Consider the following 54231-nt stretch of genomic DNA (forward strand, 5'->3'; position numbering starts at 1 on the left):
GGCGAGGGCTGGCACCACGGCGCGGGCACCCCGCACGCCGAGCCCACCGCGCTGGACGATGCGGCGCGGCGCGGGAACGACGTCACCGGCGCCACGGCGTACGTCACGCTCGAGCCCTGCAACCACACCGGCCGCACCGGGCCGTGCACCGACGCGCTCACGCGCGCGGGCATCGGCGCCGTCGTGTACGCCGTCGAGGACCCCAACCCTGAGGCCGCCGGCGGGGGAGAGGTGCTGCGCTCCCGCGGCATCGACGCCCGCTTCACGCCGCTGGACGCCGCGGCCGCGGTGACCCGCCGCTGGCGCGGCGCCGTCGCGCACCAGCGCCCCTGGGTGATCGCCAAGTGGGCCCAGACCCTCGACGGCCGCACCGCCGCCGCCGACGGCACCAGCTTCTGGATCACGGGCGAGGAGGCCCGCGCCCACGCCCACGGCGTGCGCGCCGAGGTCGACGCGATCCTGGTCGGCACCGGCACGGTACGCGCCGACGACCCGGCGCTGTCGGCCCGCCCTCCCCACGTCGCGGACCCCCACCAGCCGTTACGGGCCGTGATGGGCCTCACCGACACGTTCGGCGCCAAGGTGTGGCGCGACGACCACGCGGTCGCGCTGCGCACCCGCGACCCACACGAGGCGCTCGCCGCGCTCGAGGCACGCGAGGTGCGTACGGTGGTCGTCGAGGGCGGCGGCACCATCACGACGGCGTTCCTCCGGGCCGGCCTGGTCGACGAGGTCCACGCCTACATCGCGCCGGCGATCCTCGGCTCGGGCACGAACGCCGTGGGAGACCTGGGAATCGCCACCATGGGCGGAGCGTTGAGGGGCCTGGACGTGACCGCGACCGTCCTGGGCGTCGATACGCTGGTCACCGCCTTCTTCCAGAGAGGACTGCAGTAGATGTTCACCGGCATCGTCGAGTCCCTCGGCACCGTCACCGAGGTGACCGGTTCCGAGGCGAGCGCTCGGCTCACCATCGAGGCCCCCGGCCTCACCCACCTTGTCCACGGCGAGTCCATCGCGGTCCAGGGCGTCTGCCTCACGGTCGCCTCCCACGAGGGCAGCACGTGGACCGCGGACGTCATGCGCGTCACGCTCGAGACCTCGTCGCTCGGCGGCCTCGTCGCCGGGTCCCAGGTCAACCTCGAGCGGGCCACGCCCGCCGGCGGTCGTCTGGGCGGCCACATCATGCAGGGCCACGTCGACGGCGTCGCGACGCTCGCGGCGCGCGACGCGCAGGCCGAGTGGACGGACCTCACGTTCGAGATCCCCGCCGACCTCGCCCGCTACGTGGTGCGCAAGGGGTCGATCGCGCTCAACGGCGTGTCCCTCACGGTCGCCGAGCTCGACGACAACCGCGTCACCGTGTCGCTCATCCCGACCACGCTGGCCGAGACCACCTTCGGCGCCGCCCGCGTGGGCGACCGCGCCAACGTCGAGGTCGACGTGGTCGCGAAGTACGTCGAGAAGCTCGTGGCGGCGCACGCATGAGCGTCGACGTGATCGCGCTGGTCGAGCAGGCGCTCGAGGAGCTGCGCGCGGGCAAGCCCGTGCTCGTGTCCGACTCGCGCGACCGCGAGGACGAGGCCGACTTCATCATGGCCGCGCAGACCGCGACCGCTGACTGGGTCGCCTGGGGCATCCGCCACTCGTCGGGCTACCTGTGCGCGCCCATGCCCACCGAGCGCGCCGACGCGCTGAGCCTGCCGCTCATGGTGCCCTCGAGCCAGGACCCGCGCCGTACCGCGTACACGGTGTCCGTGGACGCCGCCGTCGGCGTCACCACGGGCATCTCCGCGGCGGACCGCACCACCACCCTCAAGGTGCTGGCGAACCCCGACGCCACCGCGGAGGACCTCATCCGTCCCGGCCACGTGCTGCCGCTGCGCGCCGTGCCCGGGGGAGTGCTGCATCGTCCCGGCCACACCGAGGCGTGCGTGGATCTGTGCCGCCTGGCGGGCCTCGAGCCCGTGGGTGTGATCGGTGAGATGGTGAACGACGACGGCACGATGATGCGTCAGGGTGACACCACCGCGATCGCGGAGCGCGACGGCCTGACCTTCCTCACCATCGCCGACCTCATCGAATACCGCCGCGCCGTGGGCGACCAGCCGCCGCCGGTCGAGCCGCGCCCCGAGCGCGTGCTCCACGTGGGCTCCTCGCGCCTGCCCACCCGGCACGGCGAGGTCACCGCCCACGCGTACCGCGACGCCCGCACCGGCGACGAGCACGTCGCGCTCGTGGTCGAGCCCAAGGACGGCATCGTCCCCGTGGTCCGCGTGCACTCCGAGTGCCTCACGGGCGACGCGTTCGGCTCGCTGCGCTGCGACTGCGGCCCCCAGCTCGACGCCTCCATCGCACGGATCGTCGAGGAGGGCGGCGCGGTCGTGTACCTGCGCGGCCACGAGGGCCGCGGCATCGGCATCGCCGCGAAGATCCAGGCGTACGCGCTGCAGGACCAGGGCTACGACACCGTCGACGCGAACACCCACCTGGGACTGCCGGTCGACCGTCGCGAGTACGGCGCGGCCGCATCGATCCTGCACGACCTGGGCCTGACCCGGATCCGCCTGCTGACGAACAACCCGGCCAAGGTCGAGGGCCTGCGCGCCTCCGGCGTGGACTGCATCGAGCGCATCCCGCACCGCGTGGGCGCGCACCCCGAGAACGAGCACTACCTCCGCACCAAGGTCGAGCGGATGGGACACCTGTTGGGAGACAACGCATGAGCGGAGCCGGAGCACCGGCCGTCGAGGTCGACGCCCAGGGCATGACGGTTGAGATCGTCGCGAGCAGCTGGCACACCGAGGTCATGGACGGCCTGGTCGCGGGCGCGATCCGCGCCGCCGAGAAGGCGGGCGCGTCGTACCGCGTCACGCGTGTCCCGGGCGCGTTCGAGCTGCCCGTGGTCGCGGAGGCGCTCGCCCGCAAGGGAGCCGACGCGATCGCGTGCCTCGGCGTCGTGATCCGCGGCGGCACGCCGCACTTCGAGTACGTGTGCGACGCCGTCACCCGCGGACTCACCGACGTGGCGCGCACCCACGCGACGCCCGTGGGCTTCGGCATCCTCACCACCGACGACGACGCGCAGGCCCTCGACCGTGCCGGCCTGCCCGGATCCAGCGAGGACAAGGGCGCCGAGGCCGTCGAGGCGGCCCTCGCGACCGCCGCGGTGCTGAAGGGCCTGTAACCGCCCCTAGGCTCGGGGCATGGACACCGACGTTCTCCATCTCCGCGCCTCCGGCGTGTCCGTGCTGCTCGACCTGAGCGACGGCCGCCTGCCCCGGATCGCCCACTGGGGCGCCGACCTCGGGAGCCTGTCCGACGAGGCCGCCGCGGCGCTGGTGAGCACGGGTCGCGGCGGCTTCGCCTTCGGCGGGCTCGACTCGGCGCACGCCGTGTCGGTGCTGCCCGAGCACTCCTACGGATGGCTGGGCACGCCCGGGCTCGAGGGCTCGCGCGCGGGCCGCGACCACTCGACGCGCTTCGTCGTGACGGACGTCGCGCGCACCCCGGACGGCGTCGAGGTCACGGCGGACGATGCGGACGCCGCCCTGCGCGTGCGGGTCGACATCGAGCTGCTCGCCTCAGGCCTGCTGCGCGCTCGCGCGACGCTCACGAGCCTCGGCGGAGAGCCCTACGAGGTGAGTGCGCTCGCGCCGATGCTGCCCGTGCCGCCCGTCGCGGCGGAGCTGCTCGACTTCACGGGCCGCTGGCTGCGCGAGCGCACCCCGCAGCGCACCCCGTTCACGGTGGGCACGCGCCTGCGCGAGTCCCGCGCGGGCAAGCCCGGCCACGATTCGGCCTTCCTGGTGGCGGCCGGCACGCCCGCATTCGGGTTCGCGCGGGGGGAGGTGTGGATGGCGCACGTCGCCTGGTCCGGCAACGTCCGCACCCTCGCCGAGCGCGGCCGCGCGGGCGACTCCCTCATCGGCGGCGGGGAGCTGCTCCTGCCCGGCGAGGTGCGCCTCGCGGCGGGGGAGTCCTACGCGTCGCCGTGGGTCTACGGCGCGTACGGCGCGACCGGCCTCGACGAGGCCTCCGCCCGCGTCCACCGGTGGCTGCGCGCCAGGCCCGAGCACCCGCATCGTCCCCGGCCCGTCACCGTCAACACGTGGGAGGCCGTCTACTTCGATCACGACCACGCGCGCCTGCTCGCGCTCGCCGACGCGGCCGCGGCCGTGGGCGCCGAGCGGTTCGTGCTCGACGACGGCTGGTTCCGCCACCGCCGCGCCGACAACGCGGGCCTGGGCGACTGGCACGTCGACGAGGGCGTCTACCCCGACGGGCTGGGCTTCCTCGCGGACCACGTGCGCGGCCTGGGGCTCGAGTTCGGGCTGTGGGTCGAGCCCGAGATGATCAACCCCGACTCCGACCTCGCGCGCGCCCACCCCGAGTGGATCGCGCAGGCCGGGCACGGCCGGCTCCCGCTCGAGGAGCGCCACCAGCAGGTGCTCGACCTCACCCACGCCGACGCGTACGCGTCCATCGAGGAGCGCCTCCACGCGCTCGTCGCGGAGCTGCGTCCCGCCTACCTCAAGTGGGATCACAACCGCGTGCTGCTCGAGGCGGGGTCGTCGGCCACCGGCCGGCCCATCGTCCGCGAGCAGACCCTCGCGTTCTACCGCCTCATCGACGGGCTCAGGGAGGCGTTCCCCGGCCTCGAGATCGAGTCGTGCTCCGGCGGCGGCGCGCGCATCGACCTCGAGGTGCTCGGGCGCACCGACCGCGTGTGGGCCTCCGACTGCAACGACCCGCTCGAGCGCCAGTCCATCCAGCGGTGGACGCAGCTGCTCGTGCCGCCGGAGATGATCGGCGCCCACGTGGGCCCGCCCGCCGCGCACACCACCGGCCGCACGGCGTCGCTCGGCTTCCGCTTCGCGACGGCGTTGTTCGGTCACCTGGGGCTCGAGTGGGACGTGACGGCGGACGATGCGGTGGCGGCGCGGGACGAGATCGCCGCCTGGGTGGCGCTCCACAAGACCCTGCGGCCGGTGCTGCACGGCGGCACCGTGGTGACCACGGACCTGGCCGACGACGCGTACGCGGTCCACGGCGTCGTGGCGGAGGACCTGAGCGAGGCCGTCTACTCGATCGCGGCGCTGCGCCTGCCCCTGACCGCGGAGGCGGGCCCCGTGCGGCTCGGCGGGCTCGACGCCGACGCGTCGTACGAGGTCGGGGTGCTCGTCCCGGACGCCGGGGGCGAGGCGCCCGGGCGCGCGCTGCCCGCCTGGTGGGGGCGCACGGTGACGCTCACCGGCCGCGCGCTCGCCGTGCGCGGCGTCCAGGTGCCGGCGCTGCCCCCGGAGGACGCCGTGCTGCTGCGCGCCCGCCGGGTCGGGGACCGATGAGGGATCAGGGCCGATAGGCTGACCGGCGTGAAGACGTTCGAGAGCCTGTTCGAGGAACTGCAGCGACGCGCCGTGGAGCGCCCCGAGGGTTCGAGCACCGTGGCGATGCTCGACAAGGGCGTCCATGCCATCGGCAAGAAGCTGGTGGAGGAGGCCGCCGAGTCGTGGATGGCCTGCGAGTTCCAGACCGCCGACGAGGCGGCCGAGGAGATCTCCCAGCTCCTGTACTGGGCCCAGGTGATGATGGTCGCCAAGGGCCTCTCGCTCGACGACGTCTACAAGAACCTCTAGGAGAGAGCCGTGCTCCGCATCGCCGTGCCCAACAAGGGCTCCCTGTCCGACCCCGCCATCGAGCTGCTCAAGGAGGCCGGCTACAAGCAGCGCCGCGACCCCCGTGAGCTCGTGATGGTGGACGAGCGCAACAACGTCGAGTTCTTCTTCCTGCGTCCCCGTGACGTCGCCGTCTACGTGGGCTCCGGCACGGTCGACGCCGGCATCACCGGCCGCGACCTGCTCATCGACTCGGGCGCCGACGCGGTCGAGCACCTCGAGCTCGGGTTCGGCGGCTCGACGTTCCGCTACGCGGCCGCGCCCGGCGTCGCCACGTCCATCCAGGACATCGAGGGCCAGCGCGTCGCGACCAGCTACCCGCGCCTGGTCGAGCAGCACCTCGCCTCGCACGGCGTGACCGCGCGCGTGGTCCGCCTCGACGGCGCCGTCGAGTCCTCGGTGCGACTCGGCGTCGCCGACGTGGTCGCGGACGTCGTGTCCACGGGCACCACGCTGCGCGCCGCGGGCCTCGAGATCTTCGGGGAGCCCATCCTGTCCTCCGAGGCGATCCTCATCCGCGCGCAGGACGCGCCGGCCGAGGACATCGCGATCGTCACGGGCCGCCTGCGCGGCGTGCTCACGGCCCGCCGGTTCGTGCTCGTCGACTACGACGTCCCCTCGGACCGCCTCGACGCGGCCATCGCCGTGAGCCCCGGCTTCGAGGCGCCCACGGTCACCCCGCTGCACGGCTCCGACTGGCACGCGGTGCGCGTCATGGTGCCGCGCGCCGAGATGAACCACATCATGGACGCCCTCTACGCGGTGGGGGCGCGCGCGATCCTCACCACCGAGCTGCTCGCGGTCCGCGTCTGATGGCGCAGGTCTCCAAGCCGGAGCGCCTGCTCAACCTCATCATCGGGCTGTCGTCGACGCGGCACCGCCTCACGCGCGACCACATCCGCGACACGATCGAGGGCTACGAGCCGCTGCCCTTCGGAGCGTCCGAGGAGGACGTGCGCAAGGCCGAGCAGTCCTTCGAGCGCATGTTCGAGCGCGACAAGAAGGAGCTGCGCGAGCTGGGCGTGCCGATCGAGACCGTCGAGGACCCCGTCCACGGCGACGAGATCGGCTACCGCATCCGCCCCGCCGAGGCGGCGATGCCGGCGCTCGACCTCACCGCGGCGGAGCTCGCGGTGCTGGGCATCGCGACCGACTACTGGCGCGGCGCCGTGCTCGGCGCGGACGCCACCCAGGCGGTCATGAAGCTTGCCTCGTCGGCGGAGCACGGCCCCCGCGTCGAGCTGCCGTTCGCGGCGCTGCCCGCCGTCGCGGGCGACGCGTTCGCGACGCTCGTCGAGGCCGTCGCCGACCGTCAGACCGTGCGCTTCGAGTACTCCTCCGTGAGCTCGGGCGCGGGCACCCGCACCATCGAGCCGTGGCGCGTGGTGCTGCGCGCCGGCATCGCGTACGTGATCGGCTTCGACCGCGACCGCGAGGCGCCCCGCACGTTCCGCGTGCAGCGCATCGGCGGCGCCGTCGCCCCCGTGGGCGAGACCGGCGCCTACACGATCCCGCAGGAGATCCCGCTCGGCGCGCTCGCCGAGAGCGATGACGTCCGCACCGCCCGCGTCGCGCTGCGCCCCGAGTCGGGCCACGCGCTGCGCCGCCGCGGCACCCCCGCGGGCGTCGACGGCGGCTGGGACCTCTACGACGTCGCGTACGCGCACGCCGATGCGGTGGTCGCCGAGGTCCTCGCGCTCGCCGGCGGCGCGCGCATCGTCTCCCCGGCCGAGCTCGCTCAGGCCGTCGTCAAGGCCGCCACGGCGGCGCTGGAGGTGGAGCGTGGCTGAGCAGGCCCGCGACCGGCTCGTGCTGATGCTGGGCATCCTCACCTACGTCGAGCGCCACGGCGACACGCCGTTCTCCGACCTCGCCGAGCACTTCGGCGTGAGCGTCGACCAGGTCCGCGCGGACATCAACGCGCTGTGGCTCGCGTCCGAGCCGGGCGACTCGTGGTCGCCCATCGACTTCTCCGCCGACGCCTACGACTCCGACGTCGCCGCGCTCGTGCGCAACGACGGCGTGTCCCAGGTGCGGCTGTCGCCCCGCGAGGCGGTCGCGCTCGTGGGCGCGCTGTCGACCATGGGCGCGGCGGGCGCGCTGCCGGAGGCCGGCACGCAGGCCCTCGACAAGCTGCGCACGGCGCTGAGCGAGCCCGTCACCGTCATCGGCGACGACCACGTGGCGCCCGAGCTCCGCGAGGCGCTGCTGTCCGCCATCTCCCGGTACCGCCAGGCGCGCCTCGACTACACCGACGCGCAGGACCGGCGCACCACCCGCATCGTCGACCCGCACCGCCTGGTCGTCATCGACGGCCACGCGTACCTCGAGTGCTTCTGCCGGCGCGCCGAGGACTACCGGGTGCTGCGCCTGGAGCGCATGGCGTCGGTCGAGGTGCTCGACGGCGCCGTCGAGCACCCGCCCACGGACAGCGCGGGCTTCAGCCTCACGCCCGCGTTCTCGGCGACGGTGCGCGTCGCGCGCGCCGGCCGGTTCGCGCTCGAGGACATGCCCGGCGTGCGCATCGAGGACGCGGAGGAGGACGTGATCGCGACGTTCGACGTGGCCGACGCCGCGTGGGTCGCGGGCCGCCTGCTGTCCGTCGCGCCGCACCTGCGTGAGATCCAGCCGAACCGCCTGGTCGACGCGCTCCACCGGCAGGCACGTTCGGTGCTTGACGTCCAGCGCTAGACTGAGCGCTCTCAGACCGCTTCGAAGGAGCATCCCCGCATGGGCCGCAACGAGATCCTCATCGTCCTGCTGATCGTCCTGCTGCTGTTCGGCGCCCCGAAGCTGCCGCAGCTCGCGCGCTCGCTCGGCCAGTCGATGCGCATCCTCAAGGACGAGACCACCTCGCTCGCCGGCGACGACAAGCAGGCGGACAGCAAGGCCGCTGCCGAGGAGAAGCCCGCGGTGACGTCCGCGGACGAGCCGCGTGACGGCGACAAGTAGGTCTCGCCGGAACAACCCCGATGCTCGGATGCCGCTTGCCGAGCATCTGAGGGAGTTCCGCAAGCGGATCGTGCTGGCCGCCGTGGGCATCGCCCTCGGCATGGTGGCCGGCTGGTACCTCTACACGCCCGTCTTCGAGGCGCTGCAGAAGCCCGTGCTCGACGCGGCGCGGCAGGACGATGCGCTGGTCACCGTCAACTTCTCGGGCATCGCCACCGCGCTCGACATGCAGATCAAGATGTCGCTGGTGCTGGGCATCGTGGTGAGCGCGCCGTGGTGGCTGTACCAGCTGTGGGCGTTCGTCGCCCCCGGCCTGCACCAGCGCGAGCGGCGCTACACCTTCGCGTTCCTCGGCGCCGCGGTGCCGTTGTTCTTCTCCGGCGTCGCGTTCGGGTGGTGGGTGTTCCCGCGCGCCATCCGCGTGCTCACGGGCTTCACGCCCGACGGCGCGGCGAACTTCCTGGACGCCCAGCTGTTCATGACGTTCGCGATGCGGCTCATCCTCGCGTTCGGCCTCGCGTTCGTGTTCCCCGTGGTGATGGTCGCCCTCACGTGGACCCGCCTCGTGCGCGGGCGGACGTGGCTGCACGGCTGGCGATGGGCCGTGTTCCTCATCTTCCTCGCCGCCGCGATCCTCACGCCCACGCCGGACGCCGTGACGATGCTGTTCATGGCGGGGCCGATGGTGGTGCTGTACTTCTCCGCGGTCGGGATCTGCATGCTGCGCGACCGGTCCTTCGAGCGCCGACAGGACCGTGAGGCCGTCGAGTGAGGACCATCGGGATCATCACCAATCCGACATCGGGGTCGGGTCGGGGCCTCAGGTGGGGCGTGGAGGCCAAGTCCGCGCTCGCCGCCGGCGGCCACCGCCTGGTCGACCTGTCCCGGGGCTCCTGGGCCGCGTCGTACGAGGCCGCGATGGCGCATCGGTCCTCGCTCGACGCCCTGGTCGTGGTGGGCGGGGACGGCATGGTGCACCTGGGGCTGCAGGTGTGCGCCGAGACGGACCTGCCGCTGGGCATCGTCGCGGCCGGGTCGGGCGACGACATCGCGTCGTCGGTCGGCCTGGTGCGCCACGACATCCCGGCCGCGATCGCCCGCATCGAGGCGGGCCTGCGCGGCGAGACGATCCGCGTCGACGTGGGCAAGGTCTCCGGCGACGCCGTGGAGGAGCCGGGCCGGCCGCGCTACTTCGGCGCAGTGCTGTCGGCCGGCCTCGACGCCGAGGTCGCCTCCTACGCCCGCGGCCTCACGCATCCGCGCGGGCCGCTCAAGTACATGGTCGCGACCGCGGCCGTGCTGCCGCGCTTCCGCCCTTACGGCGTCACCATCACCGCGGACGGCCGCACCTGGACCCAGACGTGCACGCTCGTGGCGGTCGCCAACGCGTCGGTGTTCGGCGGCGGGCTCATCCTGTCGCCCGAGTCGAGCATCGTCGACGGTCGGCTCGAGCTCGCGACCGCCGACGCGATGTCGCGCCGCCACGTGATGCGGTTGTTCCCCAAGCTGCGCGACGCCTCGCACGTGGGCGACCCGCGCGTGACCATCCAGCAGGTCGACTCCGTCACCCTCACGCCGCACCCGGCGGGAGGGCCCCTGCCCGCCGCGTTCGCGGACGGGGAGCTCGTGGGAGCCGCGCCCGTCACCATCACCGTCGCCCCGTCGTCGCTGACGGTGCTCGGCGGTCGCGTGCCGGCGCCCGGAGGCACAGTAGCCTGACGGCATGACCAGCCCCGCCGAGCGCTACGCGGCGGCGCGCGAGCGCGCCCGCCATGCCGACCTCGTGGAGTTCGAGGCCGAGCTCCCCTTCCCGCTCGACCCGTTCCAGCGCGAGGCCTCCGAGGCCGTCGCGGACGGCCACAGCGTCCTGGTCGCGGCACCCACCGGGGCCGGCAAGACCCTGGTCGGCGAGTACGCGGTGCGCCACGCCTTCGGGCAGGGCGAGAAGGCGTTCTACACGACGCCCATCAAGGCGCTGTCCAACCAGAAGTTCCGCGACCTCGTGCGCGCCTACGGGCCGTCGCGCGTGGGGCTGCTCACGGGCGACACCACCATCAATCCCGACGCGGACATCGTGGTGATGACCACCGAGGTCCTGCGCAACATGATCTACGCGGGCTCCGACACCATCGAGCGCCTCGGCGTCGTGATCCTCGACGAGGTCCACTACCTCGCGGACCGCTTCCGCGGCTCGGTGTGGGAGGAGGTCATCATCCACCTGCCCGAGCGCACCTCGATCGTCGCCCTGTCGGCGACCGTGTCGAACGCCGAGGAGTTCGGCGCCTGGCTGCGCGAGGTCCGGGGCGACACGCGCGTGGTGGTGTCCGAGCATCGTCCCGTGCCCCTGTGGCCGCACGTCCTGCTGCGCGAGGGGATCTACGACCTCTACGCGCCCGGCGTCGACCCGCAGGACCCGGGCCTCACCCCGCGCCTCAACCCCGAGGTCGAGGCGCTCGCCAAGCGGTCGCGGCGCGAGCCGGCGGGCCGTCCCACGCGCGGAGGGCGCCGTCCCGAGGGCCGCCGCGCCCCGCCGCGCTTCGCCGTCGTCGACGTGCTCGACCGCAACGGGCTGCTGCCCGCGATCGTGTTCGTGTTCTCCCGTGCCGGCTGCGAGGACGCGGTCGACCAGGTCCGCGCGGCAGGCATGGTGCTCACCACGGAGGCCGAGCGGCACGAGATCGCGGCGATCGTCGAGGAACGATGCGCGGGCATCCCCACCGAGGACCTGGGCGCCCTGGGCTACGGTCACTGGCGCGACCACCTCGAGGCGGGCATCGCGGCGCACCACGCCGGCATGATCCCCCTGTTCAAGGAGGTCGTCGAGGAGCTGTTCGGCAAGGGCCTCATCAAGGTCGTCTACGCGACCGAGACCCTCGCCCTGGGCATCAACATGCCCGCCCGATCCGTGGTGCTGGAGAAGCTCGTCAAGTGGGACGGGCAGGGGCACAAGGACCTCACCGCGGGGGAGTACACGCAGCTGACCGGACGCGCGGGACGCCGCGGCATCGACGTCGAGGGGCACGCCGTGGTGGTCGAGCACCCCGGCTTCGACGCGACCCAGCTGGGCCGCCTGGCCTCGCGTCGCACGTACCCGCTCATCAGCTCGTTCCAGCCGACCTACAACATGGCGATCAACCTGGTCGCGCAGCTCGGTGTGGACCGGGCGCGCGAGGTGCTCGAGATGTCGTTCGCGCAGTACCAGGCCGACCAGTCCGTGGTGGGCAAGGCCCGCAAGGCGCGTGAGCTCGAGTCGACCCTGCGCGGGTACGCCGAGGCGGCGCGCTGCGACAAGGGCGACTTCATGGAGTACGCGGCGCTGCGCGAGCGGCTCGGCCGGCTGCAGAAGCAGGCTGCGAAGGCGTCCACGCGTGCGCGCCAGGAGGCCACCGCGTCTACCCTCGCGGCGCTGCGGCGCGGCGACGTGGTGCGGGTCGGCGGGGGTCGCCGTGCCGGGCTCGCGGTCATCGTGGAGCCGGACGACAACCCGGTCGCGCCCCGGCCCGTCGTGGTCACGGAGCAGGCGCGCGTCCACCGGCTCGCGGTGTCGGAGCTGCATCACGGCATCGAGACGGTCGGCGTGGTGCGTCTGCCGCGGCGGTTCGACTCGCGCAACGCCCGCTCGCGGCGCGAGGCCGCGCAGGTGATCGCCGACGCGCGCGGCGGCTTCGAGGCGACCCGCTCCCGCCGCCGCGATCCCGTGGAGAGCGCGACCGCGGATGCCGAGCTCGAGGTGCGCCGCCTCATGCGCGAGCACCCGTGCCACCAGTGCCCCGACCGGGAGGCGCACGCCCGCTGGGCCGAGCGCTATCACCGCACCCTGCGCGACAAGGACCGCGTCACGGGCGAGATCCAGCGCGCCACCGGATCGATCGCGCGCGTGTTCGACAGGCGCCTGCAGATCCTCGACGCGCTGGACTACGTCGAGATGGTGGACGGCGCGCCCGAGCTCACCAAGCACGGCGAGATGATGCGGCGCCTGTACGCCGAGAACGACATCGTGATCGCCGAGGCGCTGCGCACCGGCGCGTGGGAGGGTCTGCACCCGCCTGCCCTCGCCGCCGCCGTCTCGACGCTGCTCTACCAGGGGCGACGCGCGGACGAGAGCTCTGCCCCGCACGTGCCCGGCGGCCCCAACGGCGTCCTCGGGCGGGCCCTCAAGGAGACCGTGCGGCTGTGGTCGCGGATCGACGACATGCAGCGCGAGCGCGGCCTTCCCGACCTGCCCGCGCCCCACTGGGGCATCGTCGGACCCATCCACGGCTGGGCCCAGGGCAAGGGCCTCGACGCCGTGCTCAAGGGCTCGGAGATCGCGCCCGGCGACATGGTGCGCTGGTGCAAGCAGGTGATCGACGCGCTCGAGCAGATCGAGGACATCGCGCCGACCGCCGGCACCCGCGCCTCGGCGATCGCGGCCACCAAGGCGATGCGCAGGGGAGTGGTCGCGTACTGATCCCGGCCGGGGCATGCCTGCACGCCGCACCACCCGGAACCGCATAGGGTTGCCTGGTGCTGACCGGACTGAGGAACCTCCTGCTGGCCGCCGCCGCGGGGTTCGCCCTCAACCTGGCCTTCCCCGACACCGGCTGGTGGGCGCTCGCGCCCGTCTCGGTCGCCGTCCTGTGGTGGGTGCTCGAGGGCGCCACCGCGTGGCGGGCCTGCGGCCTGGGGTGGGTGTACGGGTTCGTGTTCATGCTGCCGCACCTGTGGTGGGCCGACTTCGCGGTCGGCGCCATCCCGTGGATCGCGCTGAGCGCCGCCGAGGCGGTCGCGTGGGCGCTCATGGCCGGCGCGTGGGCGCACGTGCGCCGCTCCGGCATCCTCGACGCGCACCGCTGGGCCGAGACGCTCGTCTTCGCCGGCCTGTGGGTCGCCGCGGAGCAGCTGCGCGGCCTGGTGCCGTTCGGCGGCTTCCCGTGGGGTCGCATCGGCTACGCGTTCCCGGACGTGCCGCTCGCGCGCCTCGCCTGGCTCGGCGGCGTCCCGCTGGTCACGTTCGCGGCCGTGCTCACCGGAGCCCTCCTCGGGCTCGCGTGGGAGGCGGCACGCACCCGCCGCCTCGTGATCGCGGCCCTCGCCCCCGTGCTCGCGCTCGGCGTCCTGGGCGCTGGCTGGCTGGTCCCGCTCGACAACCAGGCGGAGGATGGGACGATGCGCGTGGCGGCCGTCCAGGGCAACGTGCCCGACCTGGGGCTCGAGTCGTTCGCCCAGGCGCGGCTCGTCACCGAGAACCACCTCGCGGAGACCAAGCGCCTCGCCGAGGACATCGCCGACAACCCCGTCGACCTGGTGGTGTGGCCCGAGAACGCCACCGACATCGACCCCCGCGTGGACGCGGAGTCCGACGCGGCCGTCCAGGAGGCCATCGCGGCCGTCCACGCGCCGCTGCTGCTCGGCACCGTCGACTACACGCCAGTGAACGGCCGCTACAACACGATGCTGCTGTACGGGAAGAACGGCACCGTGCTCGACACGTACTCGAAGCAGCGGCCCGCGCCGTTCGCCGAGTACGTCCCCATGCGCAGCATCGCGCGCCTGTTCGCGCCCATCGTGGACCAGGTCACCGACATGCTCCCCGGGACCGGGCCTGCCGTCATCGACGTGCCGTTCAAGGACGGCGCGGTACGCGTCGCGACCCCCATCTGCTTCGAGGTCGCCTACGACTCGATCGTGCGCGACGCCGTCGCCAAGGGCGCCGAGCTCCTCATCGTGCCCACCAACAACGCCACGTTCGGCCGCACCGCCGAGAGCACGCAGCAGCTCCAGATGACCCGCATGCGCGCGATCGAGTCCGGCCGCTGGGCCATCCAGATCTCCACGGTCGGCGTGAGCGCCGTGGTCGACCCGTCCGGGCGCATCGTCGACGAGACCGAGCTCTTCACCGCCGACCACATGGTCGAGCGTGTCGGCCTGCGCACGTCGCTCACGCCCGCGACCCGCGTCGGCTGGTTCACCGGCTGGGCGTTCCTCCTGGTCCCGGCCCTGATCGCGGGCCTCGCGATCCGCGCCCGCATCGCCGCGAGGTACGACTGGTGAGGACCCTCGTCATCATCCCCACCTACAACGAGCGCGAGTCGCTGCCGCGCCAGATCTCGGCCGTCCACGGCGCCGCGCCCGAGGTCGACATCCTCGTCGTCGACGACGGCTCGCCCGACGGCACCGGCGACTGGGCGCAGGCCGCGTCAGAGACGGACGGCCGCATCCACGTCCTGCGTCGCACCGCCAAGAACGGGCTCGGCGCCGCCTACCTCGCCGGCTTCGCGTGGGGGCTTGACCGCGGCTACGACCTGCTGTGCGAGATGGACGCGGACGGCTCCCACCGCGGACGGGACCTGCCCACCCTGCTCGCGCGCGCATCGTCCGCCGACCTGGTGATCGGCTCCCGCTGGATCCCCGGCGGCAGCGTGGTCAACTGGCCGCGCCACCGCCTGCTGCTGTCCACGGGCGCGAACACGTACGTGCGGCTCGCGCTGGGCCTGAGGGTGCACGATGCGACGGCCGGCTTCCGCGTCTACCGCGCCGACGTGCTGCGCCGCCTCGCGCTGGGCGACGTCGAGTCGCAGGGCTACTGCTTCCAGATCGACATGGCCTGGCGCGTGCTGCGCGCGGGCGGCACGGTCGCGGAGGTGCCCATCACGTTCGTCGAGCGGGAGGCGGGGGAGTCCAAGATGAGCGGCGCGATCATCCGCGAGGCCCTGGTGAAGGTCACCGCGTGGGGCGTCGCGCATCGTGCCCACCAGCTCGCCGACCTGCTGCCCGGACGTTCCCGGGCATGAGAACGGGCCCCGCCGGATGACGGGGCCCGTGACGTCTCTCGGGATCTAGCGCCGGCTGGCGCGGAGAAGCTCGAGTCGCTCCTCGAGCAGCTCCTCCAGCTCGGGGATGGTCCGGCGCTCCAGCAGCATGTCCCAATGGGTGCGCTGGGGCTTGACCTCCTTGGGCTCGGGGCGGTCGCCGTCCCTCAGCAGCGCGAGGGCGCCGCAGTGGCACTCCCACGAGAGGGGGACGTCCGCCTCGACCGAGAACGGCATCGACACCACGTGCCCGTTGGGGCAGTCGTAGTGGACCTCGATGCGCTCGGCGAGCTCGGCGTTGTGGATCGATTCCATCGACTGGGTACCCAGTCGCATCCCTCGAAGCGCGCGGTCAGCCATGGCGTCCTCCTTCCCGCAGGCGGGCGCCTGCACGCGGACATAACGAGCGTAGCGGGTGAGTTGTTCCTGGTTCGGGGTGGGAATCGGGTCGCCGAGGCAAGGGTGGACGCGGCGGGGCGCCGCGTTAGACTTAGCCAAGCAGCCTTAGTCCACTCCCGAGGAGGTCCGCGCCATGCGCACGGTCAACATCCATGAGGCGAAGACGCAGCTGTCGCGCCTCGTCGCCGCGACCGAGGGTGGCGAGACCATCGTCATCGCCCGCGCCGGCGTGCCGGTCGCGCGCCTGGTGCCGGTCGACGCGCCGGCGACGCCCGCGCGGGTCGGCTTCCTCGCGGCGACCATCCCCGACGACTTCGACGACTGGGGGGTCGACGACGCCGTCGCCCTGTTCGAGGGAAGGTGATGCGCACGCTGTTCGACACCCACGTGCTGCTCTGGATCGCGACGGACCACCCTCGCCTCGCCGGCGACCTCCGCGCCGTCGCCCTCGCGGACTCGACCGAGCCGTGCTTCTCCGCGGCAAGCATCTGGGAGGTGGCCATCAAGGCGGATCTCGGGCGTCCCGACTTCGACGTCGAGCCGGCGGCGCTTCGCCGCGGCCTGCTCGCCAACGGCTTCGAGGAGGTCGCCATCACGGGCGAGCACGCCGCGGAAGTCCGTGCGCTGCCTGGCATCCATCGCGACCCGTTCGACCGGGTGCTCGTCGCTCAGGCCCGCGTCGAGCGCCTCCCGCTCGTCACGGTCGACATGAAGCTCGCAGGCTACGGGGAGCCGGTCCGCGTCGTCAGCGCGTGAGCGCGGGCTCCCGCGTCGGGCGCCCCTCCGGCACGGGACGATGCGCGGGTCGGCTCGCGTACGCGCCCACGCCGACCGCGACGAGGATCAGTGCCGCGCCGGCCAGCTGCAGCGGCGCGAGCGCCTGGCCCAGCAGGACCCAGCCCAAGACCCCCGCCGTCAGCGGCGTGAGGAAGCTCAGCAGGCTGACCCGGCTCGCGGGGAGCCTGAGGATGCCGGAGAACCAGGCCAGATACGCCAGCGCGGTGCCCGGGATGGCGAGCCACGCATAGCCCAGCAGGTTCGTGCCGGTGAGGTGGGGGAGTGGCCCCTCGAGGAGAAGGGTCGGGACCACGAGCACGAGGCCGCCTGCGACCAGCTGCCAGCCCGTGAAGGCGAGCAGCGGGACCGGCCGCCCCCAGCGCTTGGTCAGCAGCACGCCCGAGGCGGTCGCCGCCGCCGAGCCGAGCCCCGCGAGCACGCCCCACGCGTCCATCCGGGCGCCGGGAGTGAGGACCAGCATGGCGACGCCGATCACGCCCGCGCCGGCCGCGGCGCGCGCCAGGGGAGCGACCCTCTCGTGGAGCACCGCGCCTGCCAGGGCGGTCACGAGCAGCGGGTGCACGGCGGCGAGGGTCGCGGCGACGCCGCCGGGGAGGCGGTACGCCGCCACGAACATGAGCGCGAAGAACGCACCGATGTTGAGGGTGCCCAGGACGGTCGCCTTCCACCACCAGGCGCCGCGGGGGAGGGTCCGGGTGATCGCCAGCAGGACGAGTCCGGCGGGCAGGGCGCGCAGGGTCGCGGTGAGCAGCGGTCGTCCGTCCGGCAGGAGCTCGGTGGTGACGAGGTAGGAGGTGCCCCACACCAGCGGCGCGAGCGAGGTGAGGGCGAGGGTGCGCGTGGGAGTCATGAGAGCCGTCCGATAAATCTTGAAGTCAAGATAATAGACGTATCTCGACGTCAAGATATTCCGCTGGCAGGATGGGCGCATGGTTTCACGGGAGGCAGACGCGATCGACGGCATCCTCGAGGCGTGGGCGCGCGAGCGTCCCGACCTCGACGTGAGCGCGCTTGCGGTGATCGGCAGGCTGTCGCGCTACGCGGCGCTGGTCCAGGTGCGGCTCGACCGGGTGTTCGCCGAGCACGGCCTGCAGTCCTGGGAGTTCGACGTGCTGTCGGCGTTGCGGCGGTCCGGTGCGCCGTACGAGCTCACGCCCGGCGAGCTGGATCGCGCGTTGCTCATCACGTCGGGCACCACGACGCATCGCATCCAGCGGCTCGAGGCGCGCGGGTTCGTCACGCGACATCGTGACGAGGCCGACAGGCGCATCGTCCGTGTGCGCCTCACCGAGACCGGCCGCGCGGCTCACGAGGCCACGCATGACGCGCACGCCGCCAACGAGACGCGCATCCTGGCGGGGCTGAGCGGGGCGGATCGGGCCGACCTGCTCAGCGGCCTCCAGGCGCTGGGTCGCGTGCTGGGCGACACGGCGGACGATGCGGTGCACGCCTTGTCGGAAGGCGAGACGCCGGCTTAATGTAGTGATGTCACTACAGAGGAGGTGGCCGTCATGAACGCCATCAGCGCGCGGGAGTTCAACCAGAATCCCTCGGCGGCGATGCGTGCCGCGGACTCCGGTGGCCCAGTCATCATCACCAACCGTGGACGTGCGGCGTACGTGCTGCTCGCATATGACGAGTTCGCATCCCACACGCGCGGGAAGTCGCTCGCACGCGCACTGAGCACGGACAGCGACATCGACTTCGACCCGCCCCGCGCGGCCCTCGAGGCACGCCCCGTGGACCTGTGATGTTCCTGGTCGACACCAACGTGATCTCAGAGCTTCGCAAGGCGCGCTCGAGCGTGAACATGCACGTATTCGCGTGGGCCGATGGGCAGCCGCCGGAGCTCATGCACACGTCGGCGATGTGTCTGTACGAGCTCGAGCGCGGGGTGCTGCAGCGAGAGCGGACGGATCCCGCGCAGGGAGCGAGCCTCCGCAGGTGGCTCGACACGCAGGTGGCACCGGCGTTCGCCGGGCGCGTCCTGGCCGTCGACGCCGACGTCGCGGAGCGAGCGGCGCAGCTCCAGGTGCCGGATCCCGCGCCGGTGGTCGATGCACTGATCGCCGCGACGGCGGCTGCGCACGGGCTGGCCGTGGTCACGCGCAATGTGCGGGACTTCGAGAGGCTCGGCGTTGCGGTGGTCGATCCGTGGCGGCCCATGTGAGGCACGTCGCCGACCCCGCTCGCCTCGCCTGACAGAACGCCGATAATGCGCATTATGTCAACTCAAGGGTGAAGCGCGCCGGGAGGGGCCCTCCCTCACCGTGCTCGCGCCAACACGAATCCCTGAGGATGCCGCTCGGTCGTTCTCGGCTCCCGGTCGAGCACGGTGTCGATCGCGAACCCGGCGGCGACGAGAGCATCCGCGACGTCCGCCGTGCGATGCAGGAACGCCGTGAGCGCCACGTCGTGGCCGTACGCACCGGCGATCTCGCGCCGCCCGGTTCCCGATTGGAATCCGATCAGCACGACGCCACCGGGACGCGTCACCCGGTGGAGCTCGGCTGCCAGTGCCGGGAGGTCGCCCGACGGCGTATGGATGATCGAGTACCACGCCAGGACTCCGTCAACGGAGTCGTCGGCGTACGGCAGGTCCGCGATGTCCGCGACCGTGAGCTCCGCGAGCGGGTCGGCTCGCCGCGCCTCGTCCAGCATCCTCGCGGACAGGTCGACTCCCGCGAGCGTCACCCCCGCAACGCGCGAGCGAACGTAGGCGAGCATGCGGCCCGCGCCGCAACCCGCGTCGAGCACCGTCGCCGACGGCGGCAGCTCGCCCGCGAACCGATCGACCATCGCCATGTCCTGCTGCGCCTCGAAGCTCGTGTCCGGGAGGCTCGCCGCGTAGGCCCGCGCCACCGGGTCGTAGCCCGCTCGCGTCTGCGCGAGGCGGCGTGAATCCATGGCGCCAGAGTAGGCCCCTCCCCCGCCGCAACCGCGTATCTACCAGGAGTCTCAGATCGTCGGCGCCACCCCCGGAGCCTTCTCGCGCGCATCCCGCACCACGCCGAGGATCGACGTTATGCCTGGTAGCGGGCGCGAGCCGGTATCCTGGTCACTTCGGACCACGTGTGCAGACCACCCTGAGAAGGCTGGAGAAACCGCCGATGACCCACACAGACGAGGCCCAGACGACCCTGATCGAGCCCCTGGCCGACGTTGTCGAGATCTCCTCTCGCTGGCGCGAGCTGGCCACCGAGTTCGGCACGGCGCGCCACCAGGTTCGTCGCGAGGACGGGCCCGCCCTCCTGGTCGATCGCGGGACCGCGGTGGTGCTCACCGCCCCGCACGGCACCCCGCACTACCGCGCCGGAACCATGAAGGCGGCCGACCTCCACACCGGATCGCTCACGCTCCTCGCGAGCGAGGTTGCGCACGTGTCGGCGGTGGTGTCGACGGGCGGGCGGACCGAGTGGGACACGTGGGACGAGCGCGATGACGAGTTCACCCGCCACCTGCGCGAGCTCCGCGAGCCCGCGCGCATGCTCATCGACATCCACGGCATGGGCGACCACCACGGTCCCGACTTCTGCCTCGGCACCGGACCCCACCCCGGCACGCTCGAGAACCTCGCCGTCGAGATCCTGCGCGCCGAGCTCGAGCCCTTCACCGTCGCCGTCGACTCCCCCTTCGACGCCAGCCCGCACTACACCGTCACGAGCCTCGCCCAGCGGCACCTCGGCCTCGCGGGCCTGCAGATCGAGGTGGCCGCGCGCTGGCGCAGCCCCGAGGACCAGGAGGCGGCCCCCGGCGCCGCCGCCCTGTCGCGCGCGCTCACGGTCGTCGAGGAGCACCTGCGCGACGCGGCCTGAACCCCTCCCTAGGTCCCGGTGACGATACTTGTATCGGTGAAAGAATCGCCCGTCGGTCGCATCAGCCGCGGCCGACCGTGCTTCATCACCTACCGGGAGGACCCCACCATGACCAGCCTCACCGCGCGCCGCGCCACCTCGATCGTCGCGGGCGGCGTGTTCGCGCTGACCGCGCTCACGGCTTGCAGCTCCGGCGATGCCGCCGACGGATCGGCGGGCGACGCCGCGACGCCCGCGGGCACCACCACCGAGAGCTCTGACGCCCGCACCGCCGCGCAGAGGGTGGTCGACGAGTGCGCGGACGGCGACTTCACCCTCTCCGCCGACGGCGAGGTGCTCGCGATCCAGGCGCCGTGGAACACCGATGCCGACAGCCCGCTCGACCTCGGCACCGACCTCGGCGACTGCATCAAGGAGCAGGGCTTCCTCGACGGCATCGACATGAACGCCGTGATCGGCGACTCGCTCGGCGACGGCGCGGACGGCGCCGCGATGCTGAACATCTTCGGCGACGACGGCCTCGTGGTGGTCGCCGACGGCGCCTTCGTGCGGATCACCACGTGGGACGGCGACGAGCAGCTCGACGCCGATGCGTTCTGGTCCGCCGCGCTGTCGCAGGCCGACTCCGACGACGACTTCGTCGCGCCGGCAGGCTGGTCGATCAAGATGGAGATGGGGCCGGACGACGGCACCTACACGGACAACACGGCCGGCGACGGCGCCGATGCGAGCGCCGCGTCGAGCGACGCGACGGGTGCGTTCGGCGAGGCGCACGTCTACGACGACGGCCTGTCCGTGACCATCGGTGCGCCCACCGCGTACGAGCCGAGCGACTCCGCCTACGCACAAGGTGATCACTTCGTCGCGTTCGATGTCACCATCGACAACGGCACCGACGCCGCCTTCGACCCGTCGGGCTTCAACGCCACGGTCGCTTCCGGCGACCGTGAGGCCGAGCAGGTCTTCGACAGCGCCAAGGACGTGGACGGCTCCCCGTCCACCTCGGTCCAGCCCGGGCGGAAGGTCACCTTCACCATCGCCTACGGCGTGAGCGACCCCGACGACCTCACGATGGACGTGTCCGTCGACTTCTTCGATCACGACGGCTTCACGCTCGTCAAGTAGCGGGGGCCGGCGTTCGGGGCGCTTCGTCGACTGGCGAGGCGGCCCCGGGCGCGTGGGCCGGTGGTCCCTGGCGCGGCCCCTCCCCCGTCCGTACTGTCGTGACATGACGCCGACCGCCCCCGCCTCCCCCGATCCGGCCTTGCGCGCGCTTGCCGCCGCGGACGCGGACGCCTGCCCCACCCTGCTCACGGCCCTCGCCCACGACGCGGTGCCCCGGGTCCGTCACGCCGCCGTGCGCCACCCGTCCCTGCCGCCTCGCGCGATGCTCGAGACCGCGCGCCGCGCCGACGCGGAGACGTGCGAGATGCTCGGCGAGAACCCCGCCGCGCCGTCGTCCGTGATCAGACTCCTGGCCCGCCACCTCGCCGTCGAGGTGCGCCTGGCCGTCGCCCGTCATCCGCGCATGGACCTCGTCACGCTCGAGCGCCTGGCCGACGACCGGTCCGCGATGGTGCGCTCGGTCGCGCAGGCCATCCTCGAGCGCCGGCTGTCGGGCGCCGCCCCGGCCTGACCCGCCCCGTTCACAGCTTGCGCAGGCGCGCCCGCCACTGGATCAGCGAGAACCCCACCACCGCCACGAGCAGGACCGTGCCCACCGACGAGCCCGTCCACAGGGCAAGCATCGCCGCCCCCACGATCGCCGACACGATCACCGCGTCGACCTGCCACAGCACCGTGCCGACCACGGACAGGTCGCCCATCGGCGTCACCACCGGAGCCGTGAGCCACAGCGGAGGGAAGCCCTTCGCGGCGCCGTCGAGCCGCACCACGGTCAGCACGCCCACCAGCACCACGGTCAACGCGACCGCCGGCCACCACGCGTCGCCGCGGGTGAGCGCCGAGACCGCGGCCGCTCCCCCGGCCACCACCGTGCCGCCGAGGAAGGGGGCCCAGGTGCGCGACAGCACCAGCGCATCGTCCGACATCCCGAACAGCCGCGGCGTCGTCACCGCGAGCACCGCGTGACGCAGGCCGTCGCTCAGCGGCCCCAACCCCACGAACACCAGGAGCGACGCCGCGATGGCGAGCGCCCAGTGCAGCAGCCCGGGCGCGTCCGGCGCGGACGCCAGCAGCCATCCGCCGCCGCCGAGCGCGAGCGCCGCCACCAGCGCGCGCAGGGGCATGCGCAGGGTCGCCGCGAGGTCGGCGCGCACCACCGCGACGGTGAACGATGCGCCCCGCACCAGCCGCCAGCGGCGCCCCAGCGTCGGGGCGGCCCGGAAGCTGCCCATCGCGGTGGCGAGGTCGCCGGTGGTGGCCGCGACGGTCGCACCCTCCCAGCGGCGCGCCTGCTCCACGAGCGCGGGACCCGCGAGCGTGCCGAGCAGGAGCGGCACCGCGGCCGCGACGACGACGGCGAGCACGCCCAGGCCGACGAGCGGCACGACCGGGACGGCGCCCGACCCGTCGGGCCAGGTCGCGGCGGCCCACGACCACGGCATCGCGTCGCCCACGGTGGGCACCGCCGCGCCGAGGCCGATGAGGGCGACGAGCACGGTCGGCACCGCCCACACGACGGCACCCGTCGCGGCCTGGCCCGCGAGCCACGCCCCCGCGAGCAGCACCCCGTACAGCGCGGAGGCGGCGAGGCCGACCCCGAGCGCGCCCCAGGTCATCGCCTTCGCGTCCGCGAGCGGGATCAGGAGGACCGCCGACACCGCGACCGACAGCCCGACGAGCGCCAGGGTGGACCGCAGCATCGGCCCACGGAAGATCCGGCGGCGCGGGATGTCGGACGTGACGAGCGCGTGGACCACGAACGGGCGCATCACCGCGGGGCCCCGCGTGGTGCCCACGACGAAGGCCGCGACGAGCGCGGATCCCAGCGCGGCGCCGAGCGCCGTGGCCGTGCCCGGCGCGACCAGGGATGTCACGACGTCGGGGCTGTGCAGCGCGCCGCCGAGGCGGCGCACCGCGGGGCCGCCGTAGATGAGCACCGCGAGGGTGGTGACGTAGATGGCGTACACGACGCCGCCCGCGCCCGTGCCGGACTGGCGGTGCCGGTACTGGCGCCAGAAGGCGCCCAGCTGGTCAGTCGCCATGCGTGGTGCGCACCTCGGTCAGGGAGACGGTCGGGCCCGTGAGCGCGTCGCGGAGCGCCTCGCTGTGGCTCGCGATGACGAGCGTCGCCCCGTCCTCGCGCTCGGCCTCGAGCAGCTCGGCGAGCACCAGCACGCGCTCGGCGTCGAGCCGCTGCTCGGGCTCGTCGAGCAGGATCACGTCGCACGGCCTCGTGAGGGTGAGCGCGAGGGCGGCCATCTGCGCCTGGCCGGAGGACAGCTCGTGCGGGAACCGGCTCGCGAGGGCGCCCACGCCGAACGCGTCGAGCACTCGCCCACCGCGCCCGCGCGCCTCCTCGGAGCCGAGACCCCACGACAGCCCGATGAGCGCGAAGTGCTCGGCCAGCGTGAGGTTGTGCGCCAGCGGCGGGGTGCCGATGAGCGCCGCGACGAGGGCCCGGAAGGTGGGGTCCTTCTCGTCGGCCGGCGCGCCGCCGACCATCGCGGTGCCCGTCTTGGGCTTGAGGGTGCCCGCGAGCACGCGCAGGAGCGTCGTCTTGCCCGCGCCGTTGGCGCCCACCAGCTTGACCGCCTGGTGCTCGCGCGCCGTGAACGACACCTTCGCGAGCACCGGCACCTCGCCGATCTCCGCGGTCACGCCGCGGACCTGGATCACGACGTCCTCCGCCGGCTGCTGCACCTTGCTCTTCTTCTTGGCCACGACTCCCCACCCTAGGGCCCGCGCTACCCTGCCTGCGTGACCTCCGCCCCTCTTCCGAGCACCATCGCGGCGCCGGTCGAGCACACGCTGGAGATCAAGCGGTCGATCTTCCTCACCCACCTCGCGCCCGCCGGGTCCGTCGAGGAGGCCGATGCGGTCATCGCGCGGATCCGCAAGCAACGCTGGGATGCGCGCCACCACTGCACGGCGCTGATCGTCGGCACCCACGGCGACCGTCAACGCAGCAACGACGACGGCGAGCCGGCAGGCACGGCCGGCGTGCCGATGCTCGAGGTGCTGCGCCGCCGCGACGTCACCGACGTGGTGGCCGTGGTGAGCCGGTGGTTCGGCGGCGTCAAGCTCGGTGCGGGCGGCCTGGTCCGCGCCTACGGGAGCGCGGTCGCCGAGACCCTCGATGTCGCGAGCCTCGTCCATCGGGCGCCGCGCACGGCGGTCGCCGTCGACGTGCCGCATGCGGAGGCGGGCCGCGTCCTCGCGTTCCTCCACCAGTGGGTCGAGACGCACGATGCGGTGCTCGACGCCCCCGAGTACGGCACCCAGGCGCGCCTCGCCGTGTGGGTGCCGCCCGAGGACGTCCCGGTGCTCGACGCGGACCTCGGCGCGTTCGCCGCCGGGGCGCTGACCACGCGCGCGGGCGAGACCCGCATCGTCGACCTGCCCGCTCGCTAGCATGGGCGGCATGCGGCGTGCGCTCGTCCTCCTGGTCCCGGCCATGCTGCTGGCCGCCTGCACGCCCTCCCCCGCCTCGGACATGCCCGAGGACATCGCCGCGCGCCTCGCGCAGGTCGACCAGGCCGTCGCGGACTGGGCCGACGCCGCGACCCCCGCGGAGGCGCACGCCGCCGCCGAGGCCGCCCGCAACCTCGTGCTCGGGCCCGACGCGCCGTTCTACGGCGACGCGGACGGTGACGGCGAGACGCTCGGCGCGGTGGCCGTCGGCCTGCTGCCCGGGCGTGATGGCCAGCCGGGACTGGTGCGCGACCCGGCCGTCAACGCGTGCGTCGAGCGCGACGTCCTCGGCGGCTCCTGGGAGCGGCCGAGCGAGCGGTGGGACCAGGCGGTCGCCGCGATCGAGGAGTGGCGCGCGGACCTCAACACGTTCCCCGGGCTGTCCTCGCACCCGCAGCGCCTCATCGGCTGGGCGACGCTCGCGCTCGAGTCGAGCGACCTGGACACCATCCACGAGTTCGCCTCGCACGCGCGCCTGCACCTCGAGGTCGCGCGCGCCGCCTACGACGACTGCACCACCGGCATCTGACCGGCGTCGTCCGCCTCGGGGGGCACCACCACTGCGTCGGCGGCCTCGCCGGCGTGCGGGTAGAACGCGAGGGTGAGCGCGACGCCCACCGCGAGGCCGACCAGCTGGGCGGCGATGAACGGCGCGACGGACGCCGGCGCGATGCCCGCGAACGTGTCGGAGAACACGCGGCCGACGGTCACCGCGGGGTTCGCGAACGAGGTCGAGCTGGTGAACCAGTAGGCCGCACCGATGTATGCGCCGACGGCGGGCGCCGCGAGGGCCCCGCGACCCGACCGGGCGAGCGCGAAGATGATCAGCACGAGGCCCGCGGTCGCGACCACCTCAGCGAGCAGGTGCGGGCCGGTCGCGCGTGCGGTCGTCGAGATCGCGGTGGGCACGTCGAACATGAGGTTCGCGAGCACCGCGCCCGCGATCCCGCCGAGCACCTGGGCGATCGCGTAACCGCCCACCTCGCCGAGCGTGAGGCCGCGACCCGCGCGGCGCCCGAGGAACCAGTCGGCCAGCGACACCACCGGGTTGAGGTGCGCGCCCGAGACGGGGCCGAGCATGAGGATGAGCACCGTGAGACCCAGCGCGGTCGCGATCGCGTTCTCGAGCAGCTGGAGGCCCACGTCGCCCGGCGACAGCGACGCCGCGGCGATGCCGGAGCCCACCACCACCGTCACGAGCAGGGCCGTGCCGAGGAGCTCCGCCCCGAGCGCGCGCGCCCGTGCGCCGCTCACGCCGTGCCCAGCGCGCGCGACACCCGGTCGAGGGCGCCGGGCACGAGCGCGTAGTACGCCAACGTGCCCCGCTTCGCACGGCTGAGGAAGCCCGCATCCGTCAGCACCTTGAGGTGATGGGACACGGTCGGCTGGCTGAGCCCCACGGGCTCCGTGAGGTCGCATACGCACGCCTCTCCCCCGGCGGACGCCGCCACGATCGACAGCAGCCGCAGCCGCGCCGGGTCGGCGAGCGCCTTCATCGTGTGGGCCAGCTCCGCCGCGGCCTCCTCGGTCAGCGGTTCGCCGACCAGCGACGTGGCGCACGCGGCGGACACGTCGGTGAGCTCGATCTCGGTCATGACATCGACAGTAGTCGATATTGACAGTCATCGATAGAGGCAGGCACACTCCGGGCATGACCCTGATCGACCTCACCCCGCGCCCCTCGACGGGCCTCGCGAACGCCCACCTCCCGATCGCGATCATCGGAGCCGGGCCGGTCGGGCTGGCGGCCGCCGCGCACCTGCTGCGCCGCGGCCTCCCGTTCGAGGTCCTCGAGGCGGGCGACACCGTGGCGGCTAGCGTGCGCGCGTGGGGTCACACGCGGCTGTTCTCGCCCTGGCGCCACCTCGTCGACCCCGTCGCGCAGGAGCTGCTCGAGGCGCACGGCTGGTCGCTCGACCAGCCCGACCGCGCCCCCTCGGGCGCCGAGCTCGTCGCGGGCTACCTCGCGCCGCTGGCCGCGCTCCCCGGCATCGCCGAGCGCATCCGGCTCGGCGTCGCCGTGACCGACGTCGCGCGCGAGGGTATGGACCGCACCCGCACGCGCGGTCGCGCCGGCGCGCCGTTCACCGTGCGCACGCTCGATGCGTCGGGAGCCGTCGCGGATGGCGCGTACCGGGCCGTGATCGACGCGTCCGGCAGCTGGCTCACCCCCAACGCGCTCGCATCCAACGGCCTGACGCTCCCGGGCCTCGCCGAGGTGGCGGACCGGGTGCTGCCGGCGCTGCCCGACGTGCTTGGTGCCGACCGCGCCGTCTTCGCGGGCCGCCGCACGACGGTGGTGGGCGCCGGCCACTCCGCCGCCAACACCGTCATCGCGCTCGCCTCGCTCGCGCGCGACGAGCCCGGTGCCACCGTCACGTGGGCGATCCGCTCCGCCTCCCCCGACCGGGTCACCGACGCGGAGACGGACGGGCTGCCCGGGCGCGCGTCGCTCGGCGTGCGTGCCCGCCGCGCCGTCGCCGACGGCCGGGTCACGCTGCTCGACGGCTTCGAGACCGTGGGCGCGCGGAGCGACGGGGACGACGTCGTGCTGGTGGGCCGGCGTGGCGGGTCGCTCGCCGAGCACCGCACCGACCTGGTGGTGAACGCGACGGGCTTCCGCCCCGCGCTCGACATGTACCGCGAGGTCCGGCTCGAGCTCGACGAGATCGTCGAGGCGCCCCGCCGGCTCGCGCCGATGATCGACCCCAACGAGCACTCGTGCGGCACGGTCGAGCCGCACGGCTACCGCGAGCTCGCGCACCCCGAGCAGGGTCTGTTCATCGTCGGCATGAAGTCCTACGGTCGAGCCCCGACGTTCCTGCTCAAGACGGGCTACGAGCAGGTGCGCTCGGTGGTCGCGTGGCTCGCGGGGGACGTCGCCTCGGCCCTCGCGGTCGAGCTCGTCCTGCCGGAGACCGGCGTGTGCTCGACCGCCGACGGCGGCTGCTGCTGACCTCCCCCGCGGGCCGCGCGCGCCTCAGCGCAGCCGGACGCCGCGCGGCAGGCCACGGTGCCTGCGGTGGCGGTTCTGCACCGCCGTGGTGATGGTCCCGACGACCCCGCCCAGGACGAGCAGGATCATGAGGTAGAAGCCCGGCTCGAAGGCGTGCGAGGTGGCAGGGGTCGCCGCGATGAGGGTGGTCGCGGCCGCGGTTGCGGTGAACATGAACTCTCCGTTGAGTCGTTCGGCGAGGCACGATGGGTCGCACCGGCCTCGCTGCCAGGTGGGGACCTGTCTCCAACCTACCCCCGCGCGGAGCGGCGGCCGGCCACCCTGGCCGGGTGTCGCATCGTCCCCCGCCCGCTCGCGACGAAGGCCGCTCCCACCAGGGGGAACGGCCTTCGTGACGCGGATGTGAGATGCGCTACTGCGCGGCGATGGACTCCAGCTGGTCCGCGACGCCGGCGGCCCACTCACGCACCGCGGTGAAGTCGCGGAAGTCGCCCTTGGGCGGGTTGAGGACCTTGATGAGGGCCTTCTCGCCGACGTTGAGCTTGTCCCAGTCGAGCGCGCCGGGGAAGCGGGCGTGGTCGTGGGCGTCGATGTCGCGCGCGAAGCCGTCGGCCTCGTCGAGCGGCTGGCCGGGCTCGACCACGGTCTCCATGCCGACCGAGAACAGCCACACGTCCTTGGCCTTGAGCTCCGCGAGGTGCTCCTTGACCAGGTACGAGGCGTCGCGGCGCCACAGCCCGCCGTACACGGCCGAGCCGAGCACGACCGCCTCGTAGTAGTGGACGCCCTGCACGTCGCATGCGTCCTGAAGATCCACCTCGAAGCCCCGCTCGCGGAGCTCGTCCGCGATGCGCCGCGCGACCTCGCGCGTGGCTCCGTACTTGGATCCGACAGCTACCAGCACCTTCATGGTGACCTCCTCCGGGGTGTGCGGATCCATCGTCCCGTGGTGCCGGCACGCACCGACGGGACGATGGTCCCCGACAGGAGCTATTCGATCACGAGGACCAGGTCGCCGCCCGCGAGGGACTGCGATCCCCCGATGACGACCCGCTGGACCGTGCCCGCGACGGGCGACGTGATGGAGGACTCCATCTTCATGGCCTCGATGACCGCGACGGTCTGGCCAGCCTCGACCTCGTCGCCCTCGGCCACGCGCGGCGTGACGAGGCCGGTGAAGGGCGACGCGATGTGGCCGGGCCGCGACGAGTCGGCGCGCTCGCGCTCGACCACGTCGACCTTGGCGGACAGATCGCGGACCTGGAGCGGCCGGATGGAGCCGTTGAAGTTGAAGATGACGGTGCGCTCGCCGTGGGAGTCCGGCTCGCCGATCGCCTCGATCGACGCGATGAGCTTGACACCGCGGTGCAGCTCGATCACCGCCTCCTCGCCCGAGCCCTCGGTGAGGCCGTAGAGGTAGTGGAACGTGTCGATGACGGAGATGTCGCCGTACTTGTCGATCGCCTGGTCGAACTCCTTGGCCGGCCCGGCGAACAGCAGGTGGTTGAGCCGGCGGCGCCGCGGCTCGCCCTCCTGCGCGAGGACGTGGCGGTCGTCTTCGGTGAGCTCGGCCATCTTCCGCTCGATGGTGCGGCCCTGGAGCGCCTTGGTGCGGAACGGCTCGGGCCAGCCGCCGGGCGGGTCGCCCAGCTCGCCCGCGAGGAAGCCGATGACGGAGTCGGGCAGGTCGTACTTGTCGGGGTTCTCCTCGAAGTCGGCCGGGTCGGCGTCGTTCGCGACGAGGTGGAGGGCGAGGTCGCCGACCACCTTCGACGAGGGGGTGACCTTGACGAGGTTGCCGAGGATGCGGTTCGCGGCGGCGTACATGTCCTCGATCGCCTCGAACTTGTCCGCGAGGCCCAGCGAGATCGCCTGCTGGCGCAGGTTGGACAGCTGGCCGCCCGGGATCTCGTGGTGGTAGACGCGGCCCGTCGGACCCGGCAGGCCGGACTCGAACGGTGCGTACAGGCGGCGGACCGACTCCCAGTACGGCTCGAGGTCCTGCGCCGCGGCCAGCGAGATGCCGGTGTCGCGCGTGGTGTGCTCGAGCGCCGCGATGAGCGCCGACATCGGAGGCTGCGACGTGGTGCCCGCCATCGCGGCGTTGGCGACGTCGACCGCGTCGACGCCCGCCTCGGCGGCAGCGAGGAGCGTGCCGATCTGGCCGCCCGCGGTGTCGTGCGTGTGCAGGTGCACCGGCAGGTCGAAGCGCTCGCGCAGCGCGGACACCAGCATGAACGCAGCCGCGGGACGCAGCAGGCCCGCCATGTCCTTGATGGCGAGCATGTGCGCGCCGGCCTCGACGAGCTGGTCCGCGAGGCGCAGGTAGTAGTCGAGCGTGTACAGCTTCTCGCTCGGCGAGATCATGTTGCCCGTGTAGCACAGCGTCGCCTCGGCGACCGCGGTGCCCGTGGCGCGGACGGCCTCGATCGCCGGCCGCATCTGGTCGACGTCGTTGAGGGCGTCGAAGATGCGGAAGATGTCGATGCCGGTGGCGGCGGCCTCCTCGACGAAGGCGCGGGCGACCTCGTCCGGGTACGGCGTGTAGCCGACCGTGTTGCGGCCGCGCAGGAGCATCTGCAGCGCGATGTTGGGCATCTTCGCGCGCAGGTCCTCGAGGCGGATCCACGGGTCCTCGGACAGGAAGCGCATCGCGACGTCGTAGGTCGCGCCGCCCCAGCACTCGACCGAGAGCAGCTCGGGGGTCATGCGGGCCGTGTGGCCGGCCGCCGCGAGCAGGTCGTAGGTGCGCACGCGGGTCGCGAGGAGCGACTGGTGCGCGTCGCGCATCGTCGTCTCGGTGACGGCCAGCTGGCTCTGCTCACGCAGCGCCTTGGCGAAGCCCTCGGGGCCCAGCTCGAGCAGGCGCTGGCGCGAGCCGGCCTGCGGCTCGGCGTCCAGGTCGATGGTCGGCAGCTTGTCGGCGGGACGCACGAAGGTCTCCGCGTGCTCGCCGAACGGACGGTTGACCGTGGTGTGGCCCAGGAAGGCCAGCAGCTTGGTCGACCGGTCGGGCGTGGTCGCGACGTCGAGCAGCTCGGGGTGGCGCTCGATGAACGCGGTGGTGACGCCGCCCGCCTGGAACTCGGGGTGCGACAGCACCGCGCGCAGGAACTGGATGTTCGACGTGACGCCGCGGATGCGGAACTCGGCGAGGGCACGCAGCGCGCGGCGCGAGGCCGTCGCGAAGTCCTGGCCGCGGCACGTGAGCTTGACCAGCATCGAGTCGAAGTGGCCGGTGATGACGTTGCCCGCCATGCCGGTCGCGCCGTCGAGGCGGATGCCCGCGCCGCCCGGCGAGCGGTACGCGACGATGCGGCCCGTGTCGGGGAGGAACCCGTTGGCCGGGTCCTCCGTCGTGATGCGCGTCTGGATCGCGAAGCCGGTGACGCGGACGTCGTCCTGGCGGATGCCCAGGTCCTCGAGGCTCTCGCCCGCCGCGATGCGCAGCTGCGAGCTCACGAGGTCGATGCCCGTGACCTCCTCGGTCACGGTGTGCTCGACCTGGATGCGCGGGTTCATCTCGATGAACACATGCTGGCCCGCACGCTCGCCCTCGGTCGCGAGGAGGAACTCGACGGTGCCCGCGTTGACGTATCCCAGGCTGCGGGCGAACTTCACCGCGTCGGCGCACAGCGCGTCGCGGATCGCGGGGTCGAGCGCCGGCGCGGGCGCGATCTCCACGACCTTCTGGTGGCGGCGCTGCAGCGAGCAGTCGCGCTCGTACAGGTGCACCACGTTGCCGTGGCCGTCCGCGAGGATCTGCACCTCGATGTGGCGCGGGCCGAGCACGGCCTGCTCGAGGAAGACTGTGGGGTCGCCGAACGCGTTCTCGGCCTCGCGCATCGCGGCCTCGAGCAGCTCGACGAGGTCCTCGCGGCGCTCGACGCGGCGCATGCCGCGCCCGCCGCCGCCCGCGACGGCCTTGACGAACACCGGGTAGCCGATGCGGTCCGCCTCGCCCACGAGGAAGTCGATGTCGCGCGACGGCTCGGACGAGTCGAGCACGGGCACGCCCGCCTCGCGCGCGGCCTTGAGCGCCGCGACCTTGTCGCCGGCCTTCGCGAGCACCTCCGGCGGCGGGCCGACGAACGTCACGCCCTCCTCGGCGCAGCGGCGCGCGAACTCGACGTTCTCGGACAGGAAGCCGTAGCCCGGGTAGACGGCGTCGGCGCCGGCCTGCTTCGCGACCGCGAGGATGGACTCGATGTCGAGGTAGGCCTTGACCGGGTGGCCCTCCTCGCCGATCTGATAGGACTCGTCGGCCTTGACGCGGTGCTCGGACATGCGGTCCTCGTAGGGGAACACCGCGACGGTGGCGGCACCGTTCTCCACGGCGGCCCTGAAGGCCCGGACGGCGATCTCTGCGCGGTTTGCCACGAGGACTTTGGCGAACATGTGCTTCCCTTCGTCGTTGGGGACATCCTGCCAGGTTTCGAGACCGGGGTCAGCCGCGTTCCACCAGGTGAGACGGCGCCGCTTCGGGTGCTCTCGCCCGACCACGCTCCACACGCGCGGGGGCATGAATCGATGCAGATCTGCAACTCGCGTCGCGAACCGCGAGTGGAGCGGTCACCGATGCCGAATCGGTGTGGAGGGGCGCACCGTGGAGGCGGGCGCCGGGACGATGCGCGGGCGGGCTCAGCCGGCCTGGCTGCGGCGCGCGCGGCGCTCGGCCAGCTCGTCGACCGCGGCGACGCGTGCATCGTCCGCACGGTCGGCGGGGAGGGCGGACAGCGATCCCTCAAGCTCGCGCCACACCTTGCCCAGCGCGATGCCGAACACGCCCTGGCCGCCCTGCACGAGGTCGATGACCTCGTCGTCCGAGGTGCACTCGTAGACCGAGGCGCCGTCGGACATGAGGGTGATGCGGGACAGGTCCTCCACCCCGCGCTCGCGCAGATGCTCGACGGCGGTGCGGATCTGCTGGAGCGAGACGCCCGAGTCGAGCAGGCGCTTGACCACGCGGAGCACCAGGATGTCGCGGAAGCCGTACAGGCGCTGCGTGCCCGATCCGGTCGCGGAGCGCACGGTGGGCTCGACGAGCCCGGTGCGGGCCCAGTAGTCGAGCTGGCGGTAGGTGATGCCGGCGGCCTTGCAGGCGGTCGGACCGCGGTACCCGGCGTTCTCGTCGAGCGCGGTCAGGCCGTCGTCGAAGAGCACGCCCTGATCGAGCCGAGGAGGCATTCGGTGGCCGGGCTGGTCGGTCATCAGTCCTCCTACTAGGTTCAACCTGCACTCAAACGTTAGGGCCGGCGGGTGGCCGGGTCAACGACCGCGGGCACGTGTCGCGCGGGTGTCCCCGCCTATCCTCCCACCGACTGGCGCACGATGGCGGAGAACGCCGCGATCGCCGCCTCGCCGAACTCCGCCTCCGCGGCCTCCGCCTGTCCCCCGCCGTGCCGACGCAGGGGCAGCGCCGCCGCCGCCGCGCGGTCCGCCTCGCGACGCGCCGCGAGCACGAGCGTGCGCAGGGAGCGCACGTCGCCGCCCGCGTGGAGGTACGCGGCCGCGGCCACCACGACGGTGAGGACGTCCGGGTCGTAGCCGTCGGGCACGGACGGTGCGAGGATGCCCGCGTCGACCAGCTCGCGCAGCGTGTCGACGGTCACCCCCCCACGCTCCGCGACGACGACGGCCGCCAGGTAGTCGTCGGGCGCATCGTCGATCTCGGCGAGCGTGACGGGCTCGTGCAGGAGCCCGGCGTCGAGCGCGTCGAGCTGCTCGCGGATGACGGTGAGCGGGCGGTAATGGTCGCGCTGCTGACGCAGCACGAAGCGCACGCGCTCGACGTCGGCCGGCGAGTACTGGCGGTAGCCCGACGCCGTGCGCTGCGGGCACACGAGCCCGCTCGTGTCCAGGAAACGCAGCTTGGAGGTGGTGAGCGCGGGGAACTGGCGCTGCACGAGGCCCAGCACGTCGCCGACGCGCAGCATCGGCTCGTGGGACAGCGCGTGCGGCCAGGTGCCGGGCTGGGCGACGCCGGGAGCTGCGGGCGTGTCGGCCGGACCGGCCGCGCGGTGGGCGGCCTCAGCCATCCGTCAGGCCTGCGCGCCCGGGTAGAAGGTGAGGCGGTACTTGCCGATCTGCACCTCGTCGCCCGACTCGAGCCTCCGCTCGCTCACGTTCTCGCGGTTGACGTAGGTCCCGTTGAGCGAGCCGTGGTCCTTCACGTAGAACGCGTGCCCGTCGCGCACGAACTGAGCGTGCTCGCGGCTCACGGTCACGTCGTCGAGGAAGATGTCCGACTTCACGGAACGCCCGACGGTGGTGACGTCGACGTCCAGCAGGAACCGGGCTCCCAGGTTGGGGCCGTGGTGGACGATCAGGAGCGCGTGGTCCGGGCCGAGCGCCTCGACGGCGGTCGTGTCCTGAGAGCTCAGGCGGTGAGGTGCTCCCTCGTCCACGGGCGTCGCGGAGTCGAGCGACATCGTGCGCTCGACGGGGCTCTCGTCATACGTCATGACGCCTCCTTCGGCTCGTGCGGGTCGCCCCTCATCCTAGGCCCGCCGTGCCCTCCTGCCTAACGTCTTCGACGGCGTTGCGCGCACGCGTCCTCGCACGCAGATCCCGGACGTAGCCCATGCCGGCGTACCAGTACAGGACGGCCGCGACGCACGTGCCCGCGATCGCGAGGCCGTGCAGCGCGCGCCAGTCCGGCACCGCGACGACCACGAGGTACGCGAGCGGCAGGAACAGGTACAGCAGCGCCGTCGCGAGCTTGCCGACGTAGGTCACCTGCGGCGACTCGACGTGGCGGCCGTGCGCGACGAGCAGCGCGGTGCCGACCACGAGGTCGCGCGCGAGCAGGACCGCGACGAGCCACCACGGCACGATGCCGCGGATCGCGAAGCCGACGATCACGACGGCGGTGAGCAGCCGGTCCGCCGCCGGGTCGAGCAGGCGTCCGAGCTGCGTCACCTGGTGCCAGCGGCGCGCGAGGAATCCGTCGAGGAAGTCCGACACACCCGCGGCGGCCAGCGCGACGATGGCCCAGCCGTCCTTCTCGAGCGTGAGCAGGGTGCCGAACACGACGATGAGCACCAGGCGCACCATGCTGATCGCGTTGGGCACCGTCCAGATGGCCGTCGGGGCGACGGGGTGCCCGGCGTGCGGGTTCTCGGCGGCTTCCACGCCCGACAGTCTAGGGGTGGGTCAGGACTCCGCCTCCTGCTCCATCACCTTGTCGACCGTCTCGGCCGCGATGCGGGTCGCCTCGTCCTCGCTGGCGCCGCGCGCGAGCTCCTTCGCCTTGATCTGCTCGAACTTGTACCGGCGCGTGTCCAGGACGCTGTCGTCGTTCATGATCGCCTCCGTCGGTGCTCCAGGGGACCTCTTCAGCCTAGGCCGGGGCCCCGGCTCCCGCGAGCCCTGCGGGCCTCCGTGACACGCCCGGTCGGCACCTCTACCATGGGGGGCATGACCCCCGCCGGCCTCGCCCCTCGCGACTTCGCGCTCTGGCGCGCCCTCGCGCTCATGGGACGGCGCCTGGTGGCCGGGCTCGACCAGCGCCTCCAGGCCCAGGTGGGCATCTCGGTGCCCGATCTCGACATCCTCATGGCGCTCGACGCCTCCGACGACGGCCGCCTGCGCGCGGGCTCGCTCGGCGAGATGCTCGGGTGGGAGAAGTCGCGGATCTCGCACCATGTGTCGCGGATGGAGGCGCGCGGGCTCGTGCGCCGCTTCTCGTGCAGCGAGGACCACCGGGGCACGTGGATCGAGATGGCCGACGGCGGCCGCGACGCGCTCGCGGCTGGTCTGCCGATCTTCGCCGACCACCTCCAGCGCGGCCTCATCGACGTCATCCCGGCGGACGAGGCCGTGGTGGTGGGGCGCGCCGCGCTGCGCGTGCTCGACGCCTCGCCCGCCAGCAGCTGCCAGGCCGAGATCGACCGCATCGGCGACGCGCTCGGGCTTCACGCCGGCGACGTGCGCGCGTCGCTCTGACCTCCGTGAGCCTCCCCTGCCCGGTCCGCTGACCGCCTAGGGTGGAACCCATGCCCGACCCGTCCTTCCTGACCTCAGACGTCGTCGTGATCGGAGCGGGCCAGGCCGGCCTCGCCGTCGCATACCACCTGGGTCGGCGCGGTTTCCGGGTCGGCTCGGAGGTGCTCGTGCTCGACCGCGGCCCGGGCCCCGGTGGCGCGTGGCAGCACCGGTGGTCCACGCTCACGCTGGGCACCACGCACCGCCTGCACGACCTGCCGGGCATGTCCGACACGGGGCTGTCCTTCGACTCCGCGCCCACCGACCGGCCCGCCGCGGAGGTCGTGCCCGAGTACTACGGCAGCTACGAGGACCGCCACGGCCTCGAGGTGATCCGGCCCGTCACGGTGAGCCGCGTCGAGCGCTTCGACGGAGGCTACAGCGTCCACGCGACGCCGGACTCGACCGTGCTGCGCGTCGACACACGCGTGGTGGTGTCGGCGACGGGCACCTGGACGAGCCCCCGGGTGCCGTTCATGCCCGGCCGCGACACGTTCCGCGGCCGCCAGCTCACCACCGCCGAGTACACGGACGCGGGCTCCTTCGCCGGGCTGCGCGTCGCGATCGTGGGCGGCGGCACGTCCGCGCTGACATTCCTCGACGAGGTCGGCGACGTCGCCGCCGAGGTGCTGTGGTTCACGCGCCGCGCGCCGATCTTCCACGACGAGCACGCGGACCTCACCCCCGAGCGCGGCCGCATCGCCGTCGCCATCCAGGAGGAGGCGGCCCGCGCGGGCCGGCCCCTGCCGTCGATCGTGTCGGTCACCGGGCTGCCCCGCTCGCCCCTCGTCCAGCGGCTCGAGGCCGCGGGCCGGCTCGAGCGCCTGCCCATGTTCGCGGAGATGACGCCCGCGGGCGTGATCACGCGGGAGGACGAGGAGATCCCGCTCGACGCGATCATCTGGGCCACCGGGTTCCGCCCCGAGGTGTCCCACCTGCGCCCGCTGGGCGTGGTGAACGATGCGGGCGGCATCGTGGTGGAGGACGGCCGGGTCCCGTCCGAGCCGGGCCTGTTCCTCGCCGGCTACGGCCCGCAGGCGTCGACCATCTCGTCGAACCGGGCGGCCCGCGTCACCGCGAGGACGATCGCGGAGCTCCTGGGCCGCTGAGCCGGGGGCGGGCGTCGGCCCGCCCCCGGCTCGTGCTCACGCGAGCCGCGCGACCACCGCGTCGGAGACCGGCCACGGCGTGCCGAAGCGGTGCGCCGTCACGGACACCGCCTGCTCGCGCAGGAACGGCAGCAGCTCCAGCTCGGGCGCCCCGGTGACGGGCGCGTCGTAGACCGCGAGGTCCGCGCGCTGGGCAGGAGCCGCGCCCACGGCACGCACGCGTGCCCCGTCGCCCGCGACGCGTGCGACCAGCTCGGCCTCGGTCTCGACGCGCACCTCGACGCCGGCCGCGGTGGTGACGCGGCGGAACCAGTCGGTCACCTCGACGGCGCTGGAGATGCCGCCGGTGCCTCCGGCGCGCAGCCGTGCCGCCAGGGTACGCACGAGCGCCCACTTGTCGACGCCGTCCCACCGGATCTCGGTGGAGGCCGGCACGTGGCGCAGCACGTCGTGCTCCGCGGCGAGGCCGCTGCGGTCGACGGCGGCACCGAAGGTGTCCCGCCACGCGCGCGCATCGGCGGCGGCCGCGGCCCGCACCCAGGCGGGCGCGCCGTCGAGCAGCGCCGCGAGGTCCGTGGGCACGGTCGCATCGGCGTCCGCGGCCTCGGCACGCTCCCACCCGGTCAGCCCGGCGAGGTACGAGGGGCCGCCCGCCTTGGCGGTGGCGCCCACGACCGAGCGCTTCCAGCCGCCGAACGGCTGGCGCTGGACGATCGCGCCGGTGATGCCGCGGTTGATGTAGAGGTTGCCGGCCTCGACCGTCGCGGCCCAGCGGTCGATCTCGTCGGCCTCGAGGGAGTGCAGCCCGGCGGTGAGGCCGTAGTCGACCCCGTTCTGGACCGCGATCGCGTCGTCGAGCGTCGCGGCCATCATGACGCCCAGGACGGGACCGAAGCACTCGGTGAGATGGAACCACGAGCCGGGCGTGACGCCCAGGCGCACGCCGGGGGTCCAGGCGCGGCCCGCATCGTCCAGGCGGCGCGGCTCCACGAGCCACCTCTCCCCCGGCTCGAGCGTCGTGAGCGCGCGCAGCAGCTTGCCGGCAGCGGGCTCGATGACCGGGCCCATCTGCGTGGACGGGTCGTCCGCACGGCCCACGGCGATCGAGCGCACGGCGTCCTCGAGCTGCGCGGCGAAGCGACGCGACCGCGCGACCGAGCCGACCAGGATGACGAGCGACGCCGCCGAGCACTTCTGGCCCGCGTGCCCGAACGCCGACTGCACCACGTCGCGCACCGCGAGGTCGAGGTCCGCGCTCGGGGTCACGACGATCGCGTTCTTGCCCGACGTCTCCGCGACGAGGCGCACGCCGGGGCTGACGCGGTGGAACAGCTCCGCGGTCTCGTAGGCGCCCGTGAGGATCACCTGGTCGACGCGGGGGTCGCGCAGGAGCGCGTCGCCCAGCCCTGCCGCGATGCCCTCCTCCGAGATGTCGACGAGCCGCAGCACGTCGCGCGGCACGCCGGCCTCCCACAGGATCTCGGCGAGCAGCGCGCCGCAGCGGGCGGACTGCTCCGCGGGCTTGAGGACCACGGACGATGCGGCGGCGAGGGCCGCGAGCGTCGAGCCGGCCGGGATGGCGACCGGGAAGTTCCACGGCGGCGTGACGACCGTGACGTCGCGCGGGCGCGGCCGGGCGCCGTCGAGGCGGTGCAGGTCGAGCGCGCGCTCGGCGTAGTAGTGGGCGAAGTCGACGGCCTCGGAGACCTCGGGGTCGGCCTGGTCCAGCGTCTTGCCCGCCTCGGCCATCATCACGGCGACCAGGTCGCCGCGGCGGGCCTCGAGCGCACGCCCTGCGGCGTGCAGCACGGCGGCGCGGTCCTCCGGCGTCAGCGCCTGCCACGCCTGCGCACCGGCGTTGGCGGCGGTGAGCTCCCTGGCGACCGCCGCATCGTCCTCGACGCGCGCCGCGGCGAGCGTGGCGAGGCCGGCCTCCGTGACGGCCGCGGAGGCGTACAGGTTGCGCGCCCAGTCCCGGCTGGCGCCGAGCGACGGGTCGGTGTCGGGGGCGTTCTCGAAGGCGGCCCCGTGGAGCGGCACGCCCGCGCCGGCGCGGTACGAGGCGACGGGTGCCTCCTCGGACAGCGCGAGCGAGGCGCGGAAGCGTCCCTCCTCGCGCGCGAAGGTCGCCTCGTCGCCCAGGTCGAACAGCGCGGACATGAAGTTGGCGGGGCTGGCCACCTCCTCGAGGCGGCGCACCAGGTAGGCCAGCGCGACGTCGAACTCGGCGGGGTGGACCACCGGCGTGTACAGGCGCAGCGGGCCCGTGTCCTGGGCGACCGCGCGGGCGACGTGCTCGCCCATGCCGAGCAGCATCTCGAAGTCGAGGCCGTCCTCGACGCCGCGGTCGCGGGCGGTGAGCAGGGCGTGCGCGATGTCGAAGAGGTTGTGGCCCGCGACGCCCAGGCGCACGTGCGCGAGGCGCTCGGGGGTGAGCGCGAAGTCGAGGATGCGCTTGTAGTGCGCGTCGGACTCCTCCTTCGAACCCCACGTGGCGAGCGGCCAGCCGTGCAGCTCCGCGTCGACGCGCTCCATCGACAGGTTCGCGCCCTTGACCAGGCGGACCTTGATCGGGGCGCCGCCCTTGGCGACGCGGCCGGCCGCCCACTCCTGGAGGTGGCGCATGGCGCCGAGCGAGTCGGGCAGGTAGGCCTGCAGCACGATGCCGGCGGTCAGGTGCTCGAGGCCCCGGCGCTCGAGCAGGCGCGTGAACACCGCGACCGTGAGGTCGAGGTCGCGGTACTCCTCCATGTCGAGGTTGACGAACGCGCCGTCCTTGCGCGCGGCGAGCTCGTACAGCGGCGCGAGCCGCTCGACCACGGCGTCGACGGCCTCGTCGAACGCCCACGGGTTGTGCGGCGCGACGGCCGCGGACACCTTGAGGGAGACGTAGTCGACGTCGGGGCGCTCGAGCAGCGCGAGGGTGCGCTCGAGGCGGCGGTCGGCCTCGGCGGAGCCGAGCACGGCCTCGCCGAGCAGGTTGAGGTTGAGGCGGCTGCCGCGCGCGCGGAGCCTGGAGAGGGCGCCACCCAGGCGCTCCTCGGTCGCGTCCACCACGAGGTGTCCCACCATCGAGCGCACCACGCGGCGCGACGCCCCCACGACCAGCCCGGGCGCGACGTGCGACACCACGGCGCCGGCGCGCAGCGCGACCCGCTGGTACGCCGGCAGGAAGGCGTGGTCGCGCTGGACGATGCGGCGCAGGCTCGCGGCCGCGACGCCCGTGTCCTCGGGGCGCACCGTGCCGTCGACGAAGTCGGTGAGGAACGCCAGCCCCTCGGGTGCGCGCAGCATGCGCGCGAGCAGGCGGGCCGAGCCGTCGATGCGGGTGTCGGCGGCGCGCTCGAGCCAGGTGCGGACCAGGGCGACGGTGTCCTCGGCGGCGTGGATCCGCTCGGGGGCGTGGGGGGACGCGGTCATGGGACTCCTTTACGTGACGGGACAGTGTGGACTCCCCCGACCCCACAGCACCATCGCGGCAGACTTACGCATATCCGTAAGCGCCGCTTATGCTTTTCGCATGCTCGACCTGACCCGCCTCGTGGCCCTGCGCGAGCTCGCGCTGAGGGGCACCATCGCCGCCGCGGCCGACGCCCTCGGCTACACCGCGTCGGCGGTGTCGCAGCAGCTCGCGGCCCTGGAACGGGAGGCCGGCGTACCTCTCACCATCCGCGCCGGCCGCGGCGTGGTGCTCACCCCGGCCGGCGAGCGCCTCGTGGCGCGCACGCACGAGATGCTCGACACGATGGAGGTCGCGGAGGCCGAGCTGCGCGCCGAGGCCGGCGGGCTGTCGGGCACGGTGCGGCTCGCGGTGTTCCAGTCGGCCGCGCTCACGCTCGTCACCGGCGCGCTGATCGATCTGCGGGACTCGCACCCGGGGATCCGCGTGGTGGTGACGCAGACCGAGCCCGAGGAGGCGTTCGCGGATACCTGGGCTCGCGAGTACGACCTCGTGGTCGCCGAGGAGTACCCCCACCACTCGGCGCCCCACTACCCCGGCGTCATCCGCCGCCCGCTCGTGCGCGACGCGCTGCTGCTCGCCGTCGGCGGCGAGTGGGCCGGCGCCGCCTCCGTGGCGGAGCTGGCCGACGCGGCCTGGGTGATGGAGCCGCCGGGCACCGCGACCCGCCACTTCGCCGAGCAGACCTGCCGGGTCGCCGGGTTCGAGCCCGACGTGCGCTTCGCGTCCTCCGACCTGCAGGCGCACGTCCAGCTGGTCGAGCGCGGGCTCGCCGTGGCGATCCTGCCGGGCCTCATGGTCGAGCACGCCGGCATCGGCGCGCGCGTGATCCCCCTCGAGGGCGGCCCGCGGCGCACGGTGTTCACGGCGATGCGCGCCTCGTCCCGCCTCGACCCTGCGGTGCAGGCGGTGCGCACCGCGCTCGAGGAGCAGGCGGGCCCGTCGGCGGGCTCCTGAACCTCGTCAGCCGCGAGCGGTGACCTGCCGCGCGAGCAGCGTCGCCCCCACCACCGCGGCGGGCATCGCGAGCAGCGCCCCGAGCGGCAGCAGGAACACCAGGAAGACGGCCGCGCCGAACGCGACCGTGCGCGCCCGATACGGCCGCAGCGCCGCGACGCGGTCGCGGCGCGACACGATCCCCCGGCGGGCCATCGGGTAGGCGGTCAGCTCGATCGCCAGCAGCCGGCCGCCCACGAGCGCCCCCACCGCGAAGGCCGCACCCGATCCCACCACGGGCACGAGCCCGACGAGCAGCAGCAGGAGGGAGACGCCGACCGAGATCGCGAGCGTCACCACGCCCTCCCCCAGCCCGCGCGCGAGCCCGCGCGCCCACGGCTCCTCCGCGGCCGGCGCGTCGAGCCCGCCCAGCGACGCGTCGACGCGACGCGAGATCGCCTCGAAGAACGGCTGGCCCACAGCGAGCGTGAGCGTCGCGAACAGCGCGACCGCCACCAGGGACGATGCGGCGAGCACCGCGATCGAGGCGGTCACCGCGACGAGCGCGGCCCAGGTCCCGTCGCCGGCGCCCAGGCCCGCCGCGATGTCCCGCCCGACCCGGCCGAGGTAGACCGCGAGCACGCCGAGCCCGACGCCGAGGACCGCGGCGACGATCGCGCCGGGCACGAGCCCCAGCGCCATGAGCCGCGGCGCGCGCGCCCATCCGCGCAGCCCGTCGACGGCGGTGCGGACGCCCGCGGCCGCCTCGGGCACGAGGCGGGTGGCGGCTCGCGTGGGAGGCATGGCCGCGATGCTAACGGGCCCGCGGCGGCGGGGCTACAGTGACGCGCAGCCGTCCCGAGGAGAGACATGCACGACCTGGTGCTCCGCGCCGCGCGCCTACGCGGCCACGACCGTCCCGTCGACATCGCCATCGATGCGGGGCGCGTCTCGGCCCTCGGCGCCGAGGTCGCGCGCGGACGCGACGAGCGGGACCTCGCGGGGCGTCTCGTGGTGCCGGGACTGTGGGACGCGCACGTGCACTTCTCCCAGTGGGCGCGCACGCGCGGCCGCCTGGACGTGTCCGGCGTGGGCTCCGTGGCCGAGGCGTGCGCGCGGGTGCGCGCGGTGGCGGCCGACGGCATGATGGTCGGCTTCGGGTTCCGCTGGGCGACGTGGACGGAGGCGCCGACGGCCGAGGCGCTCGACGCGGCCCGCCCGGCGCCCACGGTCCTGCTCTCGGGCGACCTCCACACCGCGTGGGTCAACACCGCCGCGGCCCTCGAGCTCGGCTGCGCGCCGGGGCTGCTGCGCGAGGACGCCGCGTTCGCGGTCGAGCGCGCGCTCGACCGCAGCCCCGCGACCCGGACTGAGCTCGCGGAGGCGGTGCGCGCCGCGTCGTCCCGCGGGGTGGTCGGGATCCTCGACCTCGACTTCGCCGACAACGTCGCGAGCTGGGCCACCCGCATCGCGGACGGCGTCGACGGGCTGCGCGTCGACGCGGGCTTCTACCCCGACCTCCTGGACGCTCGCGTCGCGGCGGGCGCGCGCACGGGCCTCGCGGTCGACGGCACGCACGGACTGCTGCGCCACGGACCGCTCAAGGTCATCACCGACGGCTCGCTCAACACCCGCACCGCGCACTGCGTGGATCCGTACCCCGACGGCGGCACCGGGATGCAGAGCGTGGCGCCAGCGGACCTCGCCGCGCTCATGGGCGCCGCGCACGGCGCCGGCATCGCGTGCGCGATCCACGCGATCGGCGACGCCGCCACCGCGATCGCGCTCGACGCGTTCGCGGCGACCGGTGCCGACGGCTCGATCGAGCACGCCCAGCTGGTCTCCGACGTGGATATCCCGCGCTTCGCCGCGCTCGGCGTCACCGCGAGCGTGCAGCCCGAGCACGCGCTCGACGATCGCGACGTCGCCGACGCGCTGTGGGCCGGTCGCACCGGACGGGCCTTCCCGCTGCGCGCGCTGCTCGACGCGGGCGCGCGCGTGGCGCTCGGCTCCGACGCGCCGGTCGCGCCGCTCGACCCGTGGATCGCGATGTCCGCGGCCGTCCACCGCACCCGCGGCGGCCGCGCGCCGTGGCATGCCGAGCAGTCCGTGACCTTCGACGAGGCCCTGGCCGCGAGCACGCGCCCCGGGATCGCGGTGGGCGCGCCCGCGGACCTCGTCGCCGTCGACACGGACCCCTGGACGGCGGGCACGGACGCGCTGCGCGCGACCCCGGTCGCCCTCACGCTCGTGGGCGGCCGGGTCACGCACGCCGCGTCCTAGCCGATCGACTCCACGAGCGTCGCGCTCTCGAGCGAGATGTCGACGCCCGCGAGGGCCTTGGAGATCGGGCAGTTCTCCTTCGCGTCCTCCGCGAAGCGCGTGAACTCGAGCTGATCGATCCCCGACACCTTGGCGTGCACCGTGAGCATGCTCGACCTCACACCCACGCCCGCCTCGAACTTCACCTCGGCGTCGACCTTCACCCAGTGCGGCGGGGTGCCGTTCTGCTCGAGGGCGAAGGACAGCGCCATCGAGTAGCAGGACGCGTGCGCCGCGGCGAGGAGCTCCTCGGGGGTGGTCGCGCCGTCGCGCCCCTCGGAGCGCGCCTTCCAGTCGACCTCGAACTCGCCGTTGCCCGACGCGAGCGTGGACCTGCCCTCACCGTTGCTGAGCCCGCCGTACCACTTCGTCGTCGCCTTGCTCGAGACCTCCATCGGGTCCTCCTTCGCCTCGTCGTGCCGCGGGCGGCGGTCGCCGCCCGTCCCCACGTTACGTCCCTGTAAAACCTCGGCGCATGCCCTTGCGGGAGACGCGCCCCCGGTGGGAGCGTCCCTCCAGTTGGACGAACGTCCAAGTGAGGAGGCGCCGATGAGCCGCATGCCCGTCGACGAACGGCGTGCCGCCCTCGTCGCCGCGACGCTCGCGGTGGTCGAGCGCGACGGCATCGCGGGCGCCTCGGCGCGGGCGATCGTGAACGAGGCGGGCATGCCCCTCGGGGCGCTGCACTACGCGTTCACGTCGCTCGACGCGCTCATGGACGCGGCCGCCGACGCGGTCACCGATCAGGAGCGCATCGCCGCGGAGCCGCCGCCGGGCGCCGCCGCCGGCTCCCTCGCGGACGTGCTGCGGGAGGGCCTCGCGGCGTACGTCGACCTGCTCGCGGCGCACCCGGCCCGCGAGCTCGCGTTCCTCGAGCTCATGCTCCGCGCCGCCCGCGCGCGCCTCGACCTGCCCGCCGGCCCCGGGCGCCACGCGCGCTCCTACGCGGTCATGGCGGAGCTGCTCGAGGCCGCGGCCGCCGCCACCGGCACGCGGTGGGCGTCCCCGACCGACGCGCTCGCGCGCCACGCCGTCGCGACCCTCGACGGCATCACCACCACGTGGCTCGCGGACCACGACACGCCCGCGGCCCACGCGACCTCCCGGTTCCTCGCCGCGGCGCTCGCCCACCACGCCGTCCCGCCCGCCGACCAGGAGGCCTGATGCTCACCGACACCGATCCACGCGTCCTCGCCCACATCAACCTGTTCGCGGTGCTGGGCGCGCTGCCCGAGCTCGCGCGCCTCGCCCCCGAGGCGCGCCCGATCCTCGCCCGCGTCGACCGCCCCACCGTGGTGCGCCTGCGGGTGCGCGGCCTGCCCGAGCGGTCGCTGCGCTTCACGGCGGACGGCATCACCGAGGAGGACGGCGACGGCCGCGACGTCACGCTCGTGCTGCGATCCGCGGCGCATCTCAACGCGATGATCGACGGCACCGCGCAGCCCCTCCCTCTCACCGGCCCGGGAGGCCTGCGGTTCCTCACCCGGGTGTTCGCGCCGCTGGCCGAGCTGCTCGGGCGCTACCTCCGCCCGAGCGACGAGGACCTCGCGGATCCCGACCGGCGCGACGCGTGCGCCGTCCTCACCCTGCACGTCGCCGTCGCCGCGATCGCGCAGGTCGCCAACACCGACCGCTCGGGCCGCTACTCGGCCCGCCTCATCCCCGACGGGCAGATCGGCGTCGAGGTGGGCGACACCATCGATCTGCGCCTCCACGCGCGCGACCACGCGCTCACGTTCGACCGGACCCCCGCATCGTCCCCCGCGCGGGCGGCGCTGACCTTCCGGGACCTCGACGTGGCGGGCGACGTGCTCGCCGGGCGCGCCAGCGCGCTCGCCTGCCTGTGCGACGGCCGCATGGCCATGCGCGGGTTCATCCCCATGATCGACAACGTGAGCCGGATCCTCGACCGCGTGGGCCACTACCTCGGAGACTGACATGACCGCCACCCCCGTCACCGCCCCGTACACCTACGCCAAGAGCCGCGAGGCCTTCGCCCGCGCCCAGCGCGTGATCCCCGCCGGCATCCCCGGCCACCAGGGACCGTCCGAGGGCTGCTACATCCCCCAGTCCGCGTACCCCATGTTCAGCTCCCGTGCCGAGGGCTCCCGGTTCTGGGACCTCGACGGCAACGAGTACCTCGACTACATGTGCGGCTACGGGCCCAACGTGCTCGGCTACGGCGACCCCGTGGTGGACGCGGCGGCGCGCCGCCAGGCCGCGCTCGAGGACGTGGTCACGATCCCGTCCGCGGTGATGGTGGACCTCGCCGAGCTGCTCGTCGACACCGTGGCCAGCGCCGCGTGGGCGTTCTTCGCGAAGAATGGCGGCGACACCACCACGCTCGCCGTGATGACGGCCCGCGCGGCGACCCGCCGCAAGAAGGTCGTCTTCGTCGAGGGCTACTACCACGGCGTCGCGCCGTGGACCCAGAAGCTCGACTACCCCGGCGTCCTCGAGGAGGACGTCGCGCACAACCTCTCCGTGCCGTGGAACGACCTCGAGGCGCTCGACGCCCTGCTGCGCGCGCATCGCGGCGAGGTCGCCGCGTTCATCTCCACGCCCTACATGCACGGCAACTTCGTCGACAACGTGCTGCCCGTGCCCGGCTACTGGGAGGGCGTGCGGCGCCTGTGCGACGAGCACGGCGTGGTCCTCATCATGGACGATGTGCGGGCCGGCTGGCGGCTCGACCTCGCCGGGTCCGACCACCACTACGGCATCGCGGCGGACCTCATCTGCTTCTGCAAGGCGATCGGCAACGGCTACAACCTCGCGGCGCTGTGCGGGCGGGAGGAGCTGCGCGAGACCGTCGCCTCGCTCACCTACACCGGCTCGTACTGGATGAGCGCGGTCCCGTTCGCCGCGTCGATCGCGACGATCGGGCGCCTCAAGGAGCTCGACGCGCCCGCGCTGTTCCGCCGCCGGGGCGAGGAGCTCACGCGCGGCCTCGTCGAGTCCGCCGCCGGGCACGGCCTCACGCTCGTCGCCTCCGGCGAGCCCGCCCTGTTCTACCTGCGCCTCGCGGACGACGACTCGCTCATGCTCCACCAGCGGTGGGTCGCCGAGTGCGTGCGCCGCGGCGTGTGGTTCACCTCCCACCACAACCACTTCCTCAACGCCTCCCTCACCTCGGGGGACATCGCCCGTACGCTCGAGATCGCCGACGAGGCCTTCCGCATCGTCGCCAGCGCCTAGGGAGCCACCATGTCGGAGCTCGTCCCCACCTCCGTCCCGCTGCGCGCCGAACGCCTCGGCGTGAGCGCCGCCTACGCGGCGCAGGGCCTGTCCTACGCGACCGTCGTCACGTCGCTGCCCGCCCTCAAGGCGCGCTACGAGCTGTCCGACGACACCGTGTCGCTGCTCACCCTCACGGTCGTGCTGTTCGCCGCCGCCGGCTCCGTGGTCGCTGACCGCGTGGCCGTGCGGCTGGGCTCGCGCGCCGCGGTCGCGCTCGGGCTGACCCTCCAGGCCGTCGCGCTCCTGTCGATCGCGCTGCCGCTGCCGTTCCCCGTGTTCTGGGTGCTGCTCGCGCTCTACGGCACGGGGCTGGGCTGCATCGACGCGTCCGCCGCGATGCAGGGCGCGCTCGTGCAGCGCCGCGCCGGGGTCGCGCTCATGGGGTCGTTCTTCGCCGCCAACACGGCCGCGGGCATCGTGGGCGCGCTCGTCATGTCCGCGGGCGCGGCCACCGCGCTCGGCGCCAGCCTCGGGCTCGCCACGGCCGGGCTGGTCGCCGCGGCCGTCGCGGTCGTCGGCCCGCGGCTGCTCGACCCGACCCGCGAGCGTGAGGCGGACACGGGAGCCGCGCGGCCGCGGCTGCCGATGCGGGGCCTGTGGGCCCTCGGCTTCGTGATCTTCGCCGCGTTCACCGCGGACTCCACCGTGGCGACGTGGTCCTCGCTGCACCTGTCCGAGGGTCTCGACGCCGCCGCGTCGGTGGTGCCGCTCGGCTACGCGGTGTACGCGGGCGCGACACTCGTCACGCGCCTGGCGTCGGACCTGGTGGTGCGCCGTTACGGCCGCGCGCCCCTCGCGGTCGCCACGGTGGCGATCGCCGCCGCCGGCCTCCTGCTCGCGGGGCTCGTGCCCGCGATCCCGGCCGCGCTGATCGGCTTCGGGCTCGCGGGGCTGGGCGTCGGGGCGCTCGTGCCGCTCGCGTTCTCGGCGGCGGGCGACCTGGACCACCGGCGCGGCGACGAGATCATCGCGCGCGTCAACCTCTTCAACTACCCCGGCGCCGTGATCGGCGCGGTGCTGCCCGGCCTCATCGCGGGCGCGTCCGGCTACGGGCCGTCGTTCCTGCTCGCGGCGGTGCTGCTGCTGCCGGCGCTGGGCGCGATCCGCCGCTTCCGCGCGGGCGACGCCGCGCGCCCCGCGCCCGCGCGCTCCCTCACGTGACGGGGTGCTCCAGGAGGCGCCGCAGGGTCGTCACGACGCCGTGGTCCTCGTTGGACGGCGCCCGGTAGCGCGCGCGCTCGGCCACCTCGGGGTGGGCGTTCGCCATCGCGAACGACAGCTCCGAGGCGTCCATCATCTCGAGGTCGTTGAGGTAGTCGCCGAACACGACGGTCTGCGCCGGGGTGACGTCGAGCGCGGCCTGCAGCGCGCGCACCGCGACGCCCTTGTCGACGCCGACGCCCATGATGTCGATCCAGTGCCGGTCCGAGACCACCACGCGCAGCGCGTCGCCGTCGAAGGCCGCGAGCACCGGCGCCGTGTCGTGGGCCGCGTCGCCGAAGTCGTAGATCGCGACCTTGAGGATGTCGTCCTCGACGGCGGTGAGGTCCTCGACCACCTCGAGCGCGGCGTAGTACGGCCGCGCCTTGCCCAGGAACGCGTCGTCGGTGCGCTCCACGTACGCCGAGCGCTTGCCGCACACGACCACGCCCACGTCGTTCCCCGCGGCGGCGTGCGCGCGGACGGTCGCGACGATGGCCGGCATGGCGGCGGCCGGCAGCGGCGAGGCTGACACCTCGGTCGCTCCGCGGCGCACGTAAGCGCCGTTCTCCGCGATCACCACGAGGTCCTCGCCGAGCCGCGCGAACTGCCGCGCGAGCGTCGCGAACTGCCGACCCGACGCGGGCGCGAACGCGATGCCCCGCTCGCGCATGCGCTCCACGAGCGGCCACACCGCCTCGGGGATCTCCTTCGCGCCGTCCAGCAGGGTGCCGTCCATGTCGCACACCACCAGGCGGATGTCGTGCGGCCCCGCGGGCACGTGGAAGGCGTCGGCGTGGGTCATCGTCTCTCCTGGGGGTGGGATGCCTCCAGGGTAGCCGGGGACGATGCGCGGCCCGGCCGAGCGACCGGCGAGGGGTGCGAATCGGGCAGAGTGGTCATCGGGCCCGTCCAGGACCGCTAGATTCCTCCACCAAGGGGCGCGGGCGCCCCACCACCAGGGGGGAACCATGGGAGCACCGGTCATCGGCGCGACGTCGTACGTCGAGGAGTCGAGCACGGGGATCTGGCACGACCTGGAGGCCGTGTGGCTGCCGGACCAGTACCTGGCGCCGCTGCGTGCCGCCGGCGCCGTGGTCGCCGTCCTGCCCGAGCAGGATCCCGCGCTGGCCGCGGATGCCCTCGCCCGGGTCGACGCGCTCTACCTCACGGGCGGCTATGACGTGGACCCCGCCGCCTACGGCGAGGAGCCGCACGGCGAGACGGACGCCCCGCGCGCGGCCCGCGACGCGTGGGAGGCCGCGCTCGTGACCGCGGCCCTCGCGGCCGGGATGCCGATCCTCGGGGTCTGCCGGGGCGCCCAGCTCCTCAACGTCGCGCGCGGCGGCACGCTGCACCAGCACGTCCCCGATGTGGTCGGCCACACCGACTACCAGATGGGTGACGCGATCTTCCGCGACCTCGCCGTGAGCGTCCTGCCCGACACGCTGCTGTCGACGCTGCACCCGCTCGAGCGCGAGGTCCCGATGTACCACCACCAGGCGATCGACCGCCTGGGCGAGGGCCTCGTCGTCTCGGCCCGTTCGGTGCACGGCCTCGTCGAGGCGATCGAGCTCCCCGGGCAGGCGTTCTGCCTCGCCCTCCAGTGGCATCCCGAGCACGACACGCCGACCGGCGTATGGGACGCGTTCGTCGCGGCCGCCCGGGCCTTCGCCGCAGGGGCTCAGCCGGCGCGGCCCAGCTCCATGTAGGCGTCGACGTCCTCGAGCGTGGGGATGGAGTCGGCGGATCCAGGGCGCTGCACGGCGAGCGCGGCCGCGGCGACCGCACGGGTGGCGGCGGCCTCCAGGGCCTCGCCCCGTGCCAGGCCGGCGGCGAGCGCGCCGCAGAAGGTGTCGTTGACGGCGGACGAGTCGAGCGCGTGGGCGACGTAGCGCGGCAGCCCGCGCACGCCGTCGCGGTCCGCGAGCACGGATCCGCGCAGCCCGCCGAACACGATCGCTGCGGGCACGCGCGTCGCGAGGGCCGCCGCGAGCTCCTCCGGGCCCGCCTCGGCCAGGCCGGTCAGCTCCGCGGCCTCCTCGGCGTCGGTCACCAGGACGTCGACGTCGGCGAGGAAGGGCTCCGCGGCCGACGCGTGGGGCGCGGCGTTGAGCACCACGGTCGCGCCCGCGCGGCGTGCCGCGGCGGCCGCGGCGGCGGAGCCCGGCACGGGCGTCTCGAGCTGCAGGAGCAGCACCGCGGTGTGCGCCACCACGTGCGCGGCGCGGTCCGACAGCACGTCGAGCGTGCCGTTCGCGCCGGGCAGCTCGATCACCGTGATCTGGCCCTCCGCGTCGAGCGCGATGAGGGCGGCGCCGGTGGCGCGGCCCTCGACCTCGTCGACGCACGCCTCCACCCCGGACTCGTCGAGGCAGCGCAGCAGGATCGCGGCGTGGTCGTCCGTGCCGACGGCGCCCACGAACGTGGTGCGCGCGCCCATGCGGGACGCCGCGACGGCCTGGTTGAGACCCTTGCCGCCCGGGCCCATCTCGAGGTCGTGGCCCACGGCGCTCTGGCCGGGCGTCGGTGGCTTGTCCACGAGCACGCGCAGGTCCGCGTTCGCGCTGCCGAACACGGTCACGTCCCGGTGCACGGTGCCTCCTTCTCCTTCGACGCTACAGGTCGGCCTTCCAGTGGAAGCCGCCCGCGATCGCCTCCCGCATCGCCTGCATCGCGTTCGCGATGGTCGTCTGATAGGCGCGCGAGTCCTCGGAGTCGGCCGCCTCGGCCTTCGCCCGGGCGCTGCGCTCATGGAAGGCCAGATAGGCGACGATGCGGTCGCGCTCGACGGTGCGGCCGTCGCCGGCCTCGGGGGTCTGCTCGCTGCTCATGGACCCGCATCGTACGCGGCGCCCGGGATACTGGTGCGCGTGGCACACCTGCGCTCCGTCCTGTCCCCCGTCCTGCCCGATGCCTCCTCCCCCGCCGTCGCGATCCTGCTGCACGGCTACGGCTCGCACGAGCACGACCTCGCGGGCCTGGCCCGCTGGCTGCCGGCGGGCCTGCCGTGGGCGTCGCTGCGCGCGCCCCTCGACACCGGGTACGGCGGCGCCGCCTGGTTCCCGCTGTCGCCCGACGGCGCCATGGAGCAGGACGCGATCGACGCCGCGGCCGCGGCCGTGTGGGCGTGGGTGGACGCGCACCTCGCCGACGACGCCCGCATCGTGCCGGTGGGCTTCTCGCAGGGCGGCCTCATGGCGCTGCAGCTGCTGAGGACGCGCCCCGAGCGCGTGCTCGCCCCGGTGGTCCTCGCCGGCTTCGTGCCCGTCGGCCCCCAGCCGGCCGACGCGACGCTCGCGGACCTGCGGCCCGCCGTGTTCTGGGGGCGCGGCGACGCCGACCCGGTCATCTGGCCCGACGCGATCGACCGCACGCGAGCGTTCCTGCGCGATCACGCGGACGCCGAGACCCACGTCTACGCGGGGCTCGGGCACTCGATCACCGAGGAGGAGATGGAGGACGTCGGCGCGTTCCTCCGGCCCCGCCTGCCCTGACGCTCACGCGTCCAGCAGCTCGAGCAGCCATCGCGCGCCGCGCACGTCGGCGACGTCGGCGACCCGCTCGCGCAGCCCGCGGTCGGAGGTGACCACCGTGGGCCGCCACCCGTCCGCGGCGTAGGCGCGGGTGCGGGCGACCACCGCGTCGTCCCCCGACCCGATCGCGTCGAGGACCCGCACCCCGGGGCCGGCGTGCGCGCCGCGCGCGGCCCCCTCGAGGACGAGCGTGATGCGCGGATGCCAGCGGTCCAGCGGCAGCCCGAGCTCGCCGGCCGCGACGCCCCGACCGGCGAGAAGGGACAGGCGGTCGGCGAGCCGCTGCGCGGCGCCGGCGCGGTCGCGCCACCAGCCGTCCGGGACGGAGCCGACCACGTTCGCGCCGTCGACCACGAGGGCGGGACGATGCGCGAGCGCGTCCCGCAGCGCCGGCCAGGAGGCGGCGAAGCCGGGATGGAGCTCGCGTCCGGCGACCTGGTCCAGGGCCACCCACGCGAGGTCGAGGCTCTCCGTGTCGGCGGCCACGGGCTCGAACGCGCGGTCGACGCGCGCAACCACGGTCGTGTAGGTCCACACCGCACGGTCGAGGACGTGGACGGCGACCGGCGTGACGGCGCCGGCCGGCACACCCGCCTCCTCGGCGGACTCGCGCAGCGCGGCGGCGAGCGCCTCCTCGCCGTGATGCCGCGCGCCGCCCGGGATCCCCCACGTGCCGCCGTGGTGGCTCCAGGCGGCGCGGTGCTGCATGAGGATGCCGCGCGCGGGGTCGTGGGCGAGCAGGCCCGCCGCCCCGAACGCCCCCCAGTAGCGGGTGCCGTCCGCGGCGACCGCCCAGTTGTCGCCCGGGTCGCGGTCGGGGCTCAGGCGCGGCGGGAGGCTCACGCGGCCAGGCTCCCACATCGGCGCGACCAGGGTCGATGACACGGCCGGGATCCGGTGCGAGACTGGTTGACATGACCACTCTTCATGACTTCCACGCGGCCGCGCTCGACGGCACCGACCGCGACCTCGCCGACTACGCGGGCCGGGTGGTCCTCGTGGTCAACACGGCCTCCAAGTGCGGCCTCACGCCGCAGTTCGAGGGCCTCGAGGCCATGTATCGCGAGCTCGCCGACGACGGCCTCGTGATCCTGGGCTTCCCGTGCAACCAGTTCGCCCACCAGGAGCCCGGCACCGCCGACGAGATCGGCGACTTCTGCCAGGCGAACTACGGCGTGACGTTCCCGATGTTCGCGAAGATCGACGTCAACGGGCGCGCCGCGCACCCGCTGTACCGCTGGCTCAAGTCCGAGACGCGCGGACTCACCGGCGGCGCCATCAAGTGGAACTTCACCAAGTTCCTCCTGGGTCGCGACGGCCGCATCGTCAAGCGTTTCGCACCCACGGTCACGCCCGAGGAGATGCTCGACGAGGTCCGCGCCGCCGTGCGCGTGGGGGCGTCTCAGCCGAAGTAGCGGCCCGGGCGGTGGTTGATCGCCACCACCAGGTTGAGCAGCACGCCGCCGACGATGGAGCACACCAGGATCCACCCGTCGACCAGCGCGATCGACGCCGCGATCACGCACAGGTCGAGCGCGAGCTGCACGTAGCCCGCGCGCCAGCCGCGCGAGGTCTGCAGGTACTGCGCGAGGATGCCGAACCCGCCCGCGCTCGCGCCGTGGCGGAACAGCACGATCATGCCCGTGCCGACCGCGAGGCCCGCGAAGACGGCGGCGTACATCGGCTCGAGGGACGAGACGTCGATGAAGTGCGGGTGCAGGCCCACGCCCACCGAGATGAGACCCACCGCGATGAGGGTCTTGAGGGTGAAGGCCCAGCCGATGCGGCGCACGGCGAGCCAGTAGAACGGCACGTTGATGAGGAAGTACACGACGCCGAGCGACCAGCCGGTCACGTACGTCGTGAGGAACGACACGCCCGCGAGCCCGCCGGTGATGCCGCCGATCGCCTTGAGCAGGTACATGCCCCACGACATGAGGAACGCGCCGGTCGGGATCGCGAGGACGTCCTCCCACACCGCGTGGGGCTTGATCTCGACGGGCGGCTCGGCGACGGTCACGGGTTCCTCCTGGACGATGCGGAGGCCGGCTCAGCTCCCGGGGCTCGCGGCGACCCGGTCGTCGGCGGCCGCCAAGGAGGGTACCGCATCGTCCACCGGGACCCGGGTGACCGCCCACCCGGCGACGGCCGCGAGCACGCCGGGGACGCACAGCGCGAGGCCCACCCAGGTGGGAGCGAGGTAGCCCCAGCCGGCGGCGATGACCGCGCCGCCGAGGAACGCGCCCAGGCTGTTGCCGAGGTTGAGCGAGGAATGGTTGACGGCGGCCGCGATGGTCTGGCTGTCGCCGGCGACGTCCATGAGGCGCGTCTGGATCGCCGGCGAGATCGCCGACGCCGACGCGCCCACGAGGAACAGGCCCGCGAGCAGCCCGGGCAGGGTGCTCGCGGCGAGCGCGAGCAGCAGCAGGGAGCCCGCGAAGAGCGCGAACAGGCGGA

Annotated in this window: 61 protein-coding genes (2 of these 61 cut by a window edge); 37 read left to right on the forward strand and 24 right to left on the reverse strand. The window is 73.8% G+C overall.

What is annotated here, in order from left to right:
• The 15 genes in view from ribD to AOM04_RS09940 are tightly spaced (at most 56 nt apart) and all read left to right on the forward strand, a layout consistent with a single transcriptional unit that may run on beyond the window.
• A protein-coding gene (ribD, locus tag AOM04_RS09870) for a bifunctional diaminohydroxyphosphoribosylaminopyrimidine deaminase/5-amino-6-(5-phosphoribosylamino)uracil reductase RibD (RefSeq protein WP_062464616.1) crosses the window boundary here: on the forward strand, positions 1 to 897 show its 3' portion. 114 nt of this gene lie to the left of the window's left edge; only the last 897 of its 1011 coding nucleotides appear in the window; its start codon lies beyond the left edge, outside the window; its stop codon occupies positions 895 to 897.
• Positions 898 to 1488, forward strand: coding sequence for a riboflavin synthase (locus AOM04_RS09875; RefSeq protein WP_062464617.1), 591 nt, complete (start codon positions 898 to 900; stop codon positions 1486 to 1488).
• On the forward strand, positions 1485 to 2726 hold the full coding sequence (gene ribA, locus AOM04_RS09880; RefSeq protein WP_174447670.1) for a GTP cyclohydrolase II: 1242 nt from the start codon (positions 1485 to 1487) through the stop codon (positions 2724 to 2726). Before AOM04_RS09875 ends, ribA begins: the two co-directional genes overlap by 4 nt.
• On the forward strand, positions 2723 to 3187 hold the full coding sequence (ribH, locus tag AOM04_RS09885; RefSeq protein WP_062464618.1) for a 6,7-dimethyl-8-ribityllumazine synthase: 465 nt from the start codon (positions 2723 to 2725) through the stop codon (positions 3185 to 3187). Before ribA ends, ribH begins: the two co-directional genes overlap by 4 nt.
• 19 nt (positions 3188 to 3206) lie before the next feature.
• Positions 3207 to 5348 carry an alpha-galactosidase gene (locus tag AOM04_RS09890; RefSeq protein ID WP_062464619.1) on the forward strand — a complete coding sequence of 714 codons (2142 nt, stop codon included), beginning with the start codon at positions 3207 to 3209 and terminating at the stop codon, positions 5346 to 5348.
• A 27-nt stretch (positions 5349 to 5375) separates the two neighbouring features.
• Positions 5376 to 5639: a phosphoribosyl-ATP diphosphatase gene (locus AOM04_RS09895; protein WP_062464620.1), complete on the forward strand. Its 264-nt coding sequence runs from the start codon at positions 5376 to 5378 to the stop codon at positions 5637 to 5639.
• A gap of 9 nt (positions 5640 to 5648) precedes the next feature.
• Positions 5649 to 6491 carry an ATP phosphoribosyltransferase gene (hisG, locus tag AOM04_RS09900; RefSeq protein ID WP_062464621.1) on the forward strand — a complete coding sequence of 281 codons (843 nt, stop codon included), beginning with the start codon at positions 5649 to 5651 and terminating at the stop codon, positions 6489 to 6491.
• The gene (locus AOM04_RS09905) at positions 6491 to 7468 is read left to right on the forward strand and encodes a helix-turn-helix transcriptional regulator (protein ID WP_062464622.1); all 978 of its coding nucleotides are present in this window, start codon (positions 6491 to 6493) and stop codon (positions 7466 to 7468) included. The genes hisG and AOM04_RS09905 overlap by 1 nt, the downstream gene beginning before the upstream one ends.
• Positions 7461 to 8369: a helix-turn-helix transcriptional regulator gene (locus tag AOM04_RS09910; protein ID WP_062464623.1), complete on the forward strand. Its 909-nt coding sequence runs from the start codon at positions 7461 to 7463 to the stop codon at positions 8367 to 8369. Before AOM04_RS09905 ends, AOM04_RS09910 begins: the two co-directional genes overlap by 8 nt.
• 39 nt (positions 8370 to 8408) lie before the next feature.
• Positions 8409 to 8630 carry a twin-arginine translocase TatA/TatE family subunit gene (locus tag AOM04_RS09915; RefSeq protein ID WP_062464624.1) on the forward strand — a complete coding sequence of 74 codons (222 nt, stop codon included), beginning with the start codon at positions 8409 to 8411 and terminating at the stop codon, positions 8628 to 8630.
• Between the two features lie 28 nt (positions 8631 to 8658).
• The gene (gene tatC / locus AOM04_RS09920; protein ID WP_062464625.1) at positions 8659 to 9402 is read left to right on the forward strand and encodes a twin-arginine translocase subunit TatC; all 744 of its coding nucleotides are present in this window, start codon (positions 8659 to 8661) and stop codon (positions 9400 to 9402) included.
• The gene (locus AOM04_RS09925) at positions 9399 to 10349 is read left to right on the forward strand and encodes a diacylglycerol/lipid kinase family protein (protein WP_082104564.1); all 951 of its coding nucleotides are present in this window, start codon (positions 9399 to 9401) and stop codon (positions 10347 to 10349) included. Before tatC ends, AOM04_RS09925 begins: the two co-directional genes overlap by 4 nt.
• Before the next feature lie 4 nt (positions 10350 to 10353).
• On the forward strand, positions 10354 to 13080 hold the full coding sequence (locus AOM04_RS09930) for a DEAD/DEAH box helicase (protein WP_062464627.1): 2727 nt from the start codon (positions 10354 to 10356) through the stop codon (positions 13078 to 13080).
• Between the two features lie 56 nt (positions 13081 to 13136).
• Positions 13137 to 14663 (forward strand): apolipoprotein N-acyltransferase, encoded by a 1527-nt coding sequence (gene lnt, locus AOM04_RS09935; RefSeq protein ID WP_082104565.1) that lies wholly within the window; start codon positions 13137 to 13139, stop codon positions 14661 to 14663.
• Positions 14660 to 15403 (forward strand): polyprenol monophosphomannose synthase, encoded by a 744-nt coding sequence (locus AOM04_RS09940; protein ID WP_062464629.1) that lies wholly within the window; start codon positions 14660 to 14662, stop codon positions 15401 to 15403. Before lnt ends, AOM04_RS09940 begins: the two co-directional genes overlap by 4 nt.
• A 45-nt stretch (positions 15404 to 15448) precedes the next feature.
• Here AOM04_RS09940 and AOM04_RS09945 read toward each other — a convergent pair whose 3' ends face one another.
• Positions 15449 to 15781, reverse strand: coding sequence for an RNA polymerase-binding protein RbpA (locus AOM04_RS09945; RefSeq protein WP_062464876.1), 333 nt, complete (start codon positions 15779 to 15781; stop codon positions 15449 to 15451).
• A gap of 172 nt (positions 15782 to 15953) precedes the next feature.
• On the opposite strand from AOM04_RS09945, the gene AOM04_RS09950 reads away from it, so the two are divergent.
• On the forward strand, positions 15954 to 16184 hold the full coding sequence (locus AOM04_RS09950) for a type II toxin-antitoxin system Phd/YefM family antitoxin (protein ID WP_062464630.1): 231 nt from the start codon (positions 15954 to 15956) through the stop codon (positions 16182 to 16184).
• Positions 16184 to 16576, forward strand: coding sequence for a type II toxin-antitoxin system VapC family toxin (locus tag AOM04_RS09955; RefSeq protein ID WP_062464631.1), 393 nt, complete (start codon positions 16184 to 16186; stop codon positions 16574 to 16576). The genes AOM04_RS09950 and AOM04_RS09955 overlap by 1 nt, the downstream gene beginning before the upstream one ends.
• On the opposite strand, the gene AOM04_RS09960 is transcribed toward AOM04_RS09955, so the two are convergent.
• Positions 16566 to 17468, reverse strand: a complete 903-nt coding sequence (locus AOM04_RS09960) for an EamA family transporter (protein ID WP_062464632.1) — start codon at positions 17466 to 17468, stop codon at positions 16566 to 16568. The two genes, AOM04_RS09955 and AOM04_RS09960, sit on opposite strands and share 11 nt — an antisense overlap.
• A 79-nt stretch (positions 17469 to 17547) precedes the next feature.
• Between AOM04_RS09960 and AOM04_RS09965 the strand changes: the two genes are divergently transcribed.
• The 3 genes from AOM04_RS09965 to AOM04_RS09975 are packed head-to-tail and all read left to right on the forward strand — an operon-like array spanning position 17548 to position 18788.
• Positions 17548 to 18096, forward strand: coding sequence for a MarR family winged helix-turn-helix transcriptional regulator (locus AOM04_RS09965; protein ID WP_062464633.1), 549 nt, complete (start codon positions 17548 to 17550; stop codon positions 18094 to 18096).
• Between the two features lie 33 nt (positions 18097 to 18129).
• Entirely contained in the window at positions 18130 to 18369 is a 240-nt protein-coding gene (locus AOM04_RS09970; RefSeq protein ID WP_062464634.1) for a type II toxin-antitoxin system Phd/YefM family antitoxin, read from the forward strand.
• Complete coding sequence (locus AOM04_RS09975; protein ID WP_062464635.1) at positions 18369 to 18788, forward strand: type II toxin-antitoxin system VapC family toxin; 420 nt, start codon at positions 18369 to 18371, stop codon at positions 18786 to 18788. Before AOM04_RS09970 ends, AOM04_RS09975 begins: the two co-directional genes overlap by 1 nt.
• Before the next feature lie 95 nt (positions 18789 to 18883).
• Here AOM04_RS09975 and AOM04_RS09980 read toward each other — a convergent pair whose 3' ends face one another.
• Positions 18884 to 19525 carry a class I SAM-dependent methyltransferase gene (locus tag AOM04_RS09980; protein WP_062464636.1) on the reverse strand — a complete coding sequence of 214 codons (642 nt, stop codon included), beginning with the start codon at positions 19523 to 19525 and terminating at the stop codon, positions 18884 to 18886.
• 203 nt (positions 19526 to 19728) lie between these two features.
• Between AOM04_RS09980 and AOM04_RS09985 the strand changes: the two genes are divergently transcribed.
• The 3 genes from AOM04_RS09985 to AOM04_RS09995 all read left to right on the forward strand — a co-directional run bounded on the left by AOM04_RS09985 (position 19729) and on the right by AOM04_RS09995 (position 22069).
• On the forward strand, positions 19729 to 20433 hold the full coding sequence (locus AOM04_RS09985; RefSeq protein ID WP_062464637.1) for an N-formylglutamate amidohydrolase: 705 nt from the start codon (positions 19729 to 19731) through the stop codon (positions 20431 to 20433).
• A gap of 108 nt (positions 20434 to 20541) precedes the next feature.
• Positions 20542 to 21558 (forward strand): hypothetical protein, encoded by a 1017-nt coding sequence (locus AOM04_RS09990; RefSeq protein WP_062464638.1) that lies wholly within the window; start codon positions 20542 to 20544, stop codon positions 21556 to 21558.
• 103 nt (positions 21559 to 21661) lie between these two features.
• The gene (locus AOM04_RS09995; RefSeq protein WP_062464639.1) at positions 21662 to 22069 is read left to right on the forward strand and encodes a hypothetical protein; all 408 of its coding nucleotides are present in this window, start codon (positions 21662 to 21664) and stop codon (positions 22067 to 22069) included.
• Between the two features lie 10 nt (positions 22070 to 22079).
• On the opposite strand, the gene AOM04_RS10000 is transcribed toward AOM04_RS09995, so the two are convergent.
• Entirely contained in the window at positions 22080 to 23600 is a 1521-nt protein-coding gene (locus tag AOM04_RS10000; protein ID WP_062464640.1) for a hypothetical protein, read from the reverse strand.
• Entirely contained in the window at positions 23590 to 24279 is a 690-nt protein-coding gene (locus AOM04_RS14590; RefSeq protein WP_062464641.1) for an ABC transporter ATP-binding protein, read from the reverse strand. Before AOM04_RS14590 ends, AOM04_RS10000 begins: the two co-directional genes overlap by 11 nt.
• 36 nt (positions 24280 to 24315) lie before the next feature.
• Between AOM04_RS14590 and AOM04_RS14595 the strand changes: the two genes are divergently transcribed.
• Positions 24316 to 24969 (forward strand): IMPACT family protein, encoded by a 654-nt coding sequence (locus AOM04_RS14595; protein WP_062464642.1) that lies wholly within the window; start codon positions 24316 to 24318, stop codon positions 24967 to 24969.
• 10 nt (positions 24970 to 24979) lie between these two features.
• Positions 24980 to 25558, forward strand: coding sequence for a putative periplasmic lipoprotein (locus AOM04_RS10015; RefSeq protein WP_062464643.1), 579 nt, complete (start codon positions 24980 to 24982; stop codon positions 25556 to 25558).
• Here AOM04_RS10015 and AOM04_RS10020 read toward each other — a convergent pair.
• The gene (locus AOM04_RS10020; RefSeq protein WP_062464644.1) at positions 25531 to 26283 is read right to left on the reverse strand and encodes an aquaporin; all 753 of its coding nucleotides are present in this window, start codon (positions 26281 to 26283) and stop codon (positions 25531 to 25533) included. The genes AOM04_RS10015 and AOM04_RS10020 overlap by 28 nt on opposite strands.
• Positions 26280 to 26624: an ArsR/SmtB family transcription factor gene (locus tag AOM04_RS10025; RefSeq protein WP_062464645.1), complete on the reverse strand. Its 345-nt coding sequence runs from the start codon at positions 26622 to 26624 to the stop codon at positions 26280 to 26282. Before AOM04_RS10025 ends, AOM04_RS10020 begins: the two co-directional genes overlap by 4 nt.
• A gap of 56 nt (positions 26625 to 26680) precedes the next feature.
• Between AOM04_RS10025 and AOM04_RS10030 the strand changes: the two genes are divergently transcribed.
• A complete protein-coding gene (locus AOM04_RS10030; protein WP_062464646.1) occupies positions 26681 to 27985 on the forward strand; it encodes an NAD(P)-binding protein in 1305 nt (434 codons plus the stop codon).
• A 24-nt stretch (positions 27986 to 28009) separates the two neighbouring features.
• Here the strand turns inward: AOM04_RS10030 and AOM04_RS10035 are convergent, their stop codons facing one another.
• The 8 genes from AOM04_RS10035 to AOM04_RS14600 form a co-directional block, all read right to left on the reverse strand.
• Positions 28010 to 28198 carry a hypothetical protein gene (locus tag AOM04_RS10035; protein ID WP_062464647.1) on the reverse strand — a complete coding sequence of 63 codons (189 nt, stop codon included), beginning with the start codon at positions 28196 to 28198 and terminating at the stop codon, positions 28010 to 28012.
• Positions 28199 to 28397: 199 nt separating this feature from the next.
• Positions 28398 to 28925: a flavodoxin domain-containing protein gene (locus AOM04_RS10040; RefSeq protein ID WP_062464648.1), complete on the reverse strand. Its 528-nt coding sequence runs from the start codon at positions 28923 to 28925 to the stop codon at positions 28398 to 28400.
• Between the two features lie 50 nt (positions 28926 to 28975).
• A complete protein-coding gene (locus AOM04_RS10045; RefSeq protein WP_439645073.1) occupies positions 28976 to 32509 on the reverse strand; it encodes a pyruvate carboxylase in 3534 nt (1177 codons plus the stop codon).
• Between the two features lie 117 nt (positions 32510 to 32626).
• Positions 32627 to 33196, reverse strand: coding sequence for a MerR family transcriptional regulator (locus AOM04_RS10050; protein WP_062464650.1), 570 nt, complete (start codon positions 33194 to 33196; stop codon positions 32627 to 32629).
• A gap of 95 nt (positions 33197 to 33291) precedes the next feature.
• Positions 33292 to 34023, reverse strand: coding sequence for a transcriptional regulator FtsR (gene ftsR / locus AOM04_RS10055; RefSeq protein WP_062464651.1), 732 nt, complete (start codon positions 34021 to 34023; stop codon positions 33292 to 33294).
• 3 nt (positions 34024 to 34026) lie between these two features.
• A complete protein-coding gene (locus AOM04_RS10060; RefSeq protein ID WP_062464652.1) occupies positions 34027 to 34449 on the reverse strand; it encodes an FHA domain-containing protein in 423 nt (140 codons plus the stop codon).
• Positions 34450 to 34480: 31 nt separating this feature from the next.
• Positions 34481 to 35119: a CDP-alcohol phosphatidyltransferase family protein gene (locus AOM04_RS10065; protein WP_062464653.1), complete on the reverse strand. Its 639-nt coding sequence runs from the start codon at positions 35117 to 35119 to the stop codon at positions 34481 to 34483.
• A 21-nt stretch (positions 35120 to 35140) separates the two neighbouring features.
• On the reverse strand, positions 35141 to 35290 hold the full coding sequence (locus AOM04_RS14600) for a hypothetical protein (protein WP_156160690.1): 150 nt from the start codon (positions 35288 to 35290) through the stop codon (positions 35141 to 35143).
• Between the two features lie 114 nt (positions 35291 to 35404).
• On the opposite strand from AOM04_RS14600, the gene AOM04_RS10070 reads away from it, so the two are divergent.
• Positions 35405 to 35932, forward strand: coding sequence for a MarR family winged helix-turn-helix transcriptional regulator (locus AOM04_RS10070; RefSeq protein WP_062464654.1), 528 nt, complete (start codon positions 35405 to 35407; stop codon positions 35930 to 35932).
• Positions 35933 to 35982: 50 nt separating this feature from the next.
• Positions 35983 to 37080 (forward strand): FAD-dependent oxidoreductase, encoded by a 1098-nt coding sequence (locus AOM04_RS10075; RefSeq protein ID WP_062464655.1) that lies wholly within the window; start codon positions 35983 to 35985, stop codon positions 37078 to 37080.
• A 36-nt stretch (positions 37081 to 37116) separates the two neighbouring features.
• On the opposite strand, the gene AOM04_RS10080 is transcribed toward AOM04_RS10075, so the two are convergent.
• Complete coding sequence (locus AOM04_RS10080) at positions 37117 to 40500, reverse strand: bifunctional proline dehydrogenase/L-glutamate gamma-semialdehyde dehydrogenase (RefSeq protein ID WP_062464656.1); 3384 nt, start codon at positions 40498 to 40500, stop codon at positions 37117 to 37119.
• Positions 40501 to 40600: 100 nt separating this feature from the next.
• Between AOM04_RS10080 and AOM04_RS10085 the strand changes: the two genes are divergently transcribed.
• Complete coding sequence (locus AOM04_RS10085; RefSeq protein WP_062464657.1) at positions 40601 to 41497, forward strand: LysR family transcriptional regulator; 897 nt, start codon at positions 40601 to 40603, stop codon at positions 41495 to 41497.
• Positions 41498 to 41503: 6 nt separating this feature from the next.
• Here AOM04_RS10085 and AOM04_RS10090 read toward each other — a convergent pair whose 3' ends face one another.
• Positions 41504 to 42280 (reverse strand): EI24 domain-containing protein, encoded by a 777-nt coding sequence (locus AOM04_RS10090; protein ID WP_062464658.1) that lies wholly within the window; start codon positions 42278 to 42280, stop codon positions 41504 to 41506.
• A 66-nt stretch (positions 42281 to 42346) separates the two neighbouring features.
• On the opposite strand from AOM04_RS10090, the gene AOM04_RS10095 reads away from it, so the two are divergent.
• Complete coding sequence (locus AOM04_RS10095) at positions 42347 to 43759, forward strand: amidohydrolase (protein WP_062464659.1); 1413 nt, start codon at positions 42347 to 42349, stop codon at positions 43757 to 43759.
• On the opposite strand, the gene AOM04_RS10100 is transcribed toward AOM04_RS10095, so the two are convergent.
• On the reverse strand, positions 43756 to 44193 hold the full coding sequence (locus AOM04_RS10100) for an OsmC family peroxiredoxin (RefSeq protein WP_062464877.1): 438 nt from the start codon (positions 44191 to 44193) through the stop codon (positions 43756 to 43758). The genes AOM04_RS10095 and AOM04_RS10100 overlap by 4 nt on opposite strands.
• 154 nt (positions 44194 to 44347) lie before the next feature.
• On the opposite strand from AOM04_RS10100, the gene AOM04_RS10105 reads away from it, so the two are divergent.
• From AOM04_RS10105 to AOM04_RS10120, 4 genes are read left to right on the forward strand one after another with little or no spacing between them, the layout of a single operon-like run.
• Positions 44348 to 44962, forward strand: a complete 615-nt coding sequence (locus tag AOM04_RS10105; RefSeq protein WP_062464660.1) for a TetR family transcriptional regulator — start codon at positions 44348 to 44350, stop codon at positions 44960 to 44962.
• Positions 44962 to 45735: a hypothetical protein gene (locus AOM04_RS10110; RefSeq protein ID WP_062464661.1), complete on the forward strand. Its 774-nt coding sequence runs from the start codon at positions 44962 to 44964 to the stop codon at positions 45733 to 45735. Before AOM04_RS10105 ends, AOM04_RS10110 begins: the two co-directional genes overlap by 1 nt.
• 1 nt (position 45736) lies before the next feature.
• Entirely contained in the window at positions 45737 to 46996 is a 1260-nt protein-coding gene (locus AOM04_RS10115; protein ID WP_062464662.1) for an aminotransferase class III-fold pyridoxal phosphate-dependent enzyme, read from the forward strand.
• A gap of 9 nt (positions 46997 to 47005) precedes the next feature.
• The gene (locus tag AOM04_RS10120) at positions 47006 to 48199 is read left to right on the forward strand and encodes an MFS transporter (protein ID WP_062464663.1); all 1194 of its coding nucleotides are present in this window, start codon (positions 47006 to 47008) and stop codon (positions 48197 to 48199) included.
• Here AOM04_RS10120 and AOM04_RS10125 read toward each other — a convergent pair.
• Positions 48192 to 49043: a Cof-type HAD-IIB family hydrolase gene (locus tag AOM04_RS10125; RefSeq protein ID WP_062464664.1), complete on the reverse strand. Its 852-nt coding sequence runs from the start codon at positions 49041 to 49043 to the stop codon at positions 48192 to 48194. The two genes, AOM04_RS10120 and AOM04_RS10125, sit on opposite strands and share 8 nt — an antisense overlap.
• A gap of 166 nt (positions 49044 to 49209) precedes the next feature.
• On the opposite strand from AOM04_RS10125, the gene AOM04_RS10130 reads away from it, so the two are divergent.
• Entirely contained in the window at positions 49210 to 49950 is a 741-nt protein-coding gene (locus AOM04_RS10130; RefSeq protein WP_062464665.1) for a gamma-glutamyl-gamma-aminobutyrate hydrolase family protein, read from the forward strand.
• On the opposite strand, the gene AOM04_RS10135 is transcribed toward AOM04_RS10130, so the two are convergent.
• Complete coding sequence (locus AOM04_RS10135) at positions 49923 to 50834, reverse strand: ribokinase (RefSeq protein WP_062464666.1); 912 nt, start codon at positions 50832 to 50834, stop codon at positions 49923 to 49925. The genes AOM04_RS10130 and AOM04_RS10135 overlap by 28 nt on opposite strands.
• Before the next feature lie 22 nt (positions 50835 to 50856).
• Positions 50857 to 51072 (reverse strand): hypothetical protein, encoded by a 216-nt coding sequence (locus tag AOM04_RS14820; protein ID WP_062464667.1) that lies wholly within the window; start codon positions 51070 to 51072, stop codon positions 50857 to 50859.
• 39 nt (positions 51073 to 51111) lie between these two features.
• Here AOM04_RS14820 and AOM04_RS10145 point away from each other — a divergent pair, with 39 nt between their 5' ends.
• Positions 51112 to 51735 carry an alpha/beta hydrolase gene (locus AOM04_RS10145; protein ID WP_062464668.1) on the forward strand — a complete coding sequence of 208 codons (624 nt, stop codon included), beginning with the start codon at positions 51112 to 51114 and terminating at the stop codon, positions 51733 to 51735.
• Positions 51736 to 51738: 3 nt separating this feature from the next.
• Here AOM04_RS10145 and AOM04_RS10150 read toward each other — a convergent pair whose 3' ends face one another.
• Positions 51739 to 52635 carry an NUDIX domain-containing protein gene (locus AOM04_RS10150; RefSeq protein ID WP_062464669.1) on the reverse strand — a complete coding sequence of 299 codons (897 nt, stop codon included), beginning with the start codon at positions 52633 to 52635 and terminating at the stop codon, positions 51739 to 51741.
• 53 nt (positions 52636 to 52688) lie between these two features.
• On the opposite strand from AOM04_RS10150, the gene AOM04_RS10155 reads away from it, so the two are divergent.
• Positions 52689 to 53189 (forward strand): glutathione peroxidase, encoded by a 501-nt coding sequence (locus AOM04_RS10155; RefSeq protein ID WP_062464670.1) that lies wholly within the window; start codon positions 52689 to 52691, stop codon positions 53187 to 53189.
• Here the strand turns inward: AOM04_RS10155 and AOM04_RS10160 are convergent.
• On the reverse strand, positions 53177 to 53794 hold the full coding sequence (locus AOM04_RS10160; RefSeq protein ID WP_062464671.1) for a YitT family protein: 618 nt from the start codon (positions 53792 to 53794) through the stop codon (positions 53177 to 53179). The two genes, AOM04_RS10155 and AOM04_RS10160, sit on opposite strands and share 13 nt — an antisense overlap.
• Positions 53795 to 53824: 30 nt before the next feature.
• Positions 53825 to 54231, reverse strand: the final stretch of a protein-coding gene (locus AOM04_RS10165) for an MFS transporter (protein WP_062464672.1). 853 nt of this gene lie beyond the right edge of the window; the window shows 407 of its 1260 coding nt (coding positions 854–1260); the start codon falls outside the window, past its right edge; it ends in the stop codon at positions 53825 to 53827.

The organism is Demequina soli (assembly GCF_000971195.1).
GTDB classification, from domain to species: Bacteria; Actinomycetota; Actinomycetes; order Actinomycetales; family Demequinaceae; genus Demequina; species Demequina soli.

Coding starts and splice junctions, on each gene's coding strand:
- AOM04_RS10095 (WP_062464659.1), top strand. CDS start 42,347: ATGCACGACCTGGTGCTCCGCGCCGCGCGCCTACGCGGCCACGACCGT.
- AOM04_RS09890 (WP_062464619.1), top strand. CDS start 3,207: ATGGACACCGACGTTCTCCATCTCCGCGCCTCCGGCGTGTCCGTGCTG.
- AOM04_RS10155 (WP_062464670.1), top strand. CDS start 52,689: ATGACCACTCTTCATGACTTCCACGCGGCCGCGCTCGACGGCACCGAC.
- AOM04_RS09930 (WP_062464627.1), top strand. CDS start 10,354: ATGACCAGCCCCGCCGAGCGCTACGCGGCGGCGCGCGAGCGCGCCCGC.
- AOM04_RS10000 (WP_062464640.1), bottom strand. CDS start 23,600: ATGGCGACTGACCAGCTGGGCGCCTTCTGGCGCCAGTACCGGCACCGC.
- AOM04_RS10060 (WP_062464652.1), bottom strand. CDS start 34,449: ATGACGTATGACGAGAGCCCCGTCGAGCGCACGATGTCGCTCGACTCC.
- AOM04_RS10125 (WP_062464664.1), bottom strand. CDS start 49,043: ATGACCCACGCCGACGCCTTCCACGTGCCCGCGGGGCCGCACGACATC.
- AOM04_RS14820 (WP_062464667.1), bottom strand. CDS start 51,072: ATGAGCAGCGAGCAGACCCCCGAGGCCGGCGACGGCCGCACCGTCGAG.
- AOM04_RS10080 (WP_062464656.1), bottom strand. CDS start 40,500: ATGACCGCGTCCCCCCACGCCCCCGAGCGGATCCACGCCGCCGAGGAC.
- AOM04_RS09980 (WP_062464636.1), bottom strand. CDS start 19,525: ATGGATTCACGCCGCCTCGCGCAGACGCGAGCGGGCTACGACCCGGTG.
- AOM04_RS10045 (WP_439645073.1), bottom strand. CDS start 32,509: ATGCCCCCGCGCGTGTGGAGCGTGGTCGGGCGAGAGCACCCGAAGCGG.
- AOM04_RS10030 (WP_062464646.1), top strand. CDS start 26,681: ATGACCCTGATCGACCTCACCCCGCGCCCCTCGACGGGCCTCGCGAAC.
- ribA (WP_174447670.1), top strand. CDS start 1,485: ATGAGCGTCGACGTGATCGCGCTGGTCGAGCAGGCGCTCGAGGAGCTG.
- AOM04_RS10085 (WP_062464657.1), top strand. CDS start 40,601: ATGCTCGACCTGACCCGCCTCGTGGCCCTGCGCGAGCTCGCGCTGAGG.
- AOM04_RS10120 (WP_062464663.1), top strand. CDS start 47,006: ATGTCGGAGCTCGTCCCCACCTCCGTCCCGCTGCGCGCCGAACGCCTC.
- AOM04_RS09915 (WP_062464624.1), top strand. CDS start 8,409: ATGGGCCGCAACGAGATCCTCATCGTCCTGCTGATCGTCCTGCTGCTG.
- AOM04_RS10110 (WP_062464661.1), top strand. CDS start 44,962: ATGCTCACCGACACCGATCCACGCGTCCTCGCCCACATCAACCTGTTC.
- AOM04_RS10050 (WP_062464650.1), bottom strand. CDS start 33,196: ATGACCGACCAGCCCGGCCACCGAATGCCTCCTCGGCTCGATCAGGGC.
- AOM04_RS09965 (WP_062464633.1), top strand. CDS start 17,548: ATGGTTTCACGGGAGGCAGACGCGATCGACGGCATCCTCGAGGCGTGG.
- AOM04_RS10150 (WP_062464669.1), bottom strand. CDS start 52,635: ATGTGGGAGCCTGGCCGCGTGAGCCTCCCGCCGCGCCTGAGCCCCGAC.
- ribH (WP_062464618.1), top strand. CDS start 2,723: ATGAGCGGAGCCGGAGCACCGGCCGTCGAGGTCGACGCCCAGGGCATG.
- AOM04_RS09905 (WP_062464622.1), top strand. CDS start 6,491: ATGGCGCAGGTCTCCAAGCCGGAGCGCCTGCTCAACCTCATCATCGGG.
- AOM04_RS10015 (WP_062464643.1), top strand. CDS start 24,980: ATGCGGCGTGCGCTCGTCCTCCTGGTCCCGGCCATGCTGCTGGCCGCC.
- AOM04_RS10040 (WP_062464648.1), bottom strand. CDS start 28,925: ATGGATCCGCACACCCCGGAGGAGGTCACCATGAAGGTGCTGGTAGCT.
- AOM04_RS10025 (WP_062464645.1), bottom strand. CDS start 26,624: ATGACCGAGATCGAGCTCACCGACGTGTCCGCCGCGTGCGCCACGTCG.
- AOM04_RS09970 (WP_062464634.1), top strand. CDS start 18,130: ATGAACGCCATCAGCGCGCGGGAGTTCAACCAGAATCCCTCGGCGGCG.
- AOM04_RS10130 (WP_062464665.1), top strand. CDS start 49,210: ATGGGAGCACCGGTCATCGGCGCGACGTCGTACGTCGAGGAGTCGAGC.
- AOM04_RS10070 (WP_062464654.1), top strand. CDS start 35,405: ATGACCCCCGCCGGCCTCGCCCCTCGCGACTTCGCGCTCTGGCGCGCC.
- AOM04_RS09985 (WP_062464637.1), top strand. CDS start 19,729: ATGACCCACACAGACGAGGCCCAGACGACCCTGATCGAGCCCCTGGCC.
- AOM04_RS09875 (WP_062464617.1), top strand. CDS start 898: ATGTTCACCGGCATCGTCGAGTCCCTCGGCACCGTCACCGAGGTGACC.
- AOM04_RS09990 (WP_062464638.1), top strand. CDS start 20,542: ATGACCAGCCTCACCGCGCGCCGCGCCACCTCGATCGTCGCGGGCGGC.
- AOM04_RS09975 (WP_062464635.1), top strand. CDS start 18,369: ATGTTCCTGGTCGACACCAACGTGATCTCAGAGCTTCGCAAGGCGCGC.
- AOM04_RS09960 (WP_062464632.1), bottom strand. CDS start 17,468: ATGACTCCCACGCGCACCCTCGCCCTCACCTCGCTCGCGCCGCTGGTG.
- AOM04_RS09950 (WP_062464630.1), top strand. CDS start 15,954: ATGCGCACGGTCAACATCCATGAGGCGAAGACGCAGCTGTCGCGCCTC.
- ftsR (WP_062464651.1), bottom strand. CDS start 34,023: ATGGCTGAGGCCGCCCACCGCGCGGCCGGTCCGGCCGACACGCCCGCA.
- AOM04_RS10105 (WP_062464660.1), top strand. CDS start 44,348: ATGAGCCGCATGCCCGTCGACGAACGGCGTGCCGCCCTCGTCGCCGCG.
- AOM04_RS10090 (WP_062464658.1), bottom strand. CDS start 42,280: ATGCCTCCCACGCGAGCCGCCACCCGCCTCGTGCCCGAGGCGGCCGCG.
- AOM04_RS09955 (WP_062464631.1), top strand. CDS start 16,184: ATGCGCACGCTGTTCGACACCCACGTGCTGCTCTGGATCGCGACGGAC.
- tatC (WP_062464625.1), top strand. CDS start 8,659: ATGCCGCTTGCCGAGCATCTGAGGGAGTTCCGCAAGCGGATCGTGCTG.
- AOM04_RS10075 (WP_062464655.1), top strand. CDS start 35,983: ATGCCCGACCCGTCCTTCCTGACCTCAGACGTCGTCGTGATCGGAGCG.
- AOM04_RS09945 (WP_062464876.1), bottom strand. CDS start 15,781: ATGGCTGACCGCGCGCTTCGAGGGATGCGACTGGGTACCCAGTCGATG.
- AOM04_RS10115 (WP_062464662.1), top strand. CDS start 45,737: ATGACCGCCACCCCCGTCACCGCCCCGTACACCTACGCCAAGAGCCGC.
- AOM04_RS10035 (WP_062464647.1), bottom strand. CDS start 28,198: ATGTTCACCGCAACCGCGGCCGCGACCACCCTCATCGCGGCGACCCCT.
- AOM04_RS09995 (WP_062464639.1), top strand. CDS start 21,662: ATGACGCCGACCGCCCCCGCCTCCCCCGATCCGGCCTTGCGCGCGCTT.
- AOM04_RS14600 (WP_156160690.1), bottom strand. CDS start 35,290: ATGAACGACGACAGCGTCCTGGACACGCGCCGGTACAAGTTCGAGCAG.
- AOM04_RS10100 (WP_062464877.1), bottom strand. CDS start 44,193: ATGGAGGTCTCGAGCAAGGCGACGACGAAGTGGTACGGCGGGCTCAGC.